Annotated in this window: 53 protein-coding genes, 1 tRNA gene and 1 riboswitch (1 of these 55 cut by a window edge); of the genes, 24 read left to right on the top strand and 30 right to left on the bottom strand. The window is 72.7% G+C overall.

Annotated elements, in window-relative coordinates; genetic code table 11:
* Positions 1 to 155: 155 nt before the first annotated feature.
* Together ACFYUY_RS36095 and ACFYUY_RS36100 are read right to left on the bottom strand one after the other, a co-directional pair.
* Entirely contained in the window at positions 156 to 743 is a 588-nt protein-coding gene (locus ACFYUY_RS36095; RefSeq protein WP_387907262.1) for an NUDIX hydrolase, read from the bottom strand.
* Complete coding sequence (locus ACFYUY_RS36100) at positions 740 to 2,281, bottom strand: zinc-dependent metalloprotease (RefSeq protein ID WP_387907265.1); 1,542 nt, start codon at positions 2,279 to 2,281, stop codon at positions 740 to 742. Before ACFYUY_RS36100 ends, ACFYUY_RS36095 begins: the two co-directional genes overlap by 4 nt.
* Before the next feature lie 199 nt (positions 2,282 to 2,480).
* Here ACFYUY_RS36100 and ACFYUY_RS36105 point away from each other — a divergent pair, with 199 nt between their 5' ends.
* From ACFYUY_RS36105 to ACFYUY_RS36120, 4 genes are all read left to right on the top strand, one after another.
* Positions 2,481 to 3,629: an NAD-dependent epimerase/dehydratase family protein gene (locus ACFYUY_RS36105; protein ID WP_387907268.1), complete on the top strand. Its 1,149-nt coding sequence runs from the start codon at positions 2,481 to 2,483 to the stop codon at positions 3,627 to 3,629.
* 167 nt (positions 3,630 to 3,796) lie between these two features.
* Entirely contained in the window at positions 3,797 to 4,237 is a 441-nt protein-coding gene (locus ACFYUY_RS36110) for a molybdenum cofactor biosynthesis protein MoaE (RefSeq protein ID WP_387907271.1), read from the top strand.
* 215 nt (positions 4,238 to 4,452) lie between these two features.
* Positions 4,453 to 4,644 (top strand): hypothetical protein, encoded by a 192-nt coding sequence (locus ACFYUY_RS36115; protein WP_360204293.1) that lies wholly within the window; start codon positions 4,453 to 4,455, stop codon positions 4,642 to 4,644.
* A 42-nt stretch (positions 4,645 to 4,686) separates the two neighbouring features.
* A complete protein-coding gene (locus tag ACFYUY_RS36120; protein WP_387907274.1) occupies positions 4,687 to 5,793 on the top strand; it encodes a PDZ domain-containing protein in 1,107 nt (368 codons plus the stop codon).
* 30 nt (positions 5,794 to 5,823) lie between these two features.
* Here ACFYUY_RS36120 and ACFYUY_RS36125 read toward each other — a convergent pair whose 3' ends face one another.
* Positions 5,824 to 6,396 (bottom strand): PPA1309 family protein, encoded by a 573-nt coding sequence (locus tag ACFYUY_RS36125; RefSeq protein WP_360204298.1) that lies wholly within the window; start codon positions 6,394 to 6,396, stop codon positions 5,824 to 5,826.
* Between the two features lie 170 nt (positions 6,397 to 6,566).
* Here ACFYUY_RS36125 and ACFYUY_RS36130 point away from each other — a divergent pair, with 170 nt between their 5' ends.
* The 3 genes from ACFYUY_RS36130 (at position 6,567) to ACFYUY_RS36140 (ending at position 11,989) form a co-directional block, all read left to right on the top strand.
* Complete coding sequence (locus ACFYUY_RS36130) at positions 6,567 to 9,521, top strand: UPF0182 family protein (protein ID WP_360204301.1); 2,955 nt, start codon at positions 6,567 to 6,569, stop codon at positions 9,519 to 9,521.
* A gap of 64 nt (positions 9,522 to 9,585) precedes the next feature.
* A tRNA-Met gene (locus tag ACFYUY_RS36135) sits at positions 9,586 to 9,659 on the top strand.
* Between the two features lie 356 nt (positions 9,660 to 10,015).
* Positions 10,016 to 11,989: a tetratricopeptide repeat protein gene (locus ACFYUY_RS36140; protein ID WP_360204303.1), complete on the top strand. Its 1,974-nt coding sequence runs from the start codon at positions 10,016 to 10,018 to the stop codon at positions 11,987 to 11,989.
* Positions 11,990 to 12,093: 104 nt separating this feature from the next.
* Here ACFYUY_RS36140 and ACFYUY_RS36145 read toward each other — a convergent pair whose 3' ends face one another.
* Positions 12,094 to 12,513 carry a Fur family transcriptional regulator gene (locus ACFYUY_RS36145; RefSeq protein ID WP_360204306.1) on the bottom strand — a complete coding sequence of 140 codons (420 nt, stop codon included), beginning with the start codon at positions 12,511 to 12,513 and terminating at the stop codon, positions 12,094 to 12,096.
* A gap of 103 nt (positions 12,514 to 12,616) precedes the next feature.
* Between ACFYUY_RS36145 and ACFYUY_RS36150 the strand changes: the two genes are divergently transcribed.
* Positions 12,617 to 14,092: a catalase gene (locus ACFYUY_RS36150; RefSeq protein ID WP_360204309.1), complete on the top strand. Its 1,476-nt coding sequence runs from the start codon at positions 12,617 to 12,619 to the stop codon at positions 14,090 to 14,092.
* A gap of 114 nt (positions 14,093 to 14,206) precedes the next feature.
* Here the strand turns inward: ACFYUY_RS36150 and hisN are convergent, their stop codons facing one another.
* The 5 genes from hisN to ACFYUY_RS36175 all read right to left on the bottom strand — a co-directional run bounded on the left by hisN (position 14,207) and on the right by ACFYUY_RS36175 (position 18,776).
* The gene (hisN, locus tag ACFYUY_RS36155) at positions 14,207 to 15,004 is read right to left on the bottom strand and encodes a histidinol-phosphatase (RefSeq protein ID WP_360204312.1); all 798 of its coding nucleotides are present in this window, start codon (positions 15,002 to 15,004) and stop codon (positions 14,207 to 14,209) included.
* Positions 15,005 to 15,101: 97 nt separating this feature from the next.
* Entirely contained in the window at positions 15,102 to 15,425 is a 324-nt protein-coding gene (locus tag ACFYUY_RS36160) for a multidrug efflux SMR transporter (protein ID WP_360204315.1), read from the bottom strand.
* Positions 15,426 to 15,554: 129 nt separating this feature from the next.
* On the bottom strand, positions 15,555 to 16,610 hold the full coding sequence (gene rsgA / locus ACFYUY_RS36165) for a ribosome small subunit-dependent GTPase A (protein ID WP_360204318.1): 1,056 nt from the start codon (positions 16,608 to 16,610) through the stop codon (positions 15,555 to 15,557).
* Between the two features lie 15 nt (positions 16,611 to 16,625).
* Positions 16,626 to 17,957, bottom strand: a complete 1,332-nt coding sequence (gene aroA / locus ACFYUY_RS36170; RefSeq protein WP_360204321.1) for a 3-phosphoshikimate 1-carboxyvinyltransferase — start codon at positions 17,955 to 17,957, stop codon at positions 16,626 to 16,628.
* Positions 17,958 to 18,047: 90 nt separating this feature from the next.
* The gene (locus tag ACFYUY_RS36175; RefSeq protein ID WP_360204323.1) at positions 18,048 to 18,776 is read right to left on the bottom strand and encodes a M50 family metallopeptidase; all 729 of its coding nucleotides are present in this window, start codon (positions 18,774 to 18,776) and stop codon (positions 18,048 to 18,050) included.
* Between the two features lie 137 nt (positions 18,777 to 18,913).
* Here ACFYUY_RS36175 and ACFYUY_RS36180 point away from each other — a divergent pair, with 137 nt between their 5' ends.
* From ACFYUY_RS36180 to def, 8 genes are all read left to right on the top strand, one after another.
* A complete protein-coding gene (locus ACFYUY_RS36180; protein ID WP_360204326.1) occupies positions 18,914 to 19,666 on the top strand; it encodes an SOS response-associated peptidase in 753 nt (250 codons plus the stop codon).
* Positions 19,667 to 19,686: 20 nt separating this feature from the next.
* Entirely contained in the window at positions 19,687 to 20,397 is a 711-nt protein-coding gene (locus ACFYUY_RS36185; RefSeq protein WP_360204329.1) for an alpha/beta family hydrolase, read from the top strand.
* A gap of 332 nt (positions 20,398 to 20,729) precedes the next feature.
* A complete protein-coding gene (locus ACFYUY_RS36190) occupies positions 20,730 to 21,473 on the top strand; it encodes a sigma-70 family RNA polymerase sigma factor (RefSeq protein WP_360204332.1) in 744 nt (247 codons plus the stop codon).
* Positions 21,470 to 21,877, top strand: coding sequence for a mycothiol system anti-sigma-R factor (gene rsrA, locus ACFYUY_RS36195; RefSeq protein WP_360204334.1), 408 nt, complete (start codon positions 21,470 to 21,472; stop codon positions 21,875 to 21,877). The genes ACFYUY_RS36190 and rsrA overlap by 4 nt, the downstream gene beginning before the upstream one ends.
* A gap of 354 nt (positions 21,878 to 22,231) precedes the next feature.
* Positions 22,232 to 23,668, top strand: coding sequence for an HD-GYP domain-containing protein (locus tag ACFYUY_RS36200; RefSeq protein WP_360204337.1), 1,437 nt, complete (start codon positions 22,232 to 22,234; stop codon positions 23,666 to 23,668).
* Complete coding sequence (locus ACFYUY_RS36205) at positions 23,665 to 25,035, top strand: HD-GYP domain-containing protein (protein ID WP_387907286.1); 1,371 nt, start codon at positions 23,665 to 23,667, stop codon at positions 25,033 to 25,035. Before ACFYUY_RS36200 ends, ACFYUY_RS36205 begins: the two co-directional genes overlap by 4 nt.
* A 488-nt stretch (positions 25,036 to 25,523) precedes the next feature.
* Complete coding sequence (locus ACFYUY_RS36210; RefSeq protein ID WP_360204342.1) at positions 25,524 to 26,516, top strand: hypothetical protein; 993 nt, start codon at positions 25,524 to 25,526, stop codon at positions 26,514 to 26,516.
* A gap of 65 nt (positions 26,517 to 26,581) precedes the next feature.
* Complete coding sequence (gene def / locus ACFYUY_RS36215; RefSeq protein WP_360204344.1) at positions 26,582 to 27,223, top strand: peptide deformylase; 642 nt, start codon at positions 26,582 to 26,584, stop codon at positions 27,221 to 27,223.
* A gap of 103 nt (positions 27,224 to 27,326) precedes the next feature.
* Here the strand turns inward: def and ACFYUY_RS36220 are convergent, their stop codons facing one another.
* Positions 27,327 to 27,848: a DUF2000 family protein gene (locus ACFYUY_RS36220; RefSeq protein ID WP_387907290.1), complete on the bottom strand. Its 522-nt coding sequence runs from the start codon at positions 27,846 to 27,848 to the stop codon at positions 27,327 to 27,329.
* 49 nt (positions 27,849 to 27,897) lie between these two features.
* Here ACFYUY_RS36220 and ACFYUY_RS36225 point away from each other — a divergent pair, with 49 nt between their 5' ends.
* The gene (locus ACFYUY_RS36225; RefSeq protein WP_387907293.1) at positions 27,898 to 28,701 is read left to right on the top strand and encodes an AraC family transcriptional regulator; all 804 of its coding nucleotides are present in this window, start codon (positions 27,898 to 27,900) and stop codon (positions 28,699 to 28,701) included.
* Here the strand turns inward: ACFYUY_RS36225 and ACFYUY_RS36230 are convergent.
* The 10 genes from ACFYUY_RS36230 to ACFYUY_RS36275 all read right to left on the bottom strand — a co-directional run bounded on the left by ACFYUY_RS36230 (position 28,661) and on the right by ACFYUY_RS36275 (position 33,549).
* Positions 28,661 to 29,137 (bottom strand): hypothetical protein, encoded by a 477-nt coding sequence (locus ACFYUY_RS36230; RefSeq protein WP_387907296.1) that lies wholly within the window; start codon positions 29,135 to 29,137, stop codon positions 28,661 to 28,663. The genes ACFYUY_RS36225 and ACFYUY_RS36230 overlap by 41 nt on opposite strands.
* A gap of 74 nt (positions 29,138 to 29,211) precedes the next feature.
* On the bottom strand, positions 29,212 to 29,448 hold the full coding sequence (locus ACFYUY_RS36235; protein ID WP_360204355.1) for a DUF397 domain-containing protein: 237 nt from the start codon (positions 29,446 to 29,448) through the stop codon (positions 29,212 to 29,214).
* A gap of 87 nt (positions 29,449 to 29,535) precedes the next feature.
* Positions 29,536 to 29,769: a hypothetical protein gene (locus ACFYUY_RS36240; protein WP_360204358.1), complete on the bottom strand. Its 234-nt coding sequence runs from the start codon at positions 29,767 to 29,769 to the stop codon at positions 29,536 to 29,538.
* A 94-nt stretch (positions 29,770 to 29,863) separates the two neighbouring features.
* Positions 29,864 to 30,703 (bottom strand): helix-turn-helix domain-containing protein, encoded by an 840-nt coding sequence (locus tag ACFYUY_RS36245; protein WP_387907301.1) that lies wholly within the window; start codon positions 30,701 to 30,703, stop codon positions 29,864 to 29,866.
* On the bottom strand, positions 30,700 to 31,212 hold the full coding sequence (locus tag ACFYUY_RS36250) for a DUF6879 family protein (protein WP_387907303.1): 513 nt from the start codon (positions 31,210 to 31,212) through the stop codon (positions 30,700 to 30,702). Before ACFYUY_RS36250 ends, ACFYUY_RS36245 begins: the two co-directional genes overlap by 4 nt.
* Entirely contained in the window at positions 31,196 to 31,405 is a 210-nt protein-coding gene (locus tag ACFYUY_RS36255) for a hypothetical protein (protein ID WP_360204365.1), read from the bottom strand. The genes ACFYUY_RS36250 and ACFYUY_RS36255 overlap by 17 nt, the downstream gene beginning before the upstream one ends.
* Before the next feature lie 252 nt (positions 31,406 to 31,657).
* A complete protein-coding gene (locus ACFYUY_RS36260) occupies positions 31,658 to 32,179 on the bottom strand; it encodes a DUF6879 family protein (RefSeq protein WP_360204368.1) in 522 nt (173 codons plus the stop codon).
* A gap of 20 nt (positions 32,180 to 32,199) precedes the next feature.
* Positions 32,200 to 32,706 (bottom strand): DUF6879 family protein, encoded by a 507-nt coding sequence (locus ACFYUY_RS36265; RefSeq protein ID WP_387907307.1) that lies wholly within the window; start codon positions 32,704 to 32,706, stop codon positions 32,200 to 32,202.
* A gap of 145 nt (positions 32,707 to 32,851) precedes the next feature.
* Entirely contained in the window at positions 32,852 to 33,124 is a 273-nt protein-coding gene (locus ACFYUY_RS36270) for a hypothetical protein (RefSeq protein ID WP_360204373.1), read from the bottom strand.
* Complete coding sequence (locus ACFYUY_RS36275; protein ID WP_363363467.1) at positions 33,121 to 33,549, bottom strand: ATP-binding protein; 429 nt, start codon at positions 33,547 to 33,549, stop codon at positions 33,121 to 33,123. Before ACFYUY_RS36275 ends, ACFYUY_RS36270 begins: the two co-directional genes overlap by 4 nt.
* A 132-nt stretch (positions 33,550 to 33,681) precedes the next feature.
* Between ACFYUY_RS36275 and ACFYUY_RS36280 the strand changes: the two genes are divergently transcribed.
* Entirely contained in the window at positions 33,682 to 34,617 is a 936-nt protein-coding gene (locus tag ACFYUY_RS36280) for a helix-turn-helix domain-containing protein (RefSeq protein WP_387907312.1), read from the top strand.
* Between the two features lie 25 nt (positions 34,618 to 34,642).
* Positions 34,643 to 34,831, top strand: a complete 189-nt coding sequence (locus tag ACFYUY_RS36285) for a DUF397 domain-containing protein (RefSeq protein WP_360204381.1) — start codon at positions 34,643 to 34,645, stop codon at positions 34,829 to 34,831.
* Positions 34,832 to 34,903: 72 nt separating this feature from the next.
* Here ACFYUY_RS36285 and ACFYUY_RS36290 read toward each other — a convergent pair whose 3' ends face one another.
* From ACFYUY_RS36290 to ACFYUY_RS36310, 5 genes are all read right to left on the bottom strand, one after another.
* On the bottom strand, positions 34,904 to 35,920 hold the full coding sequence (locus tag ACFYUY_RS36290; RefSeq protein WP_360204383.1) for a ribonucleotide-diphosphate reductase subunit beta: 1,017 nt from the start codon (positions 35,918 to 35,920) through the stop codon (positions 34,904 to 34,906).
* Positions 35,920 to 38,322, bottom strand: coding sequence for a ribonucleoside-diphosphate reductase subunit alpha (locus tag ACFYUY_RS36295; RefSeq protein ID WP_387907345.1), 2,403 nt, complete (start codon positions 38,320 to 38,322; stop codon positions 35,920 to 35,922). The genes ACFYUY_RS36290 and ACFYUY_RS36295 overlap by 1 nt, the downstream gene beginning before the upstream one ends.
* A gap of 188 nt (positions 38,323 to 38,510) precedes the next feature.
* A riboswitch (cobalamin riboswitch) is annotated at positions 38,511 to 38,675 on the bottom strand.
* A gap of 41 nt (positions 38,676 to 38,716) precedes the next feature.
* The gene (locus ACFYUY_RS36300) at positions 38,717 to 40,294 is read right to left on the bottom strand and encodes a glycosyltransferase family 39 protein (RefSeq protein WP_387907317.1); all 1,578 of its coding nucleotides are present in this window, start codon (positions 40,292 to 40,294) and stop codon (positions 38,717 to 38,719) included.
* A 515-nt stretch (positions 40,295 to 40,809) separates the two neighbouring features.
* The gene (locus ACFYUY_RS36305) at positions 40,810 to 41,931 is read right to left on the bottom strand and encodes a glycoside hydrolase family 26 protein (protein ID WP_387907348.1); all 1,122 of its coding nucleotides are present in this window, start codon (positions 41,929 to 41,931) and stop codon (positions 40,810 to 40,812) included.
* 5 nt (positions 41,932 to 41,936) lie between these two features.
* Entirely contained in the window at positions 41,937 to 43,355 is a 1,419-nt protein-coding gene (locus ACFYUY_RS36310) for a glycosyltransferase family 2 protein (RefSeq protein ID WP_360204848.1), read from the bottom strand.
* Positions 43,356 to 43,792: 437 nt separating this feature from the next.
* On the opposite strand from ACFYUY_RS36310, the gene ACFYUY_RS36315 reads away from it, so the two are divergent.
* From ACFYUY_RS36315 to ACFYUY_RS36325, 3 genes are all read left to right on the top strand, one after another.
* Positions 43,793 to 45,016 carry a ricin-type beta-trefoil lectin domain protein gene (locus tag ACFYUY_RS36315; protein ID WP_387907320.1) on the top strand — a complete coding sequence of 408 codons (1,224 nt, stop codon included), beginning with the start codon at positions 43,793 to 43,795 and terminating at the stop codon, positions 45,014 to 45,016.
* Between the two features lie 275 nt (positions 45,017 to 45,291).
* Complete coding sequence (locus tag ACFYUY_RS36320) at positions 45,292 to 46,554, top strand: LamG-like jellyroll fold domain-containing protein (RefSeq protein WP_387907322.1); 1,263 nt, start codon at positions 45,292 to 45,294, stop codon at positions 46,552 to 46,554.
* A 163-nt stretch (positions 46,555 to 46,717) separates the two neighbouring features.
* The gene (locus ACFYUY_RS36325) at positions 46,718 to 48,643 is read left to right on the top strand and encodes a hypothetical protein (protein WP_387907325.1); all 1,926 of its coding nucleotides are present in this window, start codon (positions 46,718 to 46,720) and stop codon (positions 48,641 to 48,643) included.
* Positions 48,644 to 48,677: 34 nt separating this feature from the next.
* Here ACFYUY_RS36325 and ACFYUY_RS36330 read toward each other — a convergent pair whose 3' ends face one another.
* A complete protein-coding gene (locus ACFYUY_RS36330) occupies positions 48,678 to 49,172 on the bottom strand; it encodes a GNAT family N-acetyltransferase (protein WP_360204397.1) in 495 nt (164 codons plus the stop codon).
* A gap of 525 nt (positions 49,173 to 49,697) precedes the next feature.
* Here ACFYUY_RS36330 and ACFYUY_RS36335 point away from each other — a divergent pair.
* The gene (locus tag ACFYUY_RS36335) at positions 49,698 to 50,660 is read left to right on the top strand and encodes a helix-turn-helix domain-containing protein (RefSeq protein ID WP_360204400.1); all 963 of its coding nucleotides are present in this window, start codon (positions 49,698 to 49,700) and stop codon (positions 50,658 to 50,660) included.
* Between the two features lie 43 nt (positions 50,661 to 50,703).
* Here ACFYUY_RS36335 and ACFYUY_RS36340 read toward each other — a convergent pair whose 3' ends face one another.
* From ACFYUY_RS36340 to ACFYUY_RS36355, 4 genes are all read right to left on the bottom strand, one after another.
* Positions 50,704 to 51,489: a histidine phosphatase family protein gene (locus tag ACFYUY_RS36340; RefSeq protein ID WP_360204403.1), complete on the bottom strand. Its 786-nt coding sequence runs from the start codon at positions 51,487 to 51,489 to the stop codon at positions 50,704 to 50,706.
* Positions 51,490 to 51,644: 155 nt separating this feature from the next.
* Positions 51,645 to 53,258, bottom strand: a complete 1,614-nt coding sequence (mctP, locus tag ACFYUY_RS36345; RefSeq protein ID WP_360204405.1) for a monocarboxylate uptake permease MctP — start codon at positions 53,256 to 53,258, stop codon at positions 51,645 to 51,647.
* Entirely contained in the window at positions 53,255 to 53,521 is a 267-nt protein-coding gene (locus tag ACFYUY_RS36350; RefSeq protein ID WP_360204407.1) for a DUF3311 domain-containing protein, read from the bottom strand. The genes mctP and ACFYUY_RS36350 overlap by 4 nt, the downstream gene beginning before the upstream one ends.
* A gap of 313 nt (positions 53,522 to 53,834) precedes the next feature.
* Positions 53,835 to 54,626: a GntR family transcriptional regulator gene (locus ACFYUY_RS36355; RefSeq protein WP_360204409.1), complete on the bottom strand. Its 792-nt coding sequence runs from the start codon at positions 54,624 to 54,626 to the stop codon at positions 53,835 to 53,837.
* 337 nt (positions 54,627 to 54,963) lie between these two features.
* Between ACFYUY_RS36355 and ACFYUY_RS36360 the strand changes: the two genes are divergently transcribed.
* Positions 54,964 to 55,309, top strand: the beginning of a protein-coding gene (locus ACFYUY_RS36360) for an extracellular solute-binding protein (protein ID WP_360204412.1). Its footprint extends 950 nt past the window's final position; only the first 346 of its 1,296 coding nucleotides appear in the window; its start codon is at positions 54,964 to 54,966; the stop codon falls past the right edge of the window.

A 55,309-nucleotide genomic window follows, 5' to 3' on the forward strand; every position in this document is an offset into this window, starting at 1 on the left:
GGGGGGGGCGCGGGGGGGGGGGCCCCCGGGCGGGCGGGGGGGGGGGCGGGGGGCCCCCGCCCCCGGGGGGGGGCGGGGGCGGGGACGGGGGCCGCGGGGGGGGGGGGGGGGCCCGGTCGGGCCCCCGCCCCTCCCGACGTTCTCACCCCAGTCGCTCAGCCCGTCAGCAGCCGCGCCCGCGCCACCAGGTCGCGCACCGAGTGGTCGCTCGGCTCCGGCAGGCGGTCGTAGTCGAACCAGCGCAGGTCCAGCGACTCCTCGCTGATCAGCTCCTGCGCGCCGGCCGGGGCCAGTGCGACGTACTGGACGTCCAGGTGGGTGTTCTCCGGCCGGTCCTTGCCGGCGCAGCGGACCTGGTGGCGGTCGAGCCTGACCGGCACCGGGGCGCCGTCGACCCGCAGTAGCACCAGGTCGGGGATGCCGGACTCCTCGACGGCCTCGCGCAGCGCGGCCGACGCGAGGTCGCCGTCGCCCGGCTCGCAGTGCCCGCCCATCTGCAGCCACCGGCCGACCTTGGGGTGCAGGGTCAGCAGCACCCGCCCGGCCGCCGGGTCGACGACGGCCGCGCTGGCCGTGACGTGCGCGGGCAGGCAGGAGCGGTAGAGGCCCTCGGGCTGCGCGGCGAGGTGCGCCAGGTAGTCCAGCCGCAGCTGCTCCTGGTCCGCGTCGGCGGGCCGCCAGCCGTTCAGGGTGCGGACGGCGTCCGCGTGCAGCGAGGTCGTCCCCGGTTCGGTGACCGTCACGCGGTGGGCCCGCCCTTCCCGTCGGTGCCGCCCTCGTCCTGCTTCGGCTCGTCGCCCTTGGTCAGGTCCGGCCTGGCGGCGGAGCCGCCCGCGGCGGCCTCGCCCAGCAGCTTGTCGATGGCGTCGAAGTCCAAGCCGCCCTCCAGCCCGGCGTCCCGGTGCACGAAGGCGTCCGGGTCGTCGAGGTCGGCGGCGGTGGGGAGCATGTCCGGGTGCTGCCACAGGGCGTCGCGGCCCTCGACGCCGCGCGCGTCGGCGAGCAGCGCCCAGAGCCGGGCGGCGTCGCGCAGCCGGCGCGGGCGCAGCTCCAGGCCGACCAGGGTGGCGAAGGTCTGCTCGGCGGGGCCGCCGGCCGCACGGCGGCGGCGGACGGTCTCGCGCAGGGCGCCGGCCTGCGGCAGGTGCGGTTCGGCGGCGGCGTGGACGACGGCGTCGACCCAGCCCTCGAGCAGCGCGAGCGCGGTCTCCAGGCGGGCGAGCGCGGCCTTCTGCTCGGGGGTGTCCTCGGGCTGGAGCAGACCGCCGGCCAGTGCCTCCTGGAGTGCCTCCGGGTTGCTCGGGTCGAGCTGGCCGACCAGCTCCTCCATGCGGGAGGTGTCGACCTTGATGCCGCGGGCGTAGGCCTCGACGGCGCCGAGCAGGTGGGCCCGCAGCCACGGCACGTGGGCGAAGAGCCGCTGGTGGGCGGCCTCGCGCAGGGCGAGGTAGAGCCGGACCTCGTCGGCGGGGACGTTGAGGCCCTCGCCGAACTCGGCGACGTTCTGCGGCAGCAGCGCGGCCTTGCCGGCCGGGGCCAGCGGCAGTCCGACGTCGGTGGAGCCGACCACCTCGGCGGCGAGGGCGCCGAGCGCCTGGCCGATCTGGGTGCCGAACATGGCGCCGCCCATGGAGCGCATCATGCCCATCAGCGGGCCGGCCATGGCCTGCATCTCCTCGGGCAGCACGCCGCCCATGGCGTTGCCGACCCGCTCGGCGACCGGGTCGACGAGGTCCTTCCAGACCGGGAGGGTGGCCTCGATCCACTCGGCGCGGCTCCAGGCGACGGCGGTGCCGGCGCCGGAGGGGAACTCGGTGACGCCGTCGAGCCAGAGGTCGGCCAGCCGGACGGCCTCGGCGACGGCCGAGCGCTCCGCGGCGCTGACCGAGCGGTCCTTGCTCTTGCCCTCGGCGGGCTCCGCGACGACGGTCTGCCGGGCGATGTTCTTGGCGAGGTCCCAGTTCACCGGGCCGCCCTCGAACGAGAGCATCTGCCCGAGCTGCTGGAACGCGGCGCCGAGGTCGTTGGGGTCGAGCCCGCCGAACATCGCGGCGAACGGGTTGTCGGCGCCGCCCGGTGCACCCGGCGCGCCGGGTGCACCGCCGGGCATGCCGAAGAGCGCGCCGAACGGGTTGCCGGCGCCGAAGCCGAAGGACTGCGGGCCGCTCTGGCCGGAGCCGCCGGCGCCCTGCTCCTTCTTCTTCTGCTCGTCGTCGGGCTTGGCCTTGCCGTCCTCGGGCTCCTCGGGCGGAACGCCGAATCCGAAGGGAAGGTCGCTCACGGGGTCCTCGATCCGGTCGGCCGTCATACGGGTGGGGCGGGATGTGCTGCCCGCCCGGGGCACCGGCGCAGTGGGGGTCGCGCGGGCGGCTCCGGGCGGTAGGCCCGCGCCGGGTGCACCGCGGGGCCTTCGCCTCGGGCAGGATGGACGTACGTGACACACGTCCGTACGCACATAAGCTAACCGTGGAGGATGGCCGGTGAGTTCCCCGCCTTCGGACGTTCGCTCTGGGCTGACCGGAGGAGAGGACGCCCCGGACACCACGGCGTCGCCGCCTCCAGCCTACGGCGGACGGCCGCTCACCGTGGCCGTCACGGGCGCCGCGGGCGTGCTCGGCGAGCGGGTCGCGGCCCGGCTGGTCGCCTCGCCGCACGTGCGCAGGGTCCTCGCGGTGGACGACCGCAGGGGCGAGGTCGCGGGCGTGCAGTGGCGGGTGCTGGACGTGCGGGACCCGGCGGTGGCCGAACGGCTGGCCGGGGTCGACGTCGTGGTGCACCTGGCGATGGACTTCGGCATGGAGTCGGACCCGCGCGCCCGCAGCGCCTACAACGTGCGCGGCGCGCAGACCGTGCTGACCGCCGCCGCGGCCGCCGGGGTGCACCGGGTGGTGCTCTGCACCTCCGCGATGGTCTACGGAGCGCTGGCCGACAACGAGGTGCCGCTGGCCGAGGACTCCGAGCTGCGGGCGACCGAGGAGGCCTCGCTGGTCGGGGACCTGCTGGAGATCGAGCGCCTGGCCCGCCGCGCGCCGCGGGCCCACCCGGGCCTGCAGGTGACGGTGCTGCGGCCGGCCGTGGTGGTGGGCCCCGGGGTGGACACCGTGCTGACCCGGCACTTCGAGGCGCCGCGGCTGCTGGTGGTGGCCGGTTCCCGCCCGTGCTGGCAGTTCTGCCACGTGGACGACCTGGCGGCGGCGCTGGAGTACGCGGCGCTGGGCCTGGTCGAGGGCGAGGTGACGGTCGGCTGCGACGGCTGGCTGGAGCAGGAGGACGTGGAGCAGCTGTCGGGGATCCGGCGGATGGAGCTGCCGGCCGCGCTGGCGCTCGGCACCGCGGCCCGGCTGCACCGGCTCGGCCTGACCCCGGCGCCGGCGGGCGACCTGGCCTACACGATGTACCCGTGGGTGGTGTCGGGCAGCCGGCTGCACGAGGCGGGCTGGCGCCCGCGGCACACCAACGAGCAGGTGCTGGCGGAGCTGCTGGAGCAGGTGTCGGGCAAGCACGCGGTGGCCGGCCGGCGGCTGGGCGGCAAGGAGGCGGCGACCAGTCTGGGCGCGGCCGGGGCGACGGTGGCGCTGGTCGGTACGGCGGCGCTGGTGCGCCGGGCCCGCAAGCGGCGCCGGTTCTGAGGCCGCCCGCGTGCCGACCGCGCCGGGCCGGGAGGGTCGGCCCGGCGGTGTGACGGCCGGCGGGCGAGGCAGTGGCGGGGCCCGAACTTTCTCACGATGCGAAATCTCGGAATCGTGATGCGGAAGCCACTTGCCCAGGACCACCCGGAATGGGGAATCATGGGGTCATGTCCGAGAACCACGACCCCATCCGCCTGCTCGCCGTCCGCGACACCCCGCTCTCGCTCGACGAGGTGTACGAGGCGGTCGGCGACGACGCTGCCGGCGGCACGACCGTCTTCGTCGGGACGGTCCGTGACCACGACGGCGGCAAGTCCGTCACCGCGCTGGACTACAGCTGCCACCCCACCGCCGAGCAGGAGATGCGCCGCATCGCCGAGAAGGTCGTCGCCGACTTCCCGGTCAAGGCGCTCGCCGCGGTGCACCGGATCGGCCGGCTGGAGATCACCGACAAGGCGGTGATCGTCGCGGTGTCCTGCGCCCACCGGGGCGAGGCCTTCGCGGCGGCCCGCCGACTGATCGACGACCTGAAGCACGAGGTGCCGATCTGGAAGCACCAGGTCTTCGCCGACGGCGAGGAGGAGTGGGTGGGCGCGGGCGGCTGCTGACCCGGTCGTCGGCGGTGCGGCCGGAACCGGCCGCACACGCAGGACGTCCTCGGTGTCAGGCGCGCCGGGTCCTCACTCGAACGGGTCCGCGACGGCGTGTCGAATACTCCCTGGCAGTGAGCCGATCGGCCCTCCCGTAACCCGGACGGCGGTGATCGCGTTGTCCGCCGGAGTGGTTAATCTGCTCATAGACACGACGAGCTGGGAGTACTGACATGGGTGCGCTCGCCTGGCTGATCATTCCTGTTGTCGCCGTCCTGCTCGCCGCGGTCTGGGCGGGCTGGGCCCAGCGGGCCCCGCGGGCCACCGGGGACCCCGCCTCACTCGCCGAACACCGGCGCTTCATGGCCGCGATGGAACGCACCACCGCGGGCAGCGGCGCCCCCGGGGACGGCTCGGGCCGGTAGCCCGGGGGGCGCCCGCTCGCGCGCGTCCCGTACTGTCGAGGCATGCCACGCCGCTCCGCGACGATGCTCGCTGCCACCCTGCTGCTCATAGCGCTGCTCTGCGTCTCGGTGCTGATGAAGGTGCCGTACACGGAGATGAGCCCGGGGCCGACGTACAACACGCTCGGCAACCAGGGCGGCAAGCCGGTGATCACCATCACCGGGCGCGACTCGTACCCGACGACCGGGCACCTGAACATGACGACCGTCCAGGTCACCGGGGCCAAGTACGAGCCCAGCCTGGTCAACGCGGTGGTCGGCTGGCTGCGGGGCGACGTGATGGTGGTGCCGCACGACAACGTCTACCCGAAGGGGCAGACGGACGCCGACGCCAAGAAGCAGAACGCGGAGGAGTTCGCCTCCTCCGAGGACAGCGCCCGCACCGCGGCGCTCAACCAGCTGGGCATCCCGGTCGGCAACGAGCTGATCGTCAAGTCGGTCACCGCCGGCGCCCCGGCCGAGGGCAAGCTGCACGCGGGCGACCAGATCGTGGCCGTCGACGGTGCGCCGGTGACGGCCGTCGACCAGGTGGTGGCGGCGGTCACCAAGCACAAGCCCGGCGAGTCGGTGGTCTTCACCGTCGTGCCGCGGGTCAAGGACGCCGCGGGGGCCGGCGCCGCCGCCAGGACGGACGTCGCCGTCCCCACCGTGAAGGCCAAGGACCTCGACCCGAAGGCGCCGGCCGAGCGGGCCGAGCTCGCGGTGGTCGGCATCGGCACCGGGATCCGGCACACCTACCCGTTCCAGATCGACATCGGCCTGCAGGACGTCGGCGGTCCCAGCGCCGGGCTGATGTTCTCGCTCGGCATCATCGACAAGCTCACCCCGGGCGGCGACCTCACCGGCGGCAAGTTCGTGGCCGGCACCGGCACCATCGACGACGACGGCAAGGTCGGCCCGATCGGCGGCATATCGATGAAGCTGATCGCCGCCCGGGAGGCCGGCGCCGAGTACTTCTTCACCCCGTCCTCGAACTGCGCCGAGGCGACCAAGGACATCCCGTCCGGGCTGACCCTGATCAAGACGGACACGCTGGACGGCGCGCTGAAGTCGCTGGAGCAGATCCGCTCCGGGCAGACCTCCGCGCTGCCGTCCTGCGCCGCCGGGTAACGGGCCGCCGGGCGGCCGGGGGCCGGGGCCTCAGGCGAAGGTCGCCAGCAGCGCCTTGGTCAGACCGGGCACCAGGTCCGGGCCGGTGAGCACCTCGCGCGCGCTGTCCTTGGAGCGCAGCCGCAGCGCGATCTCCTTCTTGCCGTCGCGCAGGACGGCGGCGGTGATCCGGACCTCCTCGCGCTTGGGGTGGTTGGCCACCCACTCGGCGAGCTGGGCGTCGCTGGCGTTGCGCGGGCGGGACTGCTCGGCGCCGGGCGGCAGCATCATCCGCTCGACGACCAGGGCGCAGCCGGCCACCGCGTCGGGCCAGGCGATGGTGCCGAGGAACTTGTCCAGCTCCATGCCGGCCGGCAGTTCGTCCTGCTCGACCGGGGTGAGGCCGGCCGCGTCGTCGTCGCCGAGGCCGAGCTGGGCGGCGATCTTCGGGTCGGCCCTGCGCAGGGCGGTGCTGTCCACCAGGGCGAACAGCCGGGCCGGGAGGTCCCAGCCGAGGGTGGCGGCGTACTCGTCGATCTCCAGCGCGGCCCGGGTGAGCGGGGTCGCGGCGGGGAGCTTGGAGACGTCGTCGGGGGAGTTGAGTGCATCGGGCGCGTCGGACATGCCCCAATCCTCACACGTCGGGGGCGCCGGCGGTGCCGGGAGCGGCCGGGCCGGGGGAGGCCGGAGTAACCGTCTGCTAACGGTGGGAACTCGACCAAAGCCTGGTTAAGTTTCCCTGAAGACCGATCGACTCCAGACCACACAGCCGAGGTGCCACCGTGGTATTCCAGATGCCGGAACGCTCAGGGCCGGGATTCCGGCGCAGGGTAGGCCCTCCCTCGCGGCGCGCGCGGGTCGCCCTGCTGACGCTGGGCGTGCTCGCGGTGCTGTTCCTGCTGTTCGTCATGTTCGCCGGCTTCTGGACGGACTGGCTCTGGTTCAAGTCGGTCGGCTACTCCTCGGTGTTCACCACCCAGCTGTGGACGAAGGCCGGCCTGTTCGCGGTGTTCGGCCTGCTGATGGCGGTGATCGTCGGCTTCAACGTCTGGCTGGCGCACCGGCTGCGGCCGCCGCTGTCGGCGATGTCGGTCGAGCAGCAGAGCCTGGACCGCTACCGCTCCGGCCTGGCGCCGTTCAAGCGCTGGGCGCTGATCGGCGTCTCGCTGGTGATCGGCCTGGTGGCGGGCGCCGCGGCGTCCGGCCAGTGGCGGACCTGGCTGATGTGGACGAACGCGACGTCCTTCGGCGAGAAGGACGCGCAGTTCGGCATGGACGTCTCGTTCTACGCCTTCTCCCTGCCGTTCTACGAGTTCCTGCTGGGCTTCGCGTTCAGCGCCGTGATCGTCTCGCTGCTGACCTCGGCGCTGGTGCACTACCTCTACGGCGGGCTGCGGCTGCAGGGCCCGGGCCGGCGAGCGAGCGCGGGCGCGCAGGGGCACCTGGCGGTGCTGCTCGGCGTGTTCGTGCTGCTGAAGGCGGCGGCGTACTGGCTGGACCGGTACGCGCTGGCGGTGAAGACCGGCTCCTACAAGGGGGTCTCCGGCTGGACCGGCCTGCGCTACGTGGACGCCAACGCCTTCCTGCCGGCCAAGACCATCCTCTTCTTCGTCGCGATCATCTGCGCGGTGCTGTTCTTCCTGACCCCGGTGCGCCGCACCTGGGCGCCGGCCCTGATCGGGCTCGGGCTCATGGTGCTGTCGGCGGTGCTGATCGGCGGGCTGTACCCGGCGATCGTGCAGCAGTTCCAGGTCAAGCCGAACGAGCAGGCCAAGGAGACGCCGTACATCCAGAAGAACATCGACGCCACGCGGCAGGCGTACGGGATCGCGGACGCGCAGACCTCCCAGTACAGCCCGCAGGGGTCGACCACCGCGGAGGCGCTCAAGCCGGACGCGCAGACCATCGCGGACATCCGCCTGCTGGACCCGAACATCGTCTCGCCGACCTTCCAGTCGATCGAGCAGCAGCGCAGCTACTACGCGTTCCCGAACACCCTGGACGTGGACCGCTACGGCGCCGGCACCGGCAAGCAGGACACCGTGATCGGCCTGCGCGAGCTCGACCTCAACGGCGTGCAGCGCAACTGGATCAACGACCACTTCAAGTACACCCACGGCTACGGCGCGGTCGTCGCCAAGGGCAACCAGGTCAACGACAAGGGCCAGCCGGTGTTCACCGAGTCCGGCCTGCCGGCCACCGGTGCGCTGGGCGACTACCAGCAGCGGATCTACTACGGCGAGAAGACCACCTCGTACTCGATCGTCGGCGGCTCGAACCAGGAGATCGACTACACCACCGAGACCGGCGAGAACAAGCAGTACCAGTACACCGGTGACAGCGGGGTCTCGCTGGACAACCCGATCACCCGGGCCGCGTACGCGGTGCGCTTCGCCGAGCCGCAGATCCTCTACGCGGGGGCGATCACCGACGGCGCGAAGGTGATCTACAACCGGACGCCGAAGGAGCGGGTCGAGAAGGTCGCCCCGTGGCTGTCGATCGACGCCGACCCGTACCCGGTGGTGCAGGACGGCAAGGTGGTCTGGGTGCTGGACGGCTACACCACCTCGGACGGCTACCCGTTCTCCTCGAAGACGACGCTGGGCACCGCCACCAAGGACTCGCTGACCAACCAGCGCGGTGAGCTGCTGACCGTCGCCAACCAGGTCAACTACATCCGCAACTCGGTCAAGGCCACGGTGGACGCCTACACCGGCGAGGTGAAGCTCTACCAGTGGGACGAGCAGGACCCGGTGCTGAGGACCTGGATGAAGGCCTTCCCGGGCAGCGTCGAGCCGAAGGCCGACATCCCGGCGGACCTGCTGCCGCACCTGCGCTACCCGCAGGACATGTTCAAGGTCCAGCGCGACCTGCTCGGCCAGTACCACGTGACCGACTCCAACTCCTTCTTCAACGGCAGCGACATCTGGCAGGTCCCGGTGGACCCGACCAGCGACACCAAGCAGGTCCAGCCGCCGTACTACCTGACGGTGCGGATGCCCGACCCCGCGGTCACCTCGGCGAGCTTCTCGCTGACCTCCACCTTCGTGCCCAACGGCCGGGACAACCTGGCGGCCTTCATGGCGGTCAACGCCGACCCGGGCCCGGACTACGGGAAGATCCGGATCCTCAAGATCCCCGGCGACAGCAAGACGCTCGGCCCCAACCTGGTGCAGTCGCAGTTCAACTCCCGGCAGGAGGTGGCGCAGCAGATCACCCTGCTGAAGAGCGGCGGGGACTCCGACCTGGAGTACGGCAACCTGCTCACCCTCCCGGTCGGCGGCGGACTGCTCAACGTCGAGCCGGTCTACGTGCGCGGACGCGGCGCCAAGTACCCGACGCTGCAGAAGGTCCTGGCGGTGTACGGGAACGACAACGTGGCGTTCGAGAACACCCTGGAGGACGCCCTCAAGAAGGTGTTCGCCGGATCGGCCCCGCCGACCACCCCGACCGCGCCGTCCACCCCGGGCACCCCGACCGGCCCGTCGACGCCGACGCCCACCGCCCCGGCCACCCCGGCCCCGGGCGGGACGATCTCGCCCGAGCTGCAGAAGGCGCTCTCGGACGCGGAGAAGGCGTACAACGACAGCCAGACCGCGTTCAAGAACGGCGACTGGGTGGCGTACGGCAACGCCCAGAAGGCGCTCGGCGACGCCCTGAAGGCGGCCGAGGCCGCCCGCGGCACCGGCTCGCCGGCGGCCCCGTCCGCGGCGGCGACCCCCGGCGGATCGGCGAGCCCGCACCCGTAGCCCGCTGAGCTGCGACAACCGATTCCGACTCCACCCCGTGCCCGTGCTATGGTTTAACCACCGACGCGGGGTGGAGCAGCTCGGTAGCTCGCTGGGCTCATAACCCAGAGGTCGCAGGTTCAAATCCTGTCCCCGCTACTCAGTGCCAGAGGCCCGGAGGATCCTTCCTCCGGGCCTCTGGTGTTTCCGCTCCCAAGCGGTGGGAACCGCTCCGGTACTATCGACCGTCGCCAACGAGGACGGCTCAGGGGTTTGTGGGGTTGAAGTGTCGGGAAATCGACAAAGCGCCGAAGCAATTTCGTCGGCTTCGAGTCGACCCCGCCCGAATTCGGCCGGGGCAGGTGTACGCGGTTAGCGGGTGATGCGACGATGGGACACACGGGGGACGGTACGCGGCTGCTGATCAGCCGTCGGGTCCGGCGCCTCCCCTGGGGGTCCCCCCGGCCGCGGGCCGGGGCACGATGCCGCGACACTCTGGGGGAGCGGGAGTCGGCATGAGGCTGATCGGCAAGAACGGGTCAGGCACCAAGTCCGCCGCGGCCACCGAGGCGGACACCGACGCCTGGGCGGAGAGCCCCGAGAGCCGCCCCGGAGCCCTCCCCGCCCAGCGCACCAGCGGTCTGACCGAACGTCCGCCGGTCGGCGGCTCCGGCCCCGACAGCCTCGTCCACGTGTCCGCCCGTCAGTTCGCCGCCGCCGTCGGCCCCTACGGCCCGGACGCCGACACCGACGGCTCCGGCGCCGCCGCGCTCGACCCGGCCGGCCTGGACACCACCAGCTTCGAGTCCGCCCTGGCCGCCCGAGAGAGCGCCGCGCTGGAGGCCCGGCACCGCCAGGCCGCCGACGACGGCGACCCGGACGCCGCCTGCCGGCTCGGGACCCTGCTGCTGCGCCGCGGCGACCTCGAGGACGCCGAGTCCTACCTGCGCGCCGCCGCGGCCGCCGGCCTGCGCGCCGCCGCCAACAACCTCGGCGTGCTGCTCCACCAGCAGGGCCACCGGGCCGAGGCCGCCCAGTGGTGGCGCCAGGCCGCGGTGGCCGGCAGCGCGCCCGCCGCGCACGCGCTCGGGCTCCAGCTGCGCGACCAGGGCGAGGAGGAGGCCGCCGAGTACTGGCTGCACTTCGCCGCCGACCACGGCCACCCGCTCGGCGCCTACGCCCTGGGCGACCTGATGGAGCACCGGCGCGACGTGCGCGCCGAACGCTGGTTCAAGGTCTCCGCGGACGCCGGGCACCGCGAGGCCGCCTACCGGCTCGCCCGGATGCGCGAGGCGGCCGGGGACAAGGAGACCGCCGAGACCTGGTACCGCACCGCGGCCGCCCGCAGCCACGCCCGGGCCGCACTGCGCCTGGGCGTGCTGCTGGAGGAGCGCTCCGGCGACGACCAGGCCCTGCTGGAGGAGGCCGCCCGCTGGTACCGGCAGTCCGCGCAGAACGGTGAGCCGCGGGCGGCCTGCGCCCTGGGCTTCCTGCTGCGCGACTCCGGGGACACCGGCGCGGCCGCCGAGTGGTGGCAGGAGGCCGCCGAGGCCGGCGACGGCAACGCCGCCAACGCGCTCGGCGCCCTGCACGCGGGGCGCGGCGAGGCCAAGAAGGCCGAGCACTGGTACCGCACCGCCCTGGACGCGGGCGACCAGAACGGCGCGTTCAACCTCGGCCTGCTCTGCGCCGGCACCGGCCGCGACCAGCAGGCCGAGCAGTGGTACCGCCGGGCCGCGTACGCCGGTCACCGGGAGGCCTGCAACGCGCTGGCCGTCGTGCTGCTGCAGCGCGGTGACGAGTCGGGCGCCGAACCGTGGTTCTCCAAGGCCGCCGAGGCCGGCAGCGTGGACGGCGCCTTCAACCTCGGCGTGCTGCACGCCGGGCGCGGCGAGCAGCGGCAGGCCCAGGAGTGGTACGCGCGCGCCGCCGCGGAGGGGCACGGCGAGGCCGCGCTCCAGCTGGCCGTCGTCCAGGAGCAGCGCGGCAACCTGGCCGGCGCCCTGGAGCGCTACCGGCAGGCCGCGGCCGGGGGATCGGCGGAGGGTGCCTTCCGGCTGGCCTCGGTGCTGGACCGCCGCGGCGACGCCGACACCGAGGCCGAGCACTGGTACGCCGTCGCGGCGGACGCCGGGCACCGGCGGGCGCAGGTGCGGATGGGCGTGCGGGCGGCCGAGCGCGGCGCGCTGGAGATCGCCGAGAGCTGGTACCGGCGGGCCGCCGAGGCCGGCAGCCGCAGTGCGGCGTTCAACCTGGGGCTGCTGCTGGCCCGGCAGGACCGCGAGGCGCAGGCGATGCTCTGGTACACCCGGGCCGCCGACGCCGGGCACGGCCGGGCGGCGCTGCGGCTGGCCCTGCTGGCGCTGCGCCGGGGCGAGCCGGTGCAGGCGGAGAACTGGTGCCGCCGGGCGGCCGACTACGGGCCGGCCGAGGTGGCCGAGCGGGCCGGGCGCCTGCTGGGCGCGCTGCACGCGGAGCTGAGCGCGTAGGGCGGGTCGGGCGTGCCCCGGGGTCACCGGGGTCTCACCGGGGTGGGTCCGTCCGGGATTCTTCGTCGAGGTCTCGCCTTGCCCGCGGGGGTCGCCGGGCCGTGTTACGGGCCGGCGGTGCAGTCAGGGCAGAGGCCGCGGTAGGTGATCTCGGCGGCCGTGACGGTGAAGCCGAAGCGCTCCCCGGCGGGCAGCGCCTCCAGCGGGTCGCCGTGCGGGTGGACGTCGCGGATCGCGCCGCAGCCGGAGCAGAGCAGGTGCTGGTGGGCGCGGTGGGCGTTGGGGTCGTAGCGCTTGGCGCGGCCGTCGGTGGCGACCTCCAGGACCTCGCCGAGGCAGACCAGTTCACCGAGGGTGTTGTAGACGGTCGCGCGGCTGATCTCGGGCAGGCGGGCCACCGCGCGCGCGTGCACCTCGTCCGCGGTGAGGTGCACGTGGTCGCCGTCGAGGACCTCGGCCACGACCCGGCGCTGTGAGGTCAGCCGCCAGCCGCGTCCGCGAAGTCGTTCCAGCAGGTCGCTCATGGGCCTAGAGTAAGTCACGATCCGAGATTGGTTCCAGTGTTGACTTGGACAAAGTCCAAGTTAGGATCGAGTCGTCACGACCGGACACCGCGGAGGCACCCCCATGACGACCCAGGACGAGCTGCGCCCCACCCTCACCACGGAGGCGGGTGCCCCCGTCGCCGACAACCAGAACACCGAGACCGCCGGCATCGGCGGCCCGGCACTCATCCAGGACCAGCTGCTCTTCGAGAAGCTCGCGCACTTCAACCGCGAGCGGATCCCGGAGCGCGTCGTGCACGCCCGCGGTGCGGCGGCCTACGGCACCTTCACCGTCACCGCCGACGTGACGGCCCACACCCGGGCCGCGTTCCTCTCCGAGATCGGCAAGCAGACCGAGGTCTTCCTGCGCTTCTCCACCGTCGCCGGCAACCTCGGCTCCGCCGACGCCGTCCGCGACCCGCGCGGCTTCGCGCTGAAGTTCTACACCGAGGAGGGCAACTACGACCTCGTCGGCAACAACACCCCGGTGTTCTTCATCAAGGACGCCGTGAAGTTCCCGGACTTCATCCACACCCAGAAGCGCGACCCGTACACCGGCTCCCAGGAGGCGGACAACGTCTGGGACTTCTGGGGCCTGTCGCCCGAGTCCACCCACCAGGTGACCTGGCTGTTCGGCGACCGCGGCATCCCCGCCACCTACCGCCACCTCAACGGCTACGGCTCGCACACCTACCAGTGGCAGAACGAGGCCGGCGAGCACTTCTGGGTCAAGTACCACTTCAAGACCGACCAGGGCATCCGCAACCTCACCCAGGACGAGGCCAACCGCCTCGCCGGCGAGGACCCGGACAGCCACCAGCGCGACCTGCGCGAGTCCATCGAGCGCGGCGAGTACCCGACCTGGACCGTCCAGGTGCAGATCATGCCGGCGGCCGACGCGGCGAACTACCGCTTCAACCCCTTCGACCTCACCAAGGTCTGGCCGCACGCCGACTACCCGCCGATCGAGATCGGCAAGCTGGAGCTCAACCGCAACCCCGAGAACGTCTTCGCCGAGGTCGAGCAGTCGATCTTCTCCCCGGCGCACTTCGTGCCCGGCATCGGCCCGTCCCCGGACAAGATGCTCCAGGGCCGCCTGTTCGCCTACGCGGACGCCCACCGCTACCGCGTCGGCATCAACGCCGACCACCTGCCGGTGAACCGCCCGCACGCCACCGAGGCGCGCACCAACGGCCGCGACGGCCACCTCTACGACGGCCGCCACGGCCGGCAGAAGAACTACGAGCCGAACAGCTTCGGCGGCCCGGTCCAGACCGGCCGCCCGCTGTGGGCCGCCACCGCCGTCACCGGCGCCACCGGCAACCACGTCGCGCCCTCGCACGCCGAGGACGACGACTTCGTGCAGGCCGGGAACCTGTACCGGCTGTTCTCGGAGGACGAGAAGCAGCGGCTGATCGCCAACCTGGCCGGCTTCATCGCCAAGGTCTCCGCCGACCGCGAGGACATCGTCGAGCGGGCGGTCGACAACTTCCGCAAGGCCGACGCCGACTACGGGCAGCGGCTGGAGGCGGCCGTCCGGGAGCTGCGCAAGCAGTAGCCCGGCGCGCGCCCCGATGAGCAGCGGGCCCCGTGACCAGATGACTGGTCACGGGGCCCGCACCAGTTCCGGGGCCGCCCGCTCGCCGGAGAACGGGGCCCGGGGCGGCCGGGGTCAGACGCTCAGGCGGCGCAGGGTCTCGTCGTGGAGGATGCCGTTGCTGGCGACGGCGTCCGCGCCGCCGGGGCCGGGGACGCCGTCCAGACCGGTGAAGCGGCCGCCGGCCTCCTCGACGATGATGCAGTTGGCGGCCATGTCCCAGAGCGAGAGCTCGGGCTCGGCGGCGATGTCGACCGCCCCCTCGGCCACCATCATGTAGGACCAGAAGTCGCCGTAGGCGCGGGTGCGCCAGCAGGCGCGGGTGAGGTCCAGGAAGGGGTCGAGGCGTCCGCGCTCCTCCCAGCCGGTGAGCGAGGAGTAGGAGAAGGAGGCGTCCTCGATCCGGGAGACGCCGGAGACGTGGATCCGGGAGGCCTTGGTCAGGCTGCGGCCGGCGAAGGCGCCGAGGTCCTTGGCCGCCCACCAGCGGCGCTGCAGCGCGGGGGCGGACACGATGCCGACGACCGGGCGCTCGACGCCGTCCGGGCCGTCCTCCAGCAGGGCGATCAGGGTGGCCCAGACCGGGACGCCGCGGATGTAGTTCTTGGTGCCGTCGATCGGGTCGATCACCCAGCGGCGGGGGCCGGAGCCCTGCAGGCCGAACTCCTCGCCGAGCACCGCGTCGCGCGGGCGGGCGCGCTGCAGCACGCCGCGGACGAGTTCCTCGGCGGCCTTGTCGGCGTCGCTGACGGGGGTGAGGTCCGGCTTGGTCTCGACGGTGAGGTCGAGGGCGCGGAAGCGCTCCAGGGTGACCGAGTCGGCCGAGTCGGCGAGGACGTGGGCGAGTCGGAGATCGTCGTGGTAGTCGGCCATGTCCGAAACCCTAGCGAGCCCGCCGGGATCGGCACAGCCGGGCTCGCGGAGCGGGACGGGGCGGTCCACGGGCCCGTCGGGGCGTGTCCCGCGGACCTCAGTGCGCGGTGCCGCTGAGCTGGAGGCCGATGACGCCGGCGATCACCAGGGAGATCGAGACCAGCTTCAGCACCGAGGTGGTCTCGTCCAGGAAGACCATGCCGTAGACGGCGGTGCCGGCCGCGCCGATGCCGGTCCACACGGCGTAGGCGGGTCCGACCGGCAGGCTCTTCAGGGAGAGGGTGAGCAGGCCGAAGCTGCTCAGGGCGAACACGCAGAAGCTGATGGTGGGCCAGAGCTTGGTGAATCCCTCGCTGAGCTTGAGGTTGATCGCGAAGCCGGTCTCCAGCAGGCCGGCCAGGATCACCAGGGCCCATGCCATCGCGTGCCCTCCCTGTCGATCGACGGGTCGGACCGCGCTGTGGCCCGACTTTCCTATGATCACCAGGCTGGCGCGGTCCGACACCTCGAACGGTGGGGAAACCCGGGGGCGGCGGGGCCGCCGGCCGGGTCAGTCGCCCTCGCGGGCCTCCTTGCTGGAGAGCAGCCGGCGCAGCGAGTAGAGCCGGGCGCCCTCGGCGTGGCCGTCGGCGACCCAGGCGTCGAGCGCGCAGTCCGGCTCGTCGTGGCTGCAGGCGCGGGGGCACTCGACGGTGCCGGGCTCCAGGTCGGGGAACGCGTGGATGACCCGGGACGGGGCGATGTGCGAGAGGCCGAAGGACCGGAACCCCGGGGTGTCGATCACCCAGCCCGGGTCCAGCGCCTTCCGGGACCCGGGCTTGGCGCCGGGCGGCGGGGGCAGCCGCAGGGCCAGGGCCGAGGTGGTGGTGTGCCGGCCGCGGCCGGTGACGGCGTTGACGTGGCCGGTCTGCCGCTGGCGGTCCGGGACGAGGGCGTTGACCAGGGTGGTCTTGCCGACGCCGGAGTGCCCGATGAACACCGTGGAACGCCCGCGCAGGTGCTCGCGGACGGCCTCGGCGCCGGTGGTCCCCAGCTCGTCCCGGCGGGTGACCACGTAGTCGATGCCGAGCGGCGCGTAGGCCTCCAGCAGCGGCTCGGCCGGGGCCAGGTCGGACTTGGTGAGCACCAGCAGCGGGTCCATGCCCGCGTCGTAGGCGGCCACCAGGCAGCGGTCGATCAGCCGGGGCCGCGGCTCCGGGTCGGCGAGCGCGGTGACGATGGCCAGCTGCCCGGCGTTGGCGACGACGATCCGCTCGTACGGGTCGTCGTCGTCCGCGGTGCGCCGCAGGACGGAACTGCGGTCCTCGACCCGGACGATCCGGGCGAGCGTGTCGGCGTCCCCGGAGAGGTCGCCGACCAGGTTGACGACGTCGCCGACGACGACGCCCTTGCGGCCCAGCTCGCGGGCCTTCATGGCGACGACCTCGCGCTCCTGCTTGGTGCCCGGGTCGACCAGGCAGGTCAGCCGGCCGCGGTCGACGGTCAGCACCATCGCCTCGGCGGCGTCGTCGTGCTTGGGCCGGATCCGGGTCCGCGGCCGGGAACCGCGGCGTGCGGGGCGGTTGCGGATGTCGTCCTCGTCGGCGTCCTTGCCGTAGCGGCGCATGTGCTCAGTCTCCGATCAGGCGTCCGCCACCGCTTCGCCGAGCAGTTCCGCCCACATCCGCGGGAAGTCGGGCAGGGTCTTGGCGGTGGTGGCCACGTTCTCCACCTCGACGCCGGGCACGGCGAGGCCGACCACCGCGGCGGCGGTGGCCAGGCGGTGGTCCTCGTAGGTGTGGAAGATCCCGCCGTGCAGTGCGCGGGGGCGGATCCGCAGGCCGTCCTCGGTCTCGGTGACGTCGCCGCCGAGGTCGTTGATCTCCTTGGCCAGGGCGGCCAGCCGGTCCGTCTCGTGCAGCCGCAGGTGGGCGATGCCGTAGAGGTGCGACTCGGAGTCGGCCAGCGCGGCGACGGCGGCGATCACCGGGGTGAGCTCGCCGACGTCGTGCAGGTCCGCCTCGATGCCGTGGATCCGGCCGGTTCCGGTGAACTGCAGGCCCTCGTCGGTGAACTCGCAGGCGCCACCCATCCGGGTGTAGATCTCGCGCAGCTGGTCGCCGGGCTGGGTGGTGTGCTTCGGCCAGTCGCGCACGGTGACGCGGCCGCCGGTGACCAGGGCGGCGGCGAAGAACGGCGCGGCGTTGGAGAGGTCCGGCTCGACCACCAGGTCGCGGCCGATCAGGGCGCCGGGGGTGACCCGCCAGACGTCCTTCTCACCGCCGTCCTCGGGGGCGTCGACCTGCACGCCGGCCAGGCGCAGCATCTCGACGGTCATCCGGATGTGCGGCAGCGACGGCACCGGGCCGCCGACGTGCCGGACCTCGACGCCCTGGTTGTAGCGGGCGCCGGACAGCAGCAGGGCCGAGACGAACTGCGAGGACGAGGAGGCGTCCAGCTCGACCGGGCCGCCGTCCAGCGCGCCGGTGCCGTGCACGGTGAGCGGGAAGGCGCCGCGGCCGCCGTCGTCGATCCGGGCGCCGAGCGCGCGCAGGGCGTTGATCACGCCGTGCTGGGGGCGCTCGTAGCTGCGCGGGTCGCCGTCGAAGTGCACCGGGCCGTCGGCGAGGACGGCGAGCGGGGGCAGGAAGCGCATCACGGTGCCGGCGTTGCCGACGTCGATCGAGGCGGGGCCGCGCAGCGCCGGGGTCGGGATGACCCGCCAGGCCTCGCCGCCGCCGGTGCCGCCGGAGTCGTTGTTGACCCGCTCCTCGATGCCGACGCCGAGGGCCCGCAGGCCGTCGGCCATCAGCTGGGAGTCGCGGCTGCGCAGCGGGCGGCGCACCCAGCCGGGCTCGTCGGCGAGCGCCGCCAGCACCAGGGCTCGGTTGGTGACCGACTTGGAGCCGGGGATGGTGACGGTGGCGTCAACGGGGGTGGTCGCGACGGGGGCGGGCCACAGGGTCTCGGTCATGGGGGCCAGTTTAGGGGCCGTACCGGAACGGCCCCCGTGACGGCCGGATGCTGAGAGCCGCCGCCGGGCGCGTCCGGGCCCCGTCCGCGGCTACAGCGGAGCCAGCAGCCAGCTGGCGCCGAGGGCGAGGCTGGCGAGGGCGGTGAGCAGGAAGACGGTGATCCACGCCAGCCCGGGGACGTGGGTGAGGCGGGCGAGCTGGTCGGCGTCGGAGTCGCGGGCCCAGCCGGTGCGGCGCTGGTGCTGGAGTTCGAGGACCGGGCGGACGGCGCCGAACAGCAGGAACCAGCAGCCGAGGTAGGCGAAGCCGGCCTGCACCTCGGCGCTGCCGAACCAGGACACCAGGAAGAAGGCGCCGCCGGCGACCAGCACGGTGAACAGGCCGAAGGCGTTGCGGATGCGCACCAGCAGGGCGAGCAGCAGGACGACGGCCAGCCAGAGCAGCAGGGTGGTCCGCCCGGCGGAGAGCAGGGCGGCGCAGCCGAGGCCGAGCAGGGCGGGGGCGGTGTAGCCGGCGGCGGCGGTGAGGATCATGCCGGGGCCGGTGGGGCGGCCGTAGGAGAGGGTGAGGCCGGAGGTGTCGGAGTGCAGCCGGATGCCGGCCAGCCGGCGGCCGGTGAGCAGGGCGGCGAGGCCGTGGCCGCCCTCGTGGGCGATGGTCACGGCGTTGCGGGTGACGTGCCAGAGCGGGCGGGCGAGGACGGCGAGCAGGGCGGCGCCGGCCGTGGCGAGGACCAGCCAGCCGGGCGGGCCGGGCTGGGTGCCGGTGACCTGGTCCCACAGTTCGCCGAGGTTCCGGTCGGTCGGGTGAGGGCTCATCGTTCTTCTCCGCCTCCGTTCGCTGCGTTGGGCCGTTCGGGGCAGCCTCCCATGCGGGGACGGTCGGGCGGGAGCGGGTGGTTCTGTCCGTGGGATGAGGAAGTGGTGAGCGTGCCGGGCATGGCAAGCTGACCGGCATGTGCGGTCGCTTCGCAGCCAGCAGCAAGCCCGAGGACGTCGTCGAGATCTTCGGCGTCGAGCAGTGGGACCCGGCGGAGACGCTGGCGGCCAACTGGAACGTGGCGCCGACGAACAGCGCCTTCGTGGTCCTGGAGCGGGTGCCGAAGGGCCGGGAGCGGCCGGTGCGGCAGCTGCGGGTGCTGCGCTGGGGGCTGGTGCCGCAGTGGTCGAGGTCGGCCGAGACGGCGGTGAAGATGATCAACGCCCGTTCGGACACGGTGCACGAGAAGCCCTCGTACCGGCAGGCCTTCGCCTCCCGCCGGTGCATCGTGCCGGTGGACGGCTACTACGAGTGGCAGACGGTGCCGGGCGAGCGCGGCAAGGCGCGCAAGAAGCCGTACTTCGTCTCCCGGGCGGACGGCACCCCGCTGGCGCTGGCCGGGCTGTACGAGTTCTGGCGCGACCGGACGGTGCCGCCGGACCACCCGGCGGCCTGGCTGGTGACCTTCACCATCGTCACCACCGACGCCGAGGAGTCGCTGGCGCCGATCCACGAGCGGATGCCGCTCTTCCTCGACCCGGCGTCCCACGGCGAGTGGCTGGACCCGGGGCTGACCGACCCGGACGCGCTGCAGCGGCTGCTGATACCCCCGCCGCCCGGCGAGCTGCTGGCCACGCCGGTCTCCCCGGCGGTCGGCAGCATCCGCAACAACGGCCCGGAGCTCAAGGAGCCGTGGGCCGAGGCCGAGTACGAGACCACCCTGTTCTGAACCGGCTGGAGTGCCCGAGGATGACCCGCGAACCCGCCCCCACCGAACCCGTTCCCACCGGGACCGACCCCACCGAACCCGTTCCCACCGGATCCGTCCCGACCGAGCTGGTCGCGACCGGGGCCGGCGACGCCCGGATCCGCTACCACCGGGCCGCCGCGCCGCGGGCGCTGCTGGCGCTCGGGCACGGCGCGGGCGGCGGGGTCGAGGCCCGGGACCTGGTCGCGCTGGCCGAGGCGCTGCCGCCGCGCGGGATCACCGTGGCGCTGGTCGAGCAGCCCTGGCGGGTGGCCGGGAAGCGGCTCGGCCCGGCGCCGCGCACGCTGGACCTCGGCTGGACGCCGGTCGCCGAGCGGCTGGCAGGTCAGGGCCTGCCGCTGGTGGTCGGGGGGCGCAGCGCCGGGGCGCGGGTGGCCTGCCGGACGGGCGCGGCCACCGGGGCGGTGGGGGTGGTGGCGCTGGCGTTCCCGCTGCACCCGCCGGGCCGGCCGGAGAAGAGCCGGGCGGAGGAGCTGCTGGAGTCGGGGCTGCCCACGCTGGTGGTGCAGAGCGCGGCGGACCCGTTCGGTGGTCCGGTGGAGTTCCCGGAGCTGCCGGCGGGGCACGAGCTGGTGGCGGTGCCGTACGGCAGCCACGGCTTCGAGGTGCCGAAGCGGGCGCCGGTCGGGCAGGACGAGGTGCTGGAGCTGATCTGCCGGGCGGTCGGGGACTGGGTGCTGGCGCTGCTCTGAGGCAGGGGGCACCGGGGGCGGCCGGGCGGCCGGAGCCGACCGGGCGGCGGTGACCAGGGGTTTCCGGCCGATCGCCCGTGCGAGTGATGAGGCGGCCGCGGCGGGAATGCGGGCGCCGTCCGGGTGGTTGACACCCTCGTCAGCACGATTCCCGGTGAGAGGCAGGGCAGATGGGTTCGATCGCGTGCCCCGAGCGGCCAGAGGAGCGCGAGGCCGCTGCGGCGTTCGCCCCCGCCTGGTCCGACTGGATTGTCGCGGGCGAGAAGCCCGTCAGCCCGATATCCTCCATTTCGGGGCGGCCCGCCGGGGGTCGTGCCCGCCATGCCGAGGAGGTGGGTCCGGTCGTCGGGACCGAGCACGAGGCCGAGCCGGGCCGGGGCCCGGAGGAGGGCCAGCCCGTGGGCGAGGCGCTCACCGGTGAGGAGCTGGCCGAGGCGATCGGTGAGGACACCTTCCGGGTGTCCGCGGAGGAGAGCGAGGAGGCCCGGCGGGAGCGCTTCGAGCGCGACGCCCTGGGCTACCTGGACCCGATGTACTCCGCGGCGCTGCGCATGACGCGCAACCCCGCGGACGCGGAGGACCTGCTCCAGGAGGCGTTCGCCAAGGCGTACGCGTCCTTCCACCAGTTCCGCGAGGGCACGAACCTCAAGGCCTGGCTGTACCGCATCCTCACCAACACGTTCATCAACTCGTACCGCAAGAAGCAGCGGGAGCCCCAGCGCACCGCGGCGGAGGAGATCGAGGACTGGCAGCTGGCCCGCGCCGAGTCGCACATGTCGACCGGTCTGCGCTCGGCCGAGACCCAGGCGCTCGACCACCTCCCCGACAGCGACGTGAAGGACGCGCTCCAGGCCATCCCGGAGGAGTTCCGGATCGCCGTCTATCTCGCGGACGTAGAGGGCTTTGCGTACAAGGAGATCGCGGACATCATGGGTACTCCCATCGGTACGGTGATGTCCCGGCTGCACCGCGGCCGCCGTCAGCTGCGCGGCATGCTGGAGGACTACGCCCGTGAGCGCGGGCTCGTCCCGGCCGGCAGCGGGGCAGGGCAGGAAGCGAAGGGCTCGGGCTCATGAGCTGCGGCGATCCGCACGACACGGAGTGTGGCGAGGTCCTCGACCACCTCTACGAATTCCTCGACAACGAGATGGCCGAGGGGGACTGCGCCAAGCTGCGGGAGCACTTCGAGGAGTGCTCGCCGTGCCTGAAGCAGTACGGGCTGGAGCAGGCGATCAAGGCGCTGATCAAGCGTTCCTGCGGCTGCGACGACACCCCGGCCGACCTGCGCAGCAAGGTGCTCGCCAGGATCGACTCGATCCGGGCCGGCCAGCGCTCGGGTGAGCAGGTGGTGGTCGCCGTCGAGACCGCGGTCGAGATCCACGTCGAGGCCGCCCGACCGGCCCCGACCCCCGGCCAGGGCGGCCAGGCGCCGTCCGCGCGGCCGGGCGCCCCCGTCGAGGCGGGTGCTCCGGCGGAGTAGCCGGCGCCTCCGCGCGGCCGGACGGCCGACCGGAGCAACCACCGGGCCCGTCGGCGAGGACGGGCCCGGTGGTCAGGACACGGAGTTCAGCGGCCCCGGGAGCGTGCGCTCCCGGGGCCGCTCCCGTCGTGCTCGCATGCGCCCTCACTCGTTCGAGTGAGTTGACGGTGTGCCAGCTGCGCCATTGCGCGATCATGCGTCCCCGCGCCCGGACGGCGGCCTATCCTCCTGACGGACGCTCACCGCCGGTCCGCCCGGCGTGCTGAGGCAACGCGGGCCCGGACGGCGGGGGAGGTCGAGATCGCTACCGACAGTGGAGGCGCGGCCCTGCCGCAGGGAGCGACGCGCTACCTGGTGGCCGTTCCGGTGGCGGCGCTCTGCTGCCTGCTGCCGCTGCTGCCCGCCGAGGCCGTCCCCGGGGTGCCGCGCTGGCTCGGAGCGCCGGTCGACTGGCCCAAGGTCGGGCTGCTGGCCCTCCTGCACGGGTGCTGGGAGTCGCTGGCCCAGGGCCTGCCGACGCCCTGCCTGCGGCTGACCCGCCTTCTGCTGCGCCGCCCGCCGCCGTCCGAACGGGCGCCCAACCGGCCCGGCGTCAACGCCTTCTTCCCGGTGCTGTTCGCCGGTGTGCTGATGCTCCCGCCGGCCGCCGCGGCCCTGGTCGCGGTGCCCGCCGCGCTGCTCGGCGGCCCCACCCGGCGCACCTGCCGGGCCCGTCAGCTGTGGAACGGCTCCCAGCTCGCCCTGTGCGCCTTCGCCTCCTCGGCCGCCTTCCAGCTGCTGCGCGGACCACAACTGCTGCTGGGCTCCCGGTTCCCCGCCGCACTGCTGCCCGGCTTCGCCGCCGTCGCCACGTTCTGCCTGGTCAACGGGGTGCTGGTGGGCGCCATGCTGATGCTCACCGAGGACCGCCGGCCGGTGGTGCTGCTGCGCGGGGCCGTCGCGGTCTGCGGACTGCCGGTGCTGGTGCACGCCGCCGGCGGCCTGATGGTGACGGTGCTCTGGCAGGGCCCTTACGGGGCGTTCGCGGCGCTGCTGGCGCTGCTGCCGCTGTCGATCTCGGCCTGGGTGTTCGCCCAGGGCCAGCGTGAGCGGGACGCCCACCAGGCCACCGTGCAGTCGCTGGTGCAGGCCGTGGAGATCAAGGACGCGTACACCCGCGGGCACAGCGAACGGGTCGGCCGGGCCTCGGTGCTGATCGCCACCCAGCTCGGCATGGAGGCCGAACGGCTGCGCACCCTGCGCTTCGCCGGGATCCTGCACGACGTCGGCAAACTGGGCGTGGCCACCGAGCTGCTGCGCAGAAACGGTCCCCTCAGCGAGGCCGAGCGGCGGGCCGTCGAGATCCACCCGGTGTACGGGTTCGAGCTGGTGCGCGGCATCGCCTTCCTCGGCGAGGCGCACGCCGGGATCCTGCACCACCACGAGCGGATGGACGGCCGCGGCTACCCCAGCGGGCTCAGCGGCGAGCAGATCCCCGAGTTCGCCCGGATCATCTCCGTCGCCGACGCCTTCGACTCGATGACCTCCACCCGTTCCTACCGGCGTGGCCGGCCCGTCACCGAGGCGGTCGCGGAGCTGCAGCGCTGCTCGGGCAGCCAGTTCGACCCGGCGATGGTGCGGGCGCTGATCGACGCGCTGGTCGTGCACGACTGGCAGCCGGTGCTGCCGCCGCCCGACGGCAGCATCCGGGCCGTCCCGGACATCCCGCTCGGGGTGCCCGAACCGGTCCGGGCCGCGCCGCGCCGGGTGCCCGCCCAGGGCGGGAGCGTCCCCACGGCCGGGCAGCCGTGACGGCGGCCGGCCGGCAGGCCCGCGCCGTGCACGCGGCGGCGGCCGCGCTGCTGTTCCTCGCGTGGGCCGCGGTCGCGCTGCGAGGGGTGGCCGAGCCGCGGGTCGCGCTGGCGTTCACCACGCTCATCGCACTCGGCGAGTGCGTCCGGATCACCCTTCCGGGGGACCGCGAGCAGGCACCCATCGGCGCGGCCGGCGCACTGGCGTACGCGCTGCTCGGCCCGCTGCGCGGGGTGCCCACCGCGCACGGCACGCTCCAGGTGGTCGCGGTGACCGGGGTCGGCCTGCTGCTCGCCTGGTTGCCCGGGCTCGCCCTGCCCTGGCTCAAGGCGCACTGCAGGGGCGGCGACGGGGCCGGCCTGATCCACCGGGCCCGGCCGGACCGGCCGCACCGGCGCCCGCCCTGGGCCGACCCGGCCCGCCGGGACAGCGCGGCCCGCCGGCTGCTCGGCGTCGGCTTCGCGGCCGCCGTCTTCCAGCCGCTCTACAACGGCGGCCTGGTGGACCGCTTCTCGCCCGAGGGCCCGGCGTACGGGGCCTTCCTGACCGCCGTCGCCGCCCTGGCCGCCCTCTGCGACGCGACCCTGGCCGCCCTGCTGCGCCGCTCGGCGGCCGGCCCGGACACCGGGCTGCGGTTCCCGGCGGCGCTGGAGGACGAGCTCCGCTCGCTGTTCGGCATCGGCTCGGCCATCGTCGCCACCGGGATGCTGGTCAGCCTCGCGGCCGGCGAGGTCGGGCTCTGGGCGCTGCCGCTGTTCTGCACCCCGCTGCTGCTCGCCCAGGTGTCCTTCCGGCGCGCCGCGGCCGTGCGGGCCACCACGGGGCAGACCATCGCCAGCCTGGCCAGGGCCACCGAGGTGGCCGGCTACACCCCGCACGGGCACGCGCGCCGGGTCGCGGACACGGCGTGCGCGCTGGGGCGCGAGCTCGGACTCGGGACCCGGGAACTCGCCCTGCTGGAGTACGCGGCCCTGATGCACGACGTCGGCCAGCTCTCGTTGGTCGAACCGGTGCCGGACGGCGCCACCGCCCTGCTGTCCTGCGCCGAGCAGCAGCGGATCGCCCGGCTGGGCAGCGAGGTGATCCGCCGCACCGGGGTGCCCCGGCAGGTCGCCGAGCAGGTCGCCCGGCTGGCCGATCCGGTGCTCGGCCCGGCCGGCGCGGACGGCTCGGTGCCGCTGGCCGCCCGGATCATCCGGGTGGCCAACGCCCACGACGACCTGCTGACGGCCGCCCGCGGCCGCGGGGTGGGCGAGGCGGTGGGGCGGCTGGAGGCCCTGGAGGTGCTGCGGCTGGGCCGCGGCCGGGTGTACGACGCCCGGGTGGTGGACGCGCTGGCCCGGGTGGGCGGGCAGACCCGGGGGTGAGGGGCCCCGGGAGCGCGCCGCGGGGCCGAGGTCCGAGGACTCGGGCAGCCGCCGGCCCGGCCGTCCCGGGCAGCAGGGGTGACCGCTGCCCCGCCCGTCCCGGGCAGCAGGGGTGACCGCCGGCCCGGCCGGGGGTTCACCGAGGTCGACGGGGGTACCCGGCGTCCGTACGGGCGCCGGTGGGGGCCCGCACCCGGCGGGCCCGGGTCGGGTCCGGCCCGAGGCGGACTGGAGACGCGGCCCAGGCGCGGGCGCGCGACCACCCGCCGGGGTTGAGGCCGGGCGGCCGGGCGGGCAGGCTGGGTAGGGCGGGCGCCCAACCTCAGCGGTGGGGAGCGCGGGCGGGGGCGGGCGTGGTTGGATGCGGTCGTAGCGTGGAACACCGACCCGGGACACCGGGCCCGAACCCCGCGAAGCGTCCGGCCCCGAGGAGTTGGGGTGGGCGCGGTGGTACGGGACTCGAGCGGACGACGACGGCAGGGACGAACGTGAGGATCTTCCACCGGGCACGGCACCGGCCGTCCGCCACCTGGCGGCAGACGACCGACCGTGCCTTCACGCTGATCGGCGACGGCCGCTACGAGGACGCCGGCGCGCTGCTGGTGATGGCCGCCGACCTGGAGCCCTGGCTGTCCGACTCCTGGTTCAACCTCGCCCTGCTGCACAAGTTCCGCCGCGACTGGGAGCAGGCCCGCTCGGCCGGCCTGCGCGCCGTCGCCCTGCTCGACCGCGAGCACGGCGCCCCCGACTGGTGGAACCTCGGCATCACCGCGACCGCCCTGCAGGACTGGCCGCTCGCCCGCCGCGCCTGGCAGGCCTACGGGCTGAAGCTGCCCGGCGGCCCCGGCGGGCAGCCCGACGGCCCGGTCAGCCTGGACCTCGGCACCACGCCGGTGCGGCTCTCCCCGGACGGCGAGTCCGAGGTGGTGTGGGGCCGCCGGCTCGACCCGGCCCGGATCGAGGTGCTGTCCATCCCGCTGCCCTCCTCCGGCCGCCGCTGGGGCGAGGTGGTGCTCCACGACGGCGCCCCGCACGGGGAGCGGGTCACCGACGGCGTCGCCTACCCGGTGTTCGACGAGATCGAGCTGTGGGCGCCCTCCCCGGTGCCGACCTACGTGGTGCTGCTGCAGGCCGCCACGGCCGGGGACCGGGACGCCCTGGAACGCCTGGTCGCGGACGCCGGCTACGCGGCCGAGGACTGGACGTCCTCGGTGCGGCTGCTCTGCCGGGCCTGTTCGGAGAGCCGGATGGCCGCCGACGACGGCCACACCGCCCACCACGACCCGCACGACGACGGCGACGCCGCGCACCCCGGGCACCTGAGCCACCTCAGCCAGGGCGGCGCGGCCGGGATGTCCTGGCTGGTCGAGCGGGAGTGCGGGATCGCCGCACCCGCACTGCTGGTCCGCTCGCTCCTCGACCGCTGGGTCGCGGCCGCGCCCGCTGCACGGGCGTACCGGGATCTGGAGGAAGTCTGCTGAGCGGGCCGCTTACCCTTGAGCGGTATACCTGGCCCATTCTCGGAAGCGGAAGCGGAAAAGTAGCGATGGCGGAGCAGCACGACCACCAGCACGACCACGACCACGAGCCCGCAGGGGACGCGGCCCAGCCGGTGAAGGTGGTCGGTGAGGAGCCGGACCTCTCCAAGGGCACCGCGCGTCCGATCACCGTCGTGGGCAACCCGGTCCTGCACCGCGAGGTCAAGGACGTCACCGCGTTCGACGGCGAGCTCTCCGCGCTGATCGACGACATGTTCCAGTCGATGTACGCGGCCGAGGGCGTCGGCCTGGCGGCCAACCAGATCGGCGTCGACCTCAAGGTCTTCGTCTACGACTGCCCCGACGACGAGGGCGTGCGCCACATCGGCCACGTCATCAACCCGAAGCTGGAGGAGTACCCGGCGGACCGCAAGCGCGTCCTGGACGACGGCAACGAGGGCTGCCTGTCCGTCCCGACCGCCTACGCCGAGCTGGCCCGCCCGGACTTCGCCGCGGTGACCGGCGTCGACAAGGACGGCAACCCGATCCGCGTCGAGGGCACCGGCTTCTTCGCCCGCTGCCTGCAGCACGAGACGGACCACCTCTTCGGGTTCCTCTACATCGACAAGCTCTCCAAGCGCGACCGCAAGGACGCCCTGCGGCAGATGGCCGAGGGCACCCCGCGCTACGCGACCGTGCCGAACGCGTAGTCGCCGCCCGCGTCGAACACCGCTGCCCCGTACGGGAGTTCCGTACGGGGCAGCGGTGCGTCCCCCCGTTCGGGGCGGGCGCCGGTTCGGGCGCGGTTGTCGTTCAGTGGTGCATCCGGGCCCCCTTGAGGACCTTGTCCACCGCGTTGCGCGGCCCGTGGACGGCCAGCCCCACCAGATCGAGCAGATCCCCGGGCACCGCCCGCACCGCCGCCCGGTTGTCCCGGTCGTTGCCCGTGGCGAACAGGGCCGAGGTGAAGACGGCCGTCGGCAGCGACCGGCCGAGCGCGCGGCCGTGCGCGGCCGTCAGCACCTCCTTCGTCCCCTGGAACACCAGGACGGGCTGGCGGAACATCGGCAGGTACGCGGTGCCGTCGGCGTCCGCGTACGGCTCCCCGACCAGCTCGGGGCGGACCGTGCCGAGGCCGCTGACCAGGAAGGCGGTGACGTTCAGCCGCTGCCAGGGCTCCAGGTCCTCGCGCAGCAGGACGGCGATCTTCGTGTCGAAGCGCACGGGCGCGCCCGCGGTCCCCGCGTCGGTCCCGGTGCCGGCCCTTGTGTCGGTCCCTGTGTCGGCCCCGGCCCCGGGTTCCGTGCGGGCGCCGGTCTCATCGATCGTTCTCATGCGTCGAGACTGCGGGGCGCCCGCCCCCGCCGTCTTGTACGTTCTTTGCATGGCATCCGGGCAGGAGATCTCTGCTTGGCGTCCGACCGTCCCGGGCGTCACCGAGGTCTTCCACGCCCACTTCACCGAGCACGCCTACCCCATGCACGTCCACGACAGCTGGACGCTGCTGATCGTCGACGACGGCGCGGTCCGCTACGACCTGGACCGCCACCAGCGCGGCACCCCCGGCGACACCGTCAGCCTGCTGCCCCCGCTGGTCCCGCACAACGGCTCGCCCGCCACCGCCCACGGGTTCCGCAAACGCGTCCTCTACCTCGACATGACCCAGCTGGACGCCAGCTACATCGGGCCCGCCGTCGACGGCCCCGACCTCGCCGACCCGCTCCTGCGCACCCGCATCGGGCAACTGCACACCGCCCTCGCCGACCCGGGGGACGAGCTGGAGGCGGAGAGCCGCCTGGCCCTCATCGGCCAACGCCTGCGCACACACCTGCGGCCACGGCCGGCCGGCAGTGAACCGTCGCCCCGCCCGGGCGTCGCCCAGGACCTGCGGGACCTCCTCGACGAGCGGCTGCTCGACGGCACCACCCTGCAGGAGGCCGGGGGAGTGCTGCACGCCCACCCCGCGCATCTCGTCCGCGCCTTCAGCGCCGCGTTCGGCCTCGCACCGCACCAGTACGTCACGTCCCGCCGCGTCGACCTCGCCCGCCGGCTGCTCCTCGACGGACGGCCGCCCAGCGAGGTGGCGACCGCGGCGGGCTTCTACGACCAGTCGCACCTGACCAGGCACTTCAAGCGGGTCTGCGGCGTCACCCCGGGCCGGTACGCCCGGACGGCGCGGGGCGGCTGAGCGGCACCGCGGGGGCGGCGGCGGGCTTCGTTGCCGGCGCGGGCCGGCCGGCCGGGCAGGGGAGGTCCGTCCAGAGCCGGTGCGGGCAGACGATCACGTAGTGGCCCGACCAGCGGGTGTCGGAGATCCAGCGGGACCACAGCACGTCGCAGGCGCCGGCCAGTTGGGCCAGGGCGTACCGGCGTCGGGCGTCGAGCGGCAGCCAGGGGTCGCCGCCGGGGGTGTGGTCGGTGTAGCGCGTCGTGAGCCAGAGCACGGCGGCTTCCGGGGTGTTCCAGGTGCCCCGGACCTGGGAGGCCGGGCGGCGCAGCCACCAGCCGGTCATCATCGGCGGGAGGTCCGAGGCGCCGAAGCGGATGATGTCGACCGGCCGCCGCTCGGCCTCTCTGGTCAACAGTCGGCCGTCACCGGCCCACTCGTAGCCGTGGAAGTGCAACGGTGCTTCTCCTCTGGGGCGTTGATCCCCTCCCGCCCGCGCGGGACCGCGGGCGGGAGGGGCTTTCAGGAGGCTCAGACGGACAGGCCGAACCGAGCCGGGTCGATCCCGGCGCTGGTGAGCTCCTCGGCGGTGAAGAGGAGGGGCGCACGGTCGGGCCGCTTGCTGTCGCCGAGGGCGTAGACGCCGTGCTCGACCAGGCCGAGGGTCACGCACGACTCGCCGTCGTCACCCCCGCCCTGGTTGCCGCCGCACGCGCGGTTGAGCGTGAGCTGCGAGAGGTCGAGTTCGTAGAGGTTGCGATCGGTCATCGCCGACACCACCTTCCGGTGTGGTCCCGGGGCGCGCACGGAACGGCCCCGCCCCGCCCAGGAGTTGGGCGGAAGATTCGAGGGCGGTCAGCCCCAGAGGCTGATGCGCGTGGTGAGCTGGTCGACGGGCACCTGCCGCGGTGGGGCGTCCGGCGCGAACAGCGGCCGGACCAGGGCCCGGCCGTCCTGGGCGCCGACGATCTCGACCAGGCCCCCGGTGGTGAGGTCCTTCCGGACCGGGTTGTCGTCGACCCGCGCCATGAACTCGGCATGCGTCCGGCGGCGGGCACTGGTCGGTTGCGCGGAATTCTCAGCGGGCATCGCGGACTCCCCGTGGCTTGGCTTCCCGGCTTAACTAAACGGTAGGCGCGGCCCTCAGGTAATTCCACATCTATGCGCGCGGTTGCATAAATTCCTAGGTCGAAGTTCGGAAGTCGTCGGACCACTGTTCGAGGAGGTTTCTCATTTCTGCGCCGAACATGGCGCATCCCTCCATGGTGGAGAAGGTATCCACGTGTATTGCGACGTCCTTCGGGTCCCTGAGTGCCAGGACTCCACTGGTAGTTTCGATGGTTACGAGGGACCTGTCGTAGACGGTAAAGGTGTCCATCGGTGCGACGGGCATCAGGCCGGTCAATGGGATTATGCCGATTTGGATGTTGGGGAGCCGTGAGAGTGAGATGAGTCGATCAATCTGCATGGCCATGGCCGGAGCTGGGATCAATGGCCACCTGGCAGCCATCTCCGAGAGCAGGAACGTGAATTTCTTGTCGGTGTCGTAAAGGATCTCCTGTCGGCTCGGCTTCCGCGCGATGAGCTGACTTTGGTCGCCTTGAAGATGGGACAGGCTAGCCTTAATGTATTCGGGTGTGGAGAGAAGCCCAGTGATCATCGACAGAAGGAAGAACCTGAACTCGGTGGACGACGACTCCAGGTTGGCGAGCTCCTGCTGCTTGCGGTGAAGCCCCTTCCTTCGCAGCGCACGGAGGCCTTGCCAGTCCGTGCTCGCCAGGCGCGCGAGCTCCGCGACCGAAGCCAGTATCTCTGGTGGGGCCTTCAAGGCTCGCAGGATCTGTTCCACGTCCATGGGAGTGGCCGGGCTTTTCCCGCTCTCAATCCTGGAAATTTTCGACTGAGACATGTTGCAGCGTGCAGCGAGCCGGGCTCCCGAGAGCCCGGCTCGCTTTCGCAGATCTTTCAGCGTCGCAGCTAGTTCCTGCTTGGACTGGCCCAGCTGCTCTGGGTGGAGCGTCACGATCCGAGGTACTCCGCGAATGGAACCGAAGCCAAAATGGCGATCCGCTGGTATTCGAGGTAAGGTGCGAGGTCGCCGTCGAAGAGCTCGCGACTGATCTGAGTTCCATCCGCTCTGTAGTTCATGAGGACGACCTTGGATTTGTCGAACATCCAGAAGTCCTGAGCGGATTGGAGGGGGTTCTCCTTGTCGGTGACGTCAAGGATTCGAATGTCTTCGCCGGCTCTGAGGTGATGCCGGTAGTAGTACTCGAATTCAAACCGAAGATAGTCGGAGAGTGGGCGTTTGACGATGTGGACGCGGCCGACGCGCTTACCTGCAGCCGTCCACTCTGCCACCTCATCCATCCACCCTGACTGGTAGTCGTCGGGAGAGTTTTCGCCGGACAGGAACCGGGAGAGTTTCTCGGCTTCCTGCGGCATGGTGTACGTGGGAAGCGTTTCGAGCCGCCACGCTTCCGACTGCATGGAATCGAAGCACTGGTTCCAGGTGTCACCAGCCAAGAGCACGAAATGCCTCCCTCAGGACACTCTCCGGAATCTCAACGAGGCCCTCCCCGTTGGGCGGGGTGAAGGCGAGAGAAAGGTCGCCCTGGATCACGAACGACCCCGTATCCGTCTGGTAGACGTTGGGGCAGTCCTTCTCTCCGCACTCGCCGCTTCCGTTGCCCGTGAGGCGGGTGAGAGCTGCGCGTCCAGACATGTCAAGCCTCCCTTTTTCGAGCCGGTTTGACTAACCGGTAGCCACGCTAGAGGCATGGAGGCGGGCCGTCCACGCATCGGCGTGACTATGCACGTCATTGACTAAGGATCTTGGTCTGGCATCTGTGGGACGTGCACGTTGCCGTGCGACTGTGTGCGGTCCCACGCGGGCAGGTCTGACCTCCCCGCCCAGCGTGAACGCTGGGCGGGGAGGGACTTCAAAGCAGGTGGGTGGTGACGCCAAGCTCCTCCCTCACTGGCTGCCGTGACGCTCCCACCAGTCGGCGAACGGCTCGGCTTGGCGCAGAGCTGTGTCTCGCCAGTGGATCCACTGCTTCACGTCAGGTTCCTCGTCTGCCCCGATGAACCTGCCCTCGCCGTCGTAGGCCATGGAAAATGCTGTCGACTCGTCGAACATCCAGAAGTCGGGGCAACCGTCGATGGGGTTCGACCTCCCTGTGACGTCCAGGATGAAGAACTCCTCGCCAGCGGCGGCGTTCGCTCGGTACCCCCAGCCCAGTTCGAACTGGAGGTACGGTGTGAGTGGCCGGGTCAGTGCGTGGACTCGGTACATCCGGCGGCCGGCGTCAGTGTTCCTCCTGACCTTCGCCAGCCATTCGCTGTTGTAGCCGGAGGGCTGAGGCTCCCCAGCGAGGAATGCCCGATAGGCATCGACGTTGCCGGAGTTGCCGTAGTCGTCCAGGGTCTCCAGTCGAAATGCCTCCTGTTGGAAGCTTTCGAAGAGTGCGCCGAAGGCGTCACGAGAGATGGTCATGATCAACCCTTCTTGGTGGCTCAGTGGGTCGCCGTGTAGTCCCCGAAGGGGACGGCGTGGGTGAGGGCGATGTCTCGATACCGCTGGTACTCGGGAAGGCGGTCGGCGGGGAGGAGTTCGGCGCCGATGAACGTGCCGGTGTCGGTGTAGTGCATCCGGTAGACCCGGGTGTCGTCGAACAGCCAGAAGTCGTGGTCGGGCAGACCAGTCACCTGCCGCAGAGCCGTGTCGATGATGCCGATCGACTCGCCGGCTTTGATGTTTCCGGGGTAGGCCGCCAGCTCGTACCGGAGGTAGTCCGACAGGGGAGACCGGAGGACGTGCACCCGGGCCACCTGCTTGCCCAGATCCGTCATCGAGCGGACCCACGGGTTGTCGGCACAGTCGGGCGGCAGCCCTTTGCCCGCGAGGAAGTCGGCGAACTCCTCGCGTTCTTCGTCCACGTCGTAGACGGCCAGTGTTTCGAGCCGGAAGGCCGTTCGTTCGAAGGTCTCGAAGAGGAGGCCGAAGTCTTGACCCTTGAGCACGGAAGTGAACCTCCAGAGGGGGCGACTCGTCGATGCGCAGCCTGTCCCGCTCGAAGCTGCGGGGTCAAGGACGCGGATTTGCGAGGGACGTAAGGCCGTTCGACCACCCCGGGCTGGTGTGAGCACCAGCCCGGGGCGGCCGAGTTCAGGGGTGGTGGGTGGTGATGGTGATGGGGTGGGCGGTCCAGCGGGTCAGCTCGCCGACGTAGAGGGTGGTGCTCCACCGGCCGCCGCGGGCGAGGCAGTAGGCGACGCCCTCGCCGCCGCCCGGGCCGATGCAGAGCCGGACGAAGTCCCGGTGGGCCTCGCGGACGGGCAGCTTGCGCACCCGCTCCCACAGCACGGGCAGTGCGTGGTCGAGGCTCGGGAAGACGGTGGGCAGCATGATGCCGACGATTCCGGCCCGGACAGCACTCATGCGGCGGCCTGCTCGGGGGAGATCTGGCACCAGACGACCTTGCCGATCCCGCCCCGGCGCGGGCAGCAGCCCCAGCTCTGCGCCAACTCGTGGACGAGGAGCAGGCCGCGGCCGGCCTCCTCGGAGTCGGCCGCCTCGCGGAGTTCCGGCTTCTCGCTGTCGGCGTCATGCACCTCAATGCGGAGGAGGCCGTCGGCAAGCGTGAAGCGGACCTGGATCAGGCGGTCGCGCGGCGTGCGGGCGTGCTGGACGGCGTTGGTGACCAGCTCGCTGACCAGCAACTCCCCGGTGGGGAGCAGGCGTTCGCCGCAGGGGTGGGGGAGCAGGAACTCGCGGAGCTCCTGCCGGGCGGCTCGGGGAGACGTGCGGTGCCGGGGCAGCCAGCAGGTCTGCTCGGCGGGGGAGAGGGGAGCGGCTTCAGGCATGGCGGGGCCACCTCTGGAGTGTGCAGGTGAGAGCGGCTGAAGGGGGCATGGGGATGCCCGGGATGAGTCCGCGGCGGTCACTCTGGGTGGCATGGCGGACTACAGCAAGTAGCATGCGGTGGAAATGAGTCAATGCGCAACTTGCCCGATGGAAATTTTCCAAGATCTTTTTCCGGGGCGTATGATCTGGGCCTAACCGGTGTGATGGAGCATCAGATGAGCCAAGCGCGACCCACAGTGCGCCGCAGGCGATTGGCGGCTGCTTTGGTCAGGCTGCGAGAGGAAGCCGGCAAGTCGCCCGAAGCGGCGGCGGAGCGTATCGGTTGTCACCGTTCGAAGATCAGCCGGATAGAGAACGCGCGGCTGGGCATCTCGCTCGGCGAGCTGCGAGATCTGCTGACCTTCTACGGTGTGGAAGACCACGGCCGTGTCGAGGAGTTGGTCGCTCTTGCTCGTCGGGGCCGAGAGCCCGGGTGGGTGCAGCGGGCGAGCTTGGCTCGGCCGTCCTACTCGGACTTCATCGATTACGAGGAGACGGCTGACTACATCAGGTCGTTCGAGAACATGCTGATCTCTGGCCTGCTGCAGACTCCCGACTACGCTCGCGCGGTGATGCAGGCCAAACCGTCCGGGCTGGCCGCCGAACAAGTGGATGCCTTGGTGACTGCTCGGATGGAGCGACAGGAGGTGCTCACCAGGCCGAACCCGCCGCGCTTGTGCGTGATCGAGGGCGAATCGGCGTTGCGCGTTCAGGTGGGTGGCGCGAAGGTGATGGCTGGGCAACTCGACAAGCTGGTCGAGATGGCTGGGCATCCCTATGTGGAGCTCCAGGTCTTGCCGGACCGCGCCGGTGCCCATGCTGGTTTGATGGGCTCATTCGTGATGTTCAGTTTCCCGTCTCCCGACTACTCGGACGTAGTCTGCGTCGAGCACCGGACAGGGACGCTCTACATGGAGACGCCAGCCGAGATCGATGAGTACACATTGATCTTCGACTCGCTCCGCTCAATCGCCTTGAGTCCGGCTGACAGTCTCGACATGATCGCTCGGGTACGACAGGGGTTCTGAACTCCGGGCAAGAGATGGGTGAGTTATGACCGGCGAGTGGCACAAGAGCACCTACAGCGGGCAGGGCGGGAACTGCATCGAGGCACAGGCCAGGTCGATGACGACAGCGGTCCGGGACTCCAAGGACCCTGGCGGTCCCGTGCTGCTGTTTCCGGCTGAGGCCTGGGCCTCGTTCCTCGTGGGGGTCAAGTCCGGGGAGTTTTCGGCCGACTGATCCAACACGGAGGTGCCCCGCACGGGCTGTGGCCGTGCGGGGCACCTCTCCGTCCGTCTACCGGGCTACTTCCTAGAAGTCGTCGTCGAAGGAGACCGAGCCCTCGACGGCGACCTGGTACGCCGACACCCGGCGCTCGAAGAAGTTGGTCAGCTCCTGGACGTTCTGCAGCTCCATGAAGCCGAACGGGTTGCTGGACCCGTAGCGGATCGGGAGCCCGAGACGGGCGAGGCGCTGGTCCGCCACCGCCTGCAGGTACTCGCGCATCGAGGCGGTGTTCATGCCGGGCAGGCCGTCACCGCACAGGTCCTGGGCGAACTGGAGCTCGGCCTCGACGGCCTCCTCCAGCATCTCCGTGACCTGCTTCGCCATCTGCTCGTCGAAGAGGTCCGGCTCCTCCTCGCGCACGGTGTCCACCACCGAGAACGCGAAGTCCATGTGCATGGACTCGTCGCGGAACACCCAGTTGGTACCCGTCGCGAGACCGTGCAGCAGACCCCGGCTCCGGAACCAGTACACGTAGGCGAACGCGCCGTAGAAGAACAGCCCCTCGACACACGCCGCGAAGCAGATCAGGTTGAGCAGGAACGCCCGCCTGTCCTCCTTGCTCTGCAGCGAGTCGATGTGGTCGACCGCGTTCATGTACTTGAAGCAGAACTGGGCCTTCTGGTGGATGGAGGGGATGTTCTCCACCGCGGCGAAGGCCGCGTTGCGGTCCTCCGGGTCCGGAAGGTAGGTGTCCAGCAGCGTCAGGTAGAACTGGACGTGCACGGCCTCCTCGAACAGCTGACGGCTCAGGTAGAGCCGCGCCTCGGGGGAGTTGATGTGCTTGTACAGGCTCAGCACGACGTTGTTCGCGACGATCGAGTCACCGGTCGCGAAGAAGGCGACCAGCCGGCCGATCATGTGCCGCTCGCCCTCGCTCAGCTTGGCGAGGTCGGCGACGTCGGAGTGCAGGTCCACCTCCTCGACCGTCCAGGTGTTCTTGATCGCGTCCCGGTACCGGTCGTAGAACGACGGGTATCGCATCGGGCGCAGGGTCAGCTCGAACCCGGGGTCGAGCAGCATCTTCTCGCGGTCGTCGGACATCACTGGCAGGCCTCGCAGGACTCGGGGTTCTCCAGGGAGCAGGCCAGCGCGGCCTCCTCCTCCGGCGTGAGGGTCGGCGTGTTCACCGGGACGGGCGCGGCGGCACGGGCGGTGCCGGAGGCGGCCTGGGCGATCCGGGTGGCCGGGCGCGAGCGCAGGTAGTAGGTGGTCTTCAGACCGACCTTCCACGCGTACGCGTACATCGAGCTGAGCTTGCCGATGGTCGGCGCGGCCATGAACAGGTTCAGCGACTGGCTCTGGTCGAGGTACGGCATGCGGGCCGCGGCCAGGTCGATCAGCGCGCGCTGCGGCAGCTCCCACGCGGTGCGGTACAGCGACCGCACCTCGGCGGGCAGCCAGCCGAGCTCCTGGACGGAGCCGTTGGCGTCGCGCAGGGCGTCGCGGGTCGTCTGGTCCCAGACGCCGAGCTCCTTGAGCTCGCGCACCAGGTACGGGTTGACCTGCAGGAACTCGCCGCTGAGCGTCTCGCGCTTGAACAGGTTGGACACCTGCGGCTCGATGCACTCGTACACGCCGGCGATCGAGGCGATGGTCGCGGTCGGGGCGATGGCCAGCAGCAGCGAGTTGCGCAGGCCGGTCTCGGCGATCCGGGCGCGCAGCGCGCTCCAGCGGTCGGCCCAGTGCGGCTGCACGTCGAAGTGGTCGATGTGCAGCTCGCCGCGGGCGGCGCGGGTCTCGCCGTACGCCTCGTGGCGGCCGAGCTGCTCGGCCAGGTCGGCGGAGCGCTCGTAGGCGGTGAGCATGATGCGCTCGGCGATCAGCGTGGACAGCCGCGCCGCCTCGGCCGAGTCGAAGTCGATCCGCAGCTTGAAGAAGACGTCCTGCAGGCCCATCACGCCGAGGCCGACCGGCCGCCAGCGGGAGTTGGAGGTGCCGGCCTCGACGGTCGGGTAGAAGTTGATGTCCACCACGCGGTCGAGGAAGGTGACGGCGGTGCGCACGGTGGCGTCCAGCCGCTCCCAGTCCATCGCGCCGAGCAGGTCCTCCGCCGACGCGCCCTCGGCGACGTGCGCGCCGAGGTTGACCGAGCCGAGGTTGCAGACGGCGGTCTCGGAGTCGTCCGTGACCTCCAGGATCTCGGTGCACAGGTTGGAGGAGTGCACCGTGCGGCCGGGCAGCGCGGTCTGGTTGGCGGCGCGGTTGGAGGCGTCCTTGAAGGTCATCCAGCCGTTGCCGGTCTGCGCCAGGGTGCGCATCATCCGGGCGTACAGGGTCTGCGCGGGGATGGTGCGCACGGCCTTGCCGGCCTGCTCGGCCTTGCGGTAGGCCTCGTCGAAGTCGGAGCCCCACAGGTCGACCAGCTCGGGGACGTCGGCGGGGGAGAACAGCGACCAGTCCTGGTTGGCGTTCACGCGGCGCATGAACTCGTCCGGGATCCAGTGCGCCAGGTTGAGGTTGTGGGTGCGGCGCGCCTCCTCGCCGGTGTTGTCGCGCAGCTCGAGGAACTCCTCGATGTCGGCGTGCCAGGTCTCCAGGTAGACGCAGGCGGCGCCCTTGCGACGGCCGCCCTGGTTGACCGCGGCGACGGAGGAGTCGAGGGTGCGCAGGAACGGGACGATGCCGTTGGACTTGCCGTTGGTGCCGCGGATCAGGCTGCCGCGGGAGCGGATGCGCGAGTACGACAGGCCGATGCCGCCGGCGTGCTTGGAGAGGCGGGCGATCTGCGCGTAGCGGCTGTAGATCGAGTCCAGGTTGTCCAGCGGCGAGTCGAGCAGGTAGCAGCTCGACATCTGCGGGTGGCGGGTGCCGGAGTTGAACAGGGTCGGCGAGGAGGTCAGGTACTCCAGCCGGCTCATCAGGCGGTACAGCTCGGCCACCTCGCGCACGGACTGCTCGGTGTCGCCGACCGCCAGGCCACAGGCGACGCGGAGCAGGAAGTGCTGCGGGGTCTCGACGACCTTGCGGGTGATCGGGTGGCGCAGCAGGTAGCGGGACTGCACGGTGCGCAGGCCGAAGTACTCGAAGCGGTCGTCGCCCTGCCGGTCGATCAGCGCGTCGAGCGCGGCGGCGTGCTTGGCGACGAAGGCGGCGGTGGCGTCGCCGATCAGGCCCTCGGCGTGGCCGACGGCGATCGAGGCGGCGAACGAGGTCGCGCCCTGGCTGTCGGCCTCGTCGACGATCTCCAGTGCGAGCAGGCGGGCGGCCAGCTTCGAGTACTGGGGGTCCTCGGCGATCATCGACGCGGCGGCGTCCACGGCCAGCCCGCGCAGCTCGGCGAAGTCCGAGCCGGCGTGGCGGCCGCGCAGCGCGGCGGCGGCGACATGGCCGGGGTCCACCTGGGGGAGATCGACACTACGGTCGGTGAGCAGCCGCAGCAGCGCGCCGCCGGGGTCGGAGACCGTCGGGGCGGCGGGGGCGGAACCGGAGCCCTGGGCGGGCAGGGTGGCTGAGGCAGCGGTGGTCAAGGCGCTCTCTCCTGGCGGCGATCGGCGGCGGTGATCGGGTCCGGGCCGAACGGGGCAGGGGAGCACGGCGCGTACGCAGGAGTGCGTCGCGCGACGGTGGCGTCCCCGGCCCGCCCGCGAGGCCCGGAAGGTACTGCTCGTGCTGGCGCGGCCTCTGCGGGAGGGCCGTGGCGCACACCGTCGGCAGGTACTCGGACTCGCGGGCGCGGCTTGTCGAGCCGCCCGCACACCGCTGCGGGGCAGTCCCGGACTCGCACCGGGTTCCCCTGCTTTGACAGCAGGAGTGAGCATACATCTAGTGGCGGCTGACTGCGGCGGCACCATATGTTGTGGCCGACGTGTCGTGGGCCACGGTGGGCCCGGCGGCCGTTCAGTGCTTCAGATAGACCTTGTAGGTGCTCGAATCGCCCGTCGGAGAGGTGAACTGGGCGATCAACCGGTAGTGCCCGCCGCTCGCCAGCGCCGTCGCCAGGACGCGGTCCGTGGCGGCCGGGGCGGTGCTGTCCAGGACCACGACGGTGAAGTAGCCGTCCTTGATCGCGGCGGCGCTGCCCTCGTCGCCGTGATGCTCGACACCCGCCGCGTCCCGGTAGTCCGTCCCGGAGCGGGCCGACGTCCACTGCTCGGGCCGGCTGACGGCGCCGAGGTAGTACTCGGGCAGCCCGTCGACCTCGGTCAGGTAGTGGCCCTGCGGCGTGGCGTGCACCCGCAGGACGGCGAGCAGCCGGCCGGAGTCGGGCCCGTTCTGGTAACGCAGCGCTGACTGCTCCAGACCGAGCGCGAGCAGGGCGACCCAGACCAGGATGCCCAGCTGCGGGTGGCGGAAGTGCGCGCCGACCAGCCGGGTGAGGCCGACCCCGGCGAGCGGGGCGGCGAGCAGCATCCCGAAGCCCAGGTGCCGGAACAGCGCCCCCGAGGTGCCAAGCGCCAGGTGGACCGCCGGGACCAGCAGGGCGGTGCAGGTCAGGGCGGTGCCCAGCAGGGCGCGCTGGGCGCGGGTGGTGGTGACGCCGTCGTTCTCCGGCGACTCGAGCAGCTGCTCGCGGCGGGCGTACGCGATCGTGCCGGCCACCGCGAGGACGGTGAACAGACCGCCCCACTGGACGGTGTTCAGCAGGATCTCGCCGACCGGACGGGAACCCTGCCCGTGGGCCGGGGACCACCCGGCGACCTTGCCGAGCAGTCCGAACGGCAGCAGGGCGCCCACCGTGCCGGCGGCGAGCAGCAGGGCCCGCAGGGCGGCCGGGCCGAGCCGTCGCCGCGGCCAGGCGGTGGCCGCCGCCAGCGCGACCAGCGCGGGCAGCGTGAACACCGCGGAGTACGCGACGGCGCAGGCCAGGGCGGCGACCGGCGCGGCGAGCAGGACGAGGGCCACCGGGCGGCGCGCGGTGAACACCGTGACCCAGGCCGCCAGGGCGACCAGCAGGACGGCGAGCGCCTCGGGCGCGGCGTAGAAGCCGACGACGACGGTCGACTGCACCACCGCGTAGCCGGCGATCGAGCAGATCGCCACCCGCTCGTTGAAGAGCCGGCGGGTCAGCGAGTACAGCAGCACCGTGGTGAGCAGGGCGAAGCAGAGGCTGAGCACCCGGGCGCCGAAGATGCCGTTGGCGTCGGCGGCGGCGCCGGCCAACGGCAGGTACAGCTGGGGCGTGCCGGGTATTCGCTCGGCCAGGTGGGTGGTCACGGGGGTGCCGTGCAGCAGGTGGTCGAGCTGCTGGCGGCCGGCCACCATGGCGGCGGCCTCGTCGGGGTGCGCGGCGGCGAGCAGGCGCAGCGAGAGCAGGGCCTGGATGACGAGGACGGCCGCGAGCACGCCGCGGGCGATCCAGCGGCGCCGGGGGCTGGGGGCCGGGTCCCAGCCGATCGCGGGGACCTGCGGGATGGTGTACGGCGCCAGCTCGACGGCCTGGTCGTCTACCGGGCCGGGGGCGCCGGTCGGGGCCACCTGCGGCGGCGCGTCGGACGCATCGGGTGCCGGAACGTCGGGCCCGGGAACGTCGGGTGCCGGAACGTCGGGCCCGGGAAGGTCGGGCCCGGGAACGGCCGGCCCGGACGGATCGGTCCCCGGGCCGCCGGTCCCGGAAACCCCGGACGCAGGGACCCCGGACGCAGGAACCCCGGACGCGGGAACGCCGGGCCCGGCACCGTCGCCCCCCGCCGCGCCCGGCCCGGGCGAGCGGTCGGCGCGGCGGAACAGGTCGGTCCCGGCCGCGGGCGCCGCGGGGGCGGCGTCCGCCGTGGTCAGCGGGTGCCCGCCGCCGTCACGGGTGTCCGTGTCGAGGGCGGCCCGGGCGGCCCGCAGGGCGTGGGCGGCCCGGGCGGCGCGCGCGGCCCGTGCGGCGGCCGGGGTGGGTACGGCCTCGTCCGGCACCGGCACGGGCAGGTGTGCGGGCACCGGCGCCTGTGCGGGCCCGGCGGCTGCGTCGTCCGGGGCGGGGGTGAACTCTGACTCTGCGCTCATCATGGGTTCCGGATGTCGAAGCCGAAGCGGGGGTCGGACACGCGCCGCCTGAAGGCCGCGAGGGTCTCCGGGACGGCCTCGACGCGCCAGTCGGCCCGTTTGACGATGTTGAACCAGACGAAGCCGAGGATGTCGTCGTGCGCCGCGACCCCGGAGAACAGCTGGTCGATGTCCGCGAGCTGGCGTTTGCCCTGTTCCGAGGCGGTCTCGCAGATGAAGAACGGCTTCTGGCTGAAGCCGCGGATCTCGGCCATGGTCGGCCCGTACAGGAGGTCGAAGTTCTTCGGCCCGGTGCGGGTGAAGTACCCGGTCATGCCGGCCCAGTCGACGTAGGCGTCGCCCGGGTAGTAGGGCGCGAGCCGGGTGTTGGGCGCCGGGTCGGTGATGTTCGGGTTCCAGACCCAGATGACGTTGGTCGCCCCGGCCCGGTCGAAGAGGTCGTGCACGTGCCGCCAGGCGGCCACGAACTCCTGGGCGCTGGCGGCCTGCCGGCCCCACGGGTACCAGTTGCCGTTCATCTCGTGCGCGATGCTGATCGCGATCGGCTGGTCGAGCTTGGCCACGGACTTGGCGACGCCCCGGACGTAGTCGTCGGTGTCGCCGGCGGCGATCGAGGCCAGCGAGTGGTTGTACGGCTCCCAGGCCATGTACGGCAGGGCCCCGGCCGCGTAGATGCGCTTGGCGCCCTGGGTGTCGAAGCCGCCCTCCCAGTGGGCGTAGAACTCCAGGACGTTGGGCTGCTTGCCGATCGTGGAGGTGTAGACGGGCAGCGCGTCCATCGTCTCGGGGACGCCGGGCAGTGCGGCGCCGAGGTACTTGTGGTCCGGCTTGAGCAGCGGTGTGACGTCGTACGGCACGCCGGCCGGGACGGCCTTCGGCTTGGCGGCGGCGCTCGGGGTGCCGGTGGCCGTGCCCGGGGCGCCCGTGGCGCCCGGGGTGGCGGGGGCGGCGGCCGCGGGCTGGTCGGGCTCGACGGCCTCCTGCATCGCGAAGCCGGGGTCCTCGGGGCCGCAGGCGGCGGTGGCGAGCAGCAGCGCGCCGGCGAGCAGGGCGAGTGCCGGCCGCCGGCGGTACCGGTCCGGCCGTCGGGGGTGGGCGGGCCGTCGGGGGTGGGCGGACATGGTGATCACACGGCTTCCGTCGGTCGCGGCTGGACGAGGACCCGGCCGACGATGGTGGCGTAGAACAGACCGGACGCGAGGACGAGCGTGAAGTTCAGCGGGCCCATCGTGAGCATCCGCCAGATGCCGAGGCCCACCCAGAGGACGGCCGTCCCACCGCTCCAGACGATCATGCCGATCCAGAAGCGGCGGGTCTTGTTCCGCTTGGCGCCGGTGGAGCCGGTCGGCTGCCAGGCCATCCGGTTGCGCCGCAGGATGTCCCAGATCGCGAAGACGTGCGCCCAGCCGTACATCATCCGGGCGGCCCAGGCCTCCAGCCGGTACGGGTTGCGGTGCCAGAGCGGGAAGACGACCGTCGCGTAGAGCAGGCCGGGCAGCACCAGCAGGGTGTTCTGCCAGCGGATCAGGTCGGGTCTCGCCAGCAGCAGCACGATCGGGATGAGCGGGGAGACCAGGGTGAACAGTGCCGTGTGGATGTAGTAGAAGAACCCGGACAGGTAGCAGGCCCGGGTGACCGGCCGCAGTCTGGTCGTCCAGAACTTGCGGCTGCCCAGCAGGCTCATCGACCCGGTGCACCAGCGGTACTGCTGGTTGAAGAAGCCGCCGACGTTGTCCGGGCAGACGCCGGTCGCCAGGGCGACGGGCACGTACTGCAGGTCCCAGCCGAGCCGGCGCAGGTCGAAGCCGGTGTGCACGTCCTCGGAGTGCCCGATCAGCGTGGTGCCGCCGTTCTCCTCCAGGGCGGCCCGCCGGTAGACGGCGCAACTGCCCACGCAGATGGCGCCGTCGTTGCGCTGCCGGGACACCTGCACGGTGCGGTAGAACAGCTCCTGGACGGCGCCGGCGCCGCGCTCGATCCAGTTCTGGCTGTCCAGGATGCGGAAGAACTGTGGGGACTGGATGATGCCGAGGCGCGGGTTGGCCGCCATGTACGGGAGCATCTCGGTCAGCAGGTCCGGCCTGGGCGCGAAGTCGGCGTCCAGGATGAGGATGTACTCGCTGTCGGAGTTGCGGAAGCCGAACTGCAGGTTCCCGGCCTTCTTGAACCAGCCCAGCTTGTTGCGGGTGCCGTACACGAACTCGAAGTCGACGGCCATCTGGGCGAGTTGCGGGCTGTTGCTGTCGTCGAGCACGTAGGGCGTGACCTCGCCCGGGTACTGGTCGCGCAGCCGGGCGACGTGGGTCCAGGTGTTGTGCAGGACCTCGATCGGCTCGCCGGCCACCGGCAGGAAGACGTCCACGGTCGGGTACCGCTCCGGGGACCAGTCCCGCACCAGCGCGCGGTGCGCCGCGAGGTCGAAGGTCTCGTTGAAGCCGTGCACCCAGCGGGATATCAGGTAGTAGACGATCGTGAAGGCCAGCGGCGGCACGAACAGGAAGAACCACGGCGTCGCGCCGAGCAGGCCGATCTCGCTGGCCACCATGCAGGCGAAACTGACCAGGGAGAAGCAGGTCAGGATCCACAGCCGGCTGCGGGCGTAGGAGTACTTCTCGGTGTTGTCCGGCGGCTGCGGCAGCAGGCCCCACTGGGTGCGGGCGGCCGGGTCCCGGCGCGCGCGGCGCCGCGATCCGGGTGCCTGGCGGCTGCCCGCGAGTCGGGTGCCCTCGGTGACAGTCACGTGGCTCTTCTCCCCCGGAGGCCGTAATCGATGTGAACCTGACCCGCCCGCCGGCCGTTGTCCGACGGGCCGAGCGGGGGACGGAGGGATCGTACGGGACCGGCCGCGCCGGGGCCGATCCCCCCTCGTCCGGCGGCCGTCCGGAACCGATTCCGGGCTCCGGTCGTGATCTGGACCGAGTGCGGGCGGAGCACATGTGTACGGTTTCCGCCCAGCGATCGAGGACGGTACGGGGAAGAGTGATGAGCATCGTGGACGGTATGGCCGGCCGGCCGGCGCGGGGGCTGCGGGCGGTCGTCGCGGTGTGCGCGGCCGCCGCACTCCTGGCCGGCTGCGGCGGCGGGGCCCGGGTGGCGGCGCAGCCGTCGGCCAGCCCGCAGTCGTCCGCGCCCGCGCAGCCGGGCCTGTGCTCGACCGCGCAGCTCCCCTTCCCCAAGCTGCCGGTCGACGGCGGGACGAAGATCCTCGAACCCAACCCGTGGAACACCGCCGGGACGGTCTGTCTGGACGCCTCCGGGGACACCGGTTTCACGGTCACCCAGGTGCGCGACTTCGTCCCGCGCAACCCGCTGGCCCCGGGCGCCTACCCGAACATCTCCACCGCGCCCGGCGCGAGCGGACTGCCCGTCCCGGTCAGCGCGCTCGGCGACGCCACGGCCGACTGGGACGCCAACGGCCGGGTGAGCGGCTCCTTCAACCTGTCCTTCGACCTCTGGTACGGCTCCAGCCCGGACAACTGCCTGCCGGGGGAGAGCGCGGAGGTGATGGTCTGGCTGGACGCCACCGACAACGTCCGCCCGGCCGGCAGACAGGTGACGGACGCCCAGAGCATCGGCGACACCGCCTACAACGTGTTCGAGGCGCCGATCACCGGCCCGCACAGCGTCATCAGCTACGTGCGCACCGCCCCCACGCACACCACCCGCGGCCTCAACCTGCGGCTGTTCACGGCCGACGCGATGGCGCGGGGGTACGTGCCGAAGGGCTCCTACCTGTGCCGGGTGCAGGCCGGCTTCGAGATCTGGACCGGCGGCACCGGCCTGCGCAGCGAGTCCTTCGCCTTCCACAACCGGGTCGGCCTGCCGGCCGGCGAGATCCCGGCGGGGGCTCCGGGGACCTGCCTGCGGCACGGCGGCGGCGGGCCGGCGGGCAGCCCGGTGACCGTCGGGGCCTGCGGGGACCAGGCGGTGTCGACCAACTGGACGGTCGGCAACGACGGTTCGGTGCGCGGCGGGGCGGCCTGCCTGGTGCCGGGCGACCGCGGCGGCGTGACGCTGGCCGAGTGCACCGGAGGGTCCGGGCAGCGCTGGGTGGCCGGGGCCGGCCAGCGCCTGCAGCACCAGGACTCGGGGCTGTGCCTGTCGACCGCCGGGGGCGTTCTCACGGACGGCACGGCCGCCGCCCTCAGGCCCTGCGCCGACGCGGTGTCACAGCGCTGGCGGCTGCCGTACAACGGGCAGGCGTAGCGGTCGGCGCGGGGCCGGGTGCCGGGCCGGGCCCGCGCACCCCCCATGGGCGGGAAGGGGCCGATGCCCTAGCATTCCCCACCATGAGCGATCGACCGGTACCGAGTGGCGAGCCGGGGCAGCCCGCCGGAACGCCACCGCAGCAGGCACCGGCCGGAGGGGCCCAGGCCCCCGGTCTGCCGCCGCAGTCCCCGAGTGGTGCGTTCGGGCCCGCCGACGGGTTCGGGCCGCCGGATGGTGCGCCCCAGTACCAGCCGCAACCGCAGCCGCCGCAGGTGACGCCGCGTCCGGTCTCCCAGCCGGTGCCGCTGGTCCCGCAGCCGGGCCAGGCCGGCCCGCAGCCCGTGCAGCCGCAGCCGGTGCAGCCGGGGCCGGTCCAGCCCGGCCCGGTGGCGCCCGCCGCCGTCCAGCCGGGGCCGGCGGCCGCGCAGCCCGGCCCGCAGGCGGTGCAGCCGATACCCGTGCAGGCCGCTCCGCAGGCGGTGCAGCCGATACCCGGGCAGGCCGGCCCGCAGGCGGTGCAGCCGATACCCGTGCAGGCCGGCCCGGCCGGTCCGGCGTGGCCGCAGCAGACCGGCTTCCCGCCGGCGCAGCCGACCGCCGGCAGCACGCCGGACTGGGAGGCGCTGGCGGCGCGGAACGAGAAGGACGCCAAGCGCCGCCGCCGGGTCAAGCTGATCGGTGCGGTGACGGCCGTCGTGGTGGTGGCCGCGGCCGGCGCCGGCTACGTGCTGCTCACCAAGGGCGCCAAGGACGGCAACGGCCCGACGGCCTCCGGGCCGAGCACCGCCGCGGTGAGCACGTCGGCCTCCGCGTCGGCCTCCGGATCGGCCGCGCCGACCGCGTCGGCGAGCGGCCCGGTCAAGGGCATCGACAGCCCGCCGACCGTCGGCAGCCTCCCGGCGACCAAGGGCGCCGTCGCGCTGGGCCTGGGCTCCGACGCCAAGACGGGCTCGGCACCCGGCTACTCCGGGCAGGTCCTCAAGCTGCCCAGCGGCCAGAACTCCTTCGCCCAGAGCGCCTCCCAGGTCGTCGACGTCAGCAACAGCTTCACCGTCTCCGCCCGGGTCCTCGTCGACGTCCCGAACGGCAACCGCAGCGCGGTCAGCCAGGGTGACGGCCAGTACTACTCGTACTCGCTGGGCCGGGCCAACAACAACGGGCACGACCTCTGGTACTTCAAGGTCCAGGTGCCCGGCGGCGGTTCGGCGGTGGCCTGGTCCAAGGGCGACGCCACCGTCAACCAGTGGGTCGTGCTGACCGGGGTGTACGACGACCCCTCCGGCCAGATCACCCTGTACGTCAACGGCGCCCCGCAGGCCTCCGCGAAGTCCCCCGGTGTGCCGCCCAGCGGCGCCAACACCCTGCAGATCGGGCGGCTGAGCTCCAACTCGCAGTGGAGCGACCCGTGGCACGGCGCCGTCGCCGACGTCCAGACCTGGGGTCAGACGCTGCCCGAGGCCGACATCGTCAAGGTCGTCGCCGGCCCGAGCTCGCCGCCGGCCACCCCGCCGGCGGCGGCCTGGCTCACCGGCTGAGCCCCCGGCCGCCGACCGCCGGGCCGAGCGGGCCCGGCACCGCCCGGCAGCCGCCCGGAACCGCCCCCGCGGCGGCGCCGGCGGCGGCTGCCGCGCGCCCCGGAACACGCCGCGCCCCGCGCGCGGACCGGGCACGACAGTCCCAGACCGAGGAGCAGTACTGATGAGCGCGGACGGCCGCTGGATCCGGCCCGAGTCCACCCGGCGGCCCGTCCTGGTGCCCGCGGGGGCCCGGCCGGCCCCGGGTACCGGCCCGGCCGGGCGCGGGGCCGCCGCACCGGCGCAGCCGTCCCCGGCCGACCGCCGGCGCCGCAGGCCCGCCGCACCCCGGGTGCCGCACCCCCCGCGCCCCGCGCTGCGGGCGGACTGGCTGCCGCTGCTGGCCGTCCTGCTGGTCCAGGGCGCGCTGTCGTACCACCTGATCCTCAGCAACACCGCCTTCATCGACGAGGGCACCTACATCTACGCGGGCTACCAGGAGATCGCGAACCTGACGCACGGCACCCCGGTGGCGACGTACGAGACCTTCTTCTCCGGCTCCCCGCTGATCTACCCGGTCGTCGTCGCGCTGGCCGACATGGCCGGCGGGCTGACCGGCACCCGGCTGCTCAGCCTGGCCTTCATGCTCTCCGCCACCGTGGCCGTCCACCTGACCACCCGGCGGCTGCACGGCTCGCTCGCGGCCTGCGGCGCCGCGGCGGCCTTCGCCGCGCTCGGACCCACCCAGTTCCTGGGCGGGCTGGCCACGTACGACGCGATGGCCCTGGCGGTGCTCGCCTGGGCCGGCTACCTCGCGGTGCGCTCGGCCACCGGCGGCGGGTACCCGAGCCTGGTGGGCTCGGGCCTGCTGCTGGCGCTGGCCGGCTGCACCAAGTACGCGGCGCTGCTGTGGGTCCCGGTGGTGGTCGGGGCGGCGGTGCTGGCCGGCCCGGGCGGGTCGCTGCGCGCCTGGACGCGCTGGCGGCGGGGCGTGCTGGTCCTGTCCGCCTTCGTGGCGGCGGTCGCCGCGGCGGCCCTGCTGGCCGGCGAGCGCTACGTCGACGGCTTCAACCACACCACGCTGCAACGAGCCCCGGGCCACGACGCCTACTCCTACGTGGCCGGGGAGGCCGCCCGGTGGGTCGGCCCGCTGCTGGTGGTGGCCCTGGTCGGAGTGGTGGTGCAGCTGGTGGTGGCGCGGCGGCGCGGCGGCGACGGCTGGCCGGCGTTCTGGCTGGCGGCGCTGCTGCTGGTGGCGGGACTGCTCGCCCCGGTGAACCAGATCCGCATCCACACCTGGCTGTCGCTGCAGAAGCACGTCGACTTCGGCGCCTGGTTCGCCTGCATCGTGGCGGGCGCGGTGCTGGCCCGGGCGGTGCTCTGGCTGCGGCGGCGCCTCCACCTGGTGGCGGGGGTCGTGGCGGCCGCCCTGGTGGTCGGCCCGCTGGCCTGGGAGGGGTCGGCCCAGGGCCGGGAGATGTACGGCGAGTGGTCGAACTCGGAGTCCTTCGTCGCCGCGCTGGCGCCGTACATCGCCAAGGGCGACGCCCGGTACCTGGTGGAGAACTACAACGTCCCCGCGTACTACCTGCGCGAGCAGGCGGACTGGCAGCAGTGGCACGACCTGGTGGCGGTGTTCCGCCGGGACCCGGACACCGGCCAGCAGCAGTCCGGCGTGGCCGCCATCCAGGCCGGGATCACGGCGCACGAATGGCAGGTGGTGGTCCTGGACTTCACCCAGACCGGTGCCACCGACAAGGCGATCCAGCCCACCCTGAAGGCCGCCGGGTACCGGGTGGTCACCGTGGTGAAGAGCGGGGAGCACGGCCGGTACACGATCTACGTGGCGCCGGGGTACGACAAGCAGACCGGGGCGGACAAGAAGGCGGCGGACCCGAAGGCCGCCGATCCGAAGGCCACCGCCGATCCGAAGGCGGCGTCCGACAGGAAGCCGGCCGCGGATCCGAAGGCGACCGATCCGAAGACCGCGGACCCGAAGGCCGCCGATCCGAAGGCCACCGCCGATCCGAAGACCGCCGACCCGAAGACCGTGGACCCGAAGCCGAGTTCGGACCCGAAGCCGACGCCGACGCCCGACAGGAAGGGGTGACCGGGCCGCCGGAGCCCCGCCGCGGCCGCGCCGCTCAGAACGCGATCGTGTAGACCATCAGGTCCATCCCCGGGTACGGGGCCCAGTCGCGTTCGGGGGTCCGGAGGAAGCCGGTGCGCTCGTAGACGCGGTGGGCGGCGGTCATCTCCGGACGGGTGGAGAACGCCATGCCCGCCAGGCCGAGTTCACGGCTGCGGGCGAGGGCGGCGCGGACCAGGGCCTCGCCGACGCCCCGGCCGCGGGCGGCCGCCGCGGTGGCGAGCATCCGGATCTCGCCCTCGCGCGGGGTGGCGATGTCCGCCCACTCGGTGCCGCCGACGGCGAAGGTCACGCAGCCGAGGACTCGCCCCCCGGCCACGTCGACCGCGACGAGGAGCTCGGCCTCCCGGGCGCGCCGGGGGGCGTCGCGCAGCAGGTCGACGTAGCCGCTCTCGGGCGAGGTGTAGCCGTCGCCGACGAAGGCCTCGACGGTGATGCGACCGGCGTCGTCGAGGTCCTCCGGGAGGGCCTGGCGGATGAGGATGTCCATCCGGCCAGTGTGCCGGAGCCGTGCGGGGTGGTGATCTCGGGGGTGGAACGGACCGGGAGGGTGGCGGGGTCCGCGGAGGGGCGCAGCGAGGCGGCCGGCATCGTGCCGTACAGCCGGTCCGCCCGGTGGTGGTCGGCCGGGTAGCCGCCCGGGCGGTGCCAGTTGTCGCGGCCGGTGGCGGCGCCGCGGGCGACGTCCCGGCCGATCAGCAGGCCGAGCAGGCCGAACCCGCCGACGGCCCCGGCCAGGCCCAGTGCGCTCGCGAGAGTGTCGGTGTCCATGGGGTCCACTCTGGTCGGGCCGTCCGGCGATCACGAGTGGCAGGAACGCCCGATTGCCTCGAAATCCTGCCACCGCCGTTTCCGCGTCCCTCCGGCGGTGCGTCCCTCCGGCGGTGCGTCCCTCCGGCGGTGCGTCGCTCCGGCGGTGCGCCCCTCCCTGGTGCGCCCGGCCCTGCGCGCACCGGCCGTCCGGGGCCGGACCCGGCCTTCCCCGGGCGGTGCCCGTCGGGGCATCCTGGTCGGCATGCTGAAGAACGTGGTCGCGGTGGTGCTGGAGGAGATCCACCCCTTCGAACTCGGCGTCGCCTGCGAGGTCTTCGGCCTCGACCGCACCGCCGAGGGCCTGCCCGGGTACGACTTCGCGATCGCCGGGGTCCGCCCCGGGCCGCACGCGACCCACGCCGGCTTCGCGGTGGACGTCCCGCACGGCCCGGAACGGCTGGCCGGCGCGGACCTGGTGGTGGTCACCGCGTCGGCGATCCGCCGGGAGTACCCGGAGCCGCTGCTGGAGGGGCTCCGCTCGGTGGTGGAGTCCGGCGGCCGGGTGCTGTCGATCTGCAGCGGTGCCTTCGTGCTGGGAGCCGCCGGGCTGCTGGACGGCCGCCGCTCCACCACCCACTGGCGGTACAGCGAGGACCTGGCCCGGCGCTTCCCGCGGACCACGGTCGAACCGGACGTGCTGTACGTGGACGACGACCCGGTGATCACCTCCGCCGGGACGGCCGCCGGCATCGACGCCTGCCTGCACCTGGTGCGCAAGGCGCAGGGCGCCGAGGTGGCCCGGGGGATCGCCCGCCGGATGGTGGTGGCACCGCACCGGGAGGGCGGCCAGGCCCAGTTCGTCTGCCGGCCGCTGCCCGGGGGCGACGGGGACTCGCTGGCCCCGCTGCTCGACTGGATGCGCCACCACCTGGAGCGGGACTGCACCGTCGAACAGCTGGCCGCCCGGGCCCACATGTCCCCGCGCACCTTCGCCCGCCGCTTCCAGCAGGAGACCGGCACCACCCCGCACCGCTGGCTGACCGGGCAGCGGGTGCTGCTCGCCCAGCGGCTGCTGGAGTCCACCACCGAGCCGGTGGACGCGATCGCCGTGCGCTGCGGCTTCGGCAACGCGGCCACCCTGCGGCACCACTTCGCGCGCCGGCTGGGCACCACGCCGCTCGCTTACCGGCGCTGCTTCGCCGGGCCGGGGGAGTGGGAGGACTGACCTCGCCCGGGCCCCGGCCCCGGCCCGCGACCCGGGCGGCCGGTCAGTCGGCCGCCAGGTGGTCGACGGTGTTCCAGCGGTCCGGGCGCAGCCGCCCGTCCTGGGCGCGCCAGAGGCTGGTGGAGCAGTTGTGCACCGGCCCGAGGGCGGTGAGCTGGTCCTCGGTGAGCCGGTCCACCGCGTAGCGCAGCATCAGCACCGTGCAGTCGTGCGCGACCAGCAGGACGGGCCGTCCGGCGTCCTCCTCGCAGACGTCCCGCAGCAGGCTGCGCACCCGCAGCGCGACGTCGGCCCAGGACTCGCCGCCGGGCGGGCGGTAGTACAGCTCGCCCATCTTGCGCCGGCGGGCGGCCTCCTCGGGGTGCTTGGCCTCGATCGCGGCCCGCGGCAGCATCTCCAAGACGCCGAGCTCGCGGTCGCGCAGCCGCTCGTCGTAGCGCACGGGGAGCGAGACCGGGACGGCGCCGAGGCCGGCGGCCTGGGCGAGCGCGATCCGGGCGGTCTCGGTGGTGCGCACGTAGGGCGAGCACCAGACGCTGCGCGGGCGGTCGGCGCTGGGCAGGGCGGCCCACCAGCGGCCGAGCGCCTGTGCCTGCTGCTGGCCGTGCAGCGACAGGGGGATGTCGGCGTCCCGGCAGCTGATCGGGACGCTGAGCGCTCCGGCGGCCTCGGCGAGCTGGAACTCGACGTTGGCGGTGGACTCGCCGTGCCGGGTGGCGATCAGCACGGACGGCAGCCGGGTGGCCGCCGCGGGGCGGTGGGCGGAGAGGTGGTGCGGGCTCTGGGCTGACTGGTGCTGGCCGTTGAGGGTGGTGCCGAGTTCTGCCATGGCGGCGTGCTCCCCGTGGGTCGATCAGTTGCCGGCCGGTTGCCGGTCCGGTCTGGTGGTGCCCTGCGAAGGCGGCTGTTCATACATATGATCGCGCCGCCTTCTCCAGTGTTCACGGAGAGGGCGGCGCGGTCACAGGGCGCGTGCGGCGCGAATCAGTGCGCCGCTACGGGCTCCGGCGCGTTCTTCAGCTCGTCGTCGCCGGCCTCGGCGCCGTAGTCCGAGGGACTGGTCTCGTCCGGGCCCACGGGCGCCTTGACGGCCCGCAGCACCAGGGTGAGCGCCACCGCGACGGCCAGGTTCAGCGCGAAGGCGGTCAGCCCGATGTAGCCGATCTCGCCGATGCCGGGGATCTCGGCCGCGTTGCCGCCGAAGTGCTTGGTGGCCGGGCTGGCGATCCCGTACGCCTTCCAGGTGCCGTAGGCCATGCCGGCCGCCCAGCCGGCGAACAGCGCCCAGTGGTGGAACCAGCGGGTGAAGAGGCCCCCGACGATGGCCACGAAGGTCTGCAGGATCCACAGGCCGCCGAGCAGCTGCAGGTTGATCGCCGCCTGCTTGTCCATGCCGAGGACGAACACCAGGGCGCCGACCTTCACCAGCAGCGAGACCAGCTTGGCGATCCGGGTCTCGTCCGCCGGGGTGGCGGTGGGCTTCAGCCACTCCTTGTAGACGTTGCGGGTGAACAGGTTGGCCGAGGCGATGGACATGATGGCGGCCGGCACCAGGGCGCCGATCCCGATCGCGGCGAAGGCCACGCCGGTGAACCAGTCCGGGAACATGTCGGCGAACAGCTGCGGCACCGAGAGCTGGGAGTTGAACTTCTTGTCGCCCTTGCCGACGCCGGCCGCGATCGCCATGAAGCCGAGCAGCGCCAGCAGGCCCAGCATCAGCGAGTACGCGGGCATGATCGCCATGTTGCGCCGCACGGTGTTGCGGGACTTGGACGCCAGTACGCCCGTCACCGAGTGCGGGTACATGAACAGCGCCATCGCCGAGCCCAGCGCCAGCGTCGCGTACGTCCACTGCTTGTTGTCCGGGACGGTCAGCGAGCCGGCCGCCTTGGGGGCGCTGAACTTCTGCGCCGCGGCGTCGAAGATGTGCCCGTAGCCGCCGAGCCGGATCGGGATGTAGATCACCGCGACGATGATCACGATGTAGATCAGGGCGTCCTTGACGAAGGCGATCAGCGCCGGGGCGCGCAGCCCGGACGAGTAGGTGTAGGCGGCCAGCACGCCGAAGGCGATGAACAGCGGCAGGTCCTTGACGAACCAGTTGGCGTTCTCGCCGCCGCCGACGCCCAGCACGTCGAGCACCGCCTGGATGCCGACGAGCTGCAGCGCGATGTACGGCATGGTGGCCAGGATGCCGGTCAGCGCGACGACCAGGGACAGCGGCCGGGAGCCGTACCGGCCGCGCACGAAGTCGGCCGGGGTGACGTACCCGTGCACCCGGGAGACCGACCAGAGCCGGGGCAGGAAGAGGAAGACCAGCGGGTAGGCGATGATCGTGTACGGCACCGCGAAGAAGCCCGCCGCGCCGGTCGCGTAGACCGCGGCGGGGACGGCGACGAAGGTGTAGGCGGTGTAGAGGTCCCCGCCGAGCAGGAACCAGGTGACCCAGGTCCCGAAGCTGCGGCCGCCCAGGCCCCACTCGTCCAGGTGCGCCGCGTCGTCGGCCCGGCGCCAGCGCGAGGCGAGGAAGCCCATCACGGTGACCAGGGCGAAGAACAGCACGAAGACCACGAGGGCCGTCACGTTGACGTCCTTCATCGCGCGCCACCCGCCTTCCGCACGGCCTTGCGGGCCTTCTCGTCCCGGTTGATCAGCAGGTACGCCGCGACGGTGAACACCGCCGAGACCGGCACCCAGAGCAGCTGGTACCAGTAGAAGAACGGCATCCCGCCGACGCCCGGGTCGGTCTTGTCGTAGGAGGACACCCAGAGCATCGCGACGATCGGCACGAGCAGGGCGAGCGCGGCCAGCACCCGTTCGGGCGTCACGGCCGGCACCGGGGCGCCGGGTGGCTCGGGCATGACAGGTTCGGTGGCATCGAGGTCAGACGGCATCTTCGGCTCCGCTCCGGAGGGTTCTCCCCGTCGGCGCCGCAGCCCCGGGGACGCCGCACACCCCCGTGAGCCCGCCGAGCAGCACCATCGGTGATCAGCAGTCAGTACGGCTGCGCAATCTAGAGCATGACGTGATCCATGTCACCGGGGTTGCCGGAACTTCCCGCCATCCGGACGGCGCGAACCCGCATTCGGCCGGAAACGGGCAGTCGGAAGCGCGAAAGGGCACCGGCGCGCGGGTCGCGCGCGCCGGTGCCCGTGGTGCGAAGGGGGAGCGCGGTTACTCCGGGCGCTTCAGGCGGGTGATGAACTTGTACCGGTCGCCGCGGTAGATCGAGCGGACCCACTCCACCGGGGCGCCGTCGGCGTCGAAGGAGTGCCGGGAGAGCTGGAGCATCGGCAGGCCGAGGTCGGAGCCGAGCAGGCCGGCCTCGCGCGGGTCGGCCAGGGTGGTCTCGATGGTCTCCTCGGCCTCGGCCACGGTGACCCCGTACACCTCGCGCAGCGCCGCGTACAGCGAGTTGTGCTTGGCGAGGTTGCGGCGCAGCGCGGGGAAGCGCTTGGCGGAGAGGTGGGCGACCTCGATGGCCATCGGGTCGCCGTTGGCCAGGCGCAGGCGCTCGATCCGCAGCACCCGGCCGCCGGGCTTGATGTCCAGCAGCGGGGCGAGCCGGTCGTCGGCGGTGATGTAGCCGATCTCGATCAGCCGCGAGGTGGGCTCCAGGCCCTGGGCCCGCATGTCCTCGGTGTAGGAGGTGAGCTGGAGGGCCTGGGCGACCTTGGGCTTGGCGACGAAGGTGCCCTTGCCCTGGATGCGCTCCAGGCGGCCCTCGACGACCAGCTCCTGCAGGGCCTGGCGGACGGTGGTGCGCGAGGTGTCGAACTGGGCGGCCAGCGCGCGCTCCGGCGGGACGGGGGTGCCGGCCGGCTGGGTCTCGGTGAGCTGGAGGAGGTGGCGCTTCAGTCCGTAGTACTTGGGGACGCGCGCGGTCGGGTCGGTGCCGGCGTGCGCCGGGAGGTTCTTCACCTCGGGGTCGTTGACCTGGGCGGTGGATCCCCCGTCGCTGCTCATCGGACCTGTTCTCCCGCTTCTCGCGGGGCCTTTGCGGGCCCCGCCACATAGTTAACGGGTCACATCGTTGCATGTATGGCTACGGAACGAATACCTCATCACGCGATGAACGATGTGCGGTGTCGGCTTGATAACGGGTGGTCCGGATCGGTCGGAAGGCCGTTGACAGGCCCATTGGTCTAGGCCAAGCTCCAGGCATCTGGTCTACACCACTAGGCCGGACACTACGAATCCCCCCACCCGTTCGAAGGGGTCCGCGGCACCTTTCCCCCCGCTTTGTGTGGGTCTGCCGCTGCCGCCCGACGGGGGTAACCCAGGCATCCCTCAGGAGGATGGCGTGAAGCGTCAGCTCATCGCGGCGGTCGGCGTCGCAGCAATGGTCGTCGGCCTGGCGGCTTGTGGCTCGGACGGCAAGAAGGGCGGCGACAGCGCCGGTTCGAGCTCGTCGGCCGCGGCGGGTGCCAAGAACTACAGCGGCAAGACGCTGAAGGTGTGGCTGATGACCGGCTCCGCCCCGAAGGGCTGGACCGACGCGGTCAAGACCGAGTTCGAGACCACCTACCCGGGCTCCAAGGTCGACTTCCAGATCCAGGAGTGGGACGGGATCGGCCAGAAGATCACCGCCGCGCTGTCCGAGGGCTCGGTCGACGTCCTCGAGCTCGGCAACACCCAGACCGCGGGCT

It is taken from the genome of Kitasatospora sp. NPDC004745 (assembly GCF_042873275.1).
Taxonomy (GTDB): Bacteria; Actinomycetota; Actinomycetes; order Streptomycetales; family Streptomycetaceae; genus Kitasatospora.

Bases quoted from the DNA above. Each gene is read 5' to 3' on its own strand.
- ACFYUY_RS36110 (WP_387907271.1), top strand. From the start codon at position 3,797: ATGTCCGAGAACCACGACCCCATCCGCCTGCTCGCCGTCCGCGACACC.
- ACFYUY_RS36115 (WP_360204293.1), top strand. From the start codon at position 4,453: ATGGGTGCGCTCGCCTGGCTGATCATTCCTGTTGTCGCCGTCCTGCTC.
- ACFYUY_RS36120 (WP_387907274.1), top strand. From the start codon at position 4,687: ATGCCACGCCGCTCCGCGACGATGCTCGCTGCCACCCTGCTGCTCATA.
- ACFYUY_RS36125 (WP_360204298.1), bottom strand. From the start codon at position 6,396: ATGTCCGACGCGCCCGATGCACTCAACTCCCCCGACGACGTCTCCAAG.
- ACFYUY_RS36130 (WP_360204301.1), top strand. From the start codon at position 6,567: ATGCCGGAACGCTCAGGGCCGGGATTCCGGCGCAGGGTAGGCCCTCCC.
- ACFYUY_RS36140 (WP_360204303.1), top strand. From the start codon at position 10,016: ATGAGGCTGATCGGCAAGAACGGGTCAGGCACCAAGTCCGCCGCGGCC.
- ACFYUY_RS36145 (WP_360204306.1), bottom strand. From the start codon at position 12,513: ATGAGCGACCTGCTGGAACGACTTCGCGGACGCGGCTGGCGGCTGACC.
- ACFYUY_RS36150 (WP_360204309.1), top strand. From the start codon at position 12,617: ATGACGACCCAGGACGAGCTGCGCCCCACCCTCACCACGGAGGCGGGT.
- hisN (WP_360204312.1), bottom strand. From the start codon at position 15,004: ATGGCCGACTACCACGACGATCTCCGACTCGCCCACGTCCTCGCCGAC.
- ACFYUY_RS36160 (WP_360204315.1), bottom strand. From the start codon at position 15,425: ATGGCATGGGCCCTGGTGATCCTGGCCGGCCTGCTGGAGACCGGCTTC.
- rsgA (WP_360204318.1), bottom strand. From the start codon at position 16,610: ATGCGCCGCTACGGCAAGGACGCCGACGAGGACGACATCCGCAACCGC.
- aroA (WP_360204321.1), bottom strand. From the start codon at position 17,957: ATGACCGAGACCCTGTGGCCCGCCCCCGTCGCGACCACCCCCGTTGAC.
- ACFYUY_RS36175 (WP_360204323.1), bottom strand. From the start codon at position 18,776: ATGAGCCCTCACCCGACCGACCGGAACCTCGGCGAACTGTGGGACCAG.
- ACFYUY_RS36180 (WP_360204326.1), top strand. From the start codon at position 18,914: ATGTGCGGTCGCTTCGCAGCCAGCAGCAAGCCCGAGGACGTCGTCGAG.
- ACFYUY_RS36185 (WP_360204329.1), top strand. From the start codon at position 19,687: ATGACCCGCGAACCCGCCCCCACCGAACCCGTTCCCACCGGGACCGAC.
- rsrA (WP_360204334.1), top strand. From the start codon at position 21,470: ATGAGCTGCGGCGATCCGCACGACACGGAGTGTGGCGAGGTCCTCGAC.
- def (WP_360204344.1), top strand. From the start codon at position 26,582: ATGGCGGAGCAGCACGACCACCAGCACGACCACGACCACGAGCCCGCA.
- ACFYUY_RS36220 (WP_387907290.1), bottom strand. From the start codon at position 27,848: ATGAGAACGATCGATGAGACCGGCGCCCGCACGGAACCCGGGGCCGGG.
- ACFYUY_RS36225 (WP_387907293.1), top strand. From the start codon at position 27,898: ATGGCATCCGGGCAGGAGATCTCTGCTTGGCGTCCGACCGTCCCGGGC.
- ACFYUY_RS36235 (WP_360204355.1), bottom strand. From the start codon at position 29,448: ATGACCGATCGCAACCTCTACGAACTCGACCTCTCGCAGCTCACGCTC.
- ACFYUY_RS36240 (WP_360204358.1), bottom strand. From the start codon at position 29,769: ATGCCCGCTGAGAATTCCGCGCAACCGACCAGTGCCCGCCGCCGGACG.
- ACFYUY_RS36255 (WP_360204365.1), bottom strand. From the start codon at position 31,405: ATGTCTGGACGCGCAGCTCTCACCCGCCTCACGGGCAACGGAAGCGGC.
- ACFYUY_RS36260 (WP_360204368.1), bottom strand. From the start codon at position 32,179: ATGACCATCTCTCGTGACGCCTTCGGCGCACTCTTCGAAAGCTTCCAA.
- ACFYUY_RS36270 (WP_360204373.1), bottom strand. From the start codon at position 33,124: ATGAGTGCTGTCCGGGCCGGAATCGTCGGCATCATGCTGCCCACCGTC.
- ACFYUY_RS36275 (WP_363363467.1), bottom strand. From the start codon at position 33,549: ATGCCTGAAGCCGCTCCCCTCTCCCCCGCCGAGCAGACCTGCTGGCTG.
- ACFYUY_RS36280 (WP_387907312.1), top strand. From the start codon at position 33,682: ATGCGCAACTTGCCCGATGGAAATTTTCCAAGATCTTTTTCCGGGGCG.
- ACFYUY_RS36285 (WP_360204381.1), top strand. From the start codon at position 34,643: ATGACCGGCGAGTGGCACAAGAGCACCTACAGCGGGCAGGGCGGGAAC.
- ACFYUY_RS36290 (WP_360204383.1), bottom strand. From the start codon at position 35,920: ATGTCCGACGACCGCGAGAAGATGCTGCTCGACCCCGGGTTCGAGCTG.
- ACFYUY_RS36305 (WP_387907348.1), bottom strand. From the start codon at position 41,931: ATGTCCGCCCACCCCCGACGGCCCGCCCACCCCCGACGGCCGGACCGG.
- ACFYUY_RS36310 (WP_360204848.1), bottom strand. From the start codon at position 43,355: ATGGTGGCCAGCGAGATCGGCCTGCTCGGCGCGACGCCGTGGTTCTTC.
- ACFYUY_RS36315 (WP_387907320.1), top strand. From the start codon at position 43,793: ATGAGCATCGTGGACGGTATGGCCGGCCGGCCGGCGCGGGGGCTGCGG.
- ACFYUY_RS36325 (WP_387907325.1), top strand. From the start codon at position 46,718: ATGAGCGCGGACGGCCGCTGGATCCGGCCCGAGTCCACCCGGCGGCCC.
- ACFYUY_RS36330 (WP_360204397.1), bottom strand. From the start codon at position 49,172: ATGGACATCCTCATCCGCCAGGCCCTCCCGGAGGACCTCGACGACGCC.
- ACFYUY_RS36335 (WP_360204400.1), top strand. From the start codon at position 49,698: ATGCTGAAGAACGTGGTCGCGGTGGTGCTGGAGGAGATCCACCCCTTC.
- ACFYUY_RS36340 (WP_360204403.1), bottom strand. From the start codon at position 51,489: ATGGCAGAACTCGGCACCACCCTCAACGGCCAGCACCAGTCAGCCCAG.
- mctP (WP_360204405.1), bottom strand. From the start codon at position 53,258: ATGAAGGACGTCAACGTGACGGCCCTCGTGGTCTTCGTGCTGTTCTTC.
- ACFYUY_RS36350 (WP_360204407.1), bottom strand. From the start codon at position 53,521: ATGCCCGAGCCACCCGGCGCCCCGGTGCCGGCCGTGACGCCCGAACGG.
- ACFYUY_RS36355 (WP_360204409.1), bottom strand. From the start codon at position 54,626: ATGAGCAGCGACGGGGGATCCACCGCCCAGGTCAACGACCCCGAGGTG.